Origin of the sequence: Shimia sp. (genome assembly GCF_049116215.1) — a bacterium.
Lineage (GTDB): Bacteria > Pseudomonadota > Alphaproteobacteria > Rhodobacterales > Rhodobacteraceae > Shimia.
The window spans coordinates 1-55,447 of record NZ_JAGDZB010000005.1; the positions used below are offsets into that span (position 1 = coordinate 1).

The 55,447-nt window shown below is 58.5% G+C and carries 58 protein-coding genes and 1 riboswitch (1 of these 59 cut by a window edge); of the genes, 28 read left to right on the top strand and 30 right to left on the bottom strand.

Going from position 1 to position 55,447, the window contains the following annotated elements; translation table 11 throughout:
* The 7 genes from JXR15_RS14705 to JXR15_RS14735 all read left to right on the top strand — a co-directional run.
* Positions 1-473: AMP-binding enzyme (locus tag JXR15_RS14705; protein WP_422053965.1), on the top strand; the 473-nt coding region annotated here is incomplete at its 5' end.
* Between the two features lie 4 nt (positions 474-477).
* Positions 478-1,161: an adenylate kinase gene (locus JXR15_RS14710; RefSeq protein ID WP_422053966.1), complete on the top strand. Its 684-nt coding sequence runs from the start codon at positions 478-480 to the stop codon at positions 1,159-1,161.
* Between the two features lie 71 nt (positions 1,162-1,232).
* Complete coding sequence (locus tag JXR15_RS14715; RefSeq protein WP_168591549.1) at positions 1,233-1,493, top strand: DUF4212 domain-containing protein; 261 nt, start codon at positions 1,233-1,235, stop codon at positions 1,491-1,493.
* Between the two features lie 17 nt (positions 1,494-1,510).
* Positions 1,511-3,298, top strand: a complete 1,788-nt coding sequence (locus tag JXR15_RS14720; RefSeq protein ID WP_422053967.1) for a sodium:solute symporter family protein — start codon at positions 1,511-1,513, stop codon at positions 3,296-3,298.
* 176 nt (positions 3,299-3,474) lie between these two features.
* A complete protein-coding gene (locus JXR15_RS14725) occupies positions 3,475-5,310 on the top strand; it encodes a DUF294 nucleotidyltransferase-like domain-containing protein (RefSeq protein ID WP_422053968.1) in 1,836 nt (611 codons plus the stop codon).
* A gap of 23 nt (positions 5,311-5,333) precedes the next feature.
* A complete protein-coding gene (locus JXR15_RS14730; RefSeq protein WP_422053969.1) occupies positions 5,334-5,855 on the top strand; it encodes a hypothetical protein in 522 nt (173 codons plus the stop codon).
* Positions 5,855-7,282 carry an exonuclease domain-containing protein gene (locus tag JXR15_RS14735; protein ID WP_422053970.1) on the top strand — a complete coding sequence of 476 codons (1,428 nt, stop codon included), beginning with the start codon at positions 5,855-5,857 and terminating at the stop codon, positions 7,280-7,282. Before JXR15_RS14730 ends, JXR15_RS14735 begins: the two co-directional genes overlap by 1 nt.
* 9 nt (positions 7,283-7,291) lie before the next feature.
* Here JXR15_RS14735 and JXR15_RS14740 read toward each other — a convergent pair whose 3' ends face one another.
* The 7 genes from JXR15_RS14740 to tmpA form a co-directional block, all read right to left on the bottom strand.
* Positions 7,292-7,714: a PaaI family thioesterase gene (locus JXR15_RS14740; RefSeq protein WP_422053971.1), complete on the bottom strand. Its 423-nt coding sequence runs from the start codon at positions 7,712-7,714 to the stop codon at positions 7,292-7,294.
* A gap of 109 nt (positions 7,715-7,823) precedes the next feature.
* The gene (gene pdeM, locus JXR15_RS14745) at positions 7,824-8,486 is read right to left on the bottom strand and encodes a ligase-associated DNA damage response endonuclease PdeM (protein WP_422053972.1); all 663 of its coding nucleotides are present in this window, start codon (positions 8,484-8,486) and stop codon (positions 7,824-7,826) included.
* Positions 8,487-8,599: 113 nt separating this feature from the next.
* Positions 8,600-11,023 carry a ligase-associated DNA damage response DEXH box helicase gene (locus JXR15_RS14750; RefSeq protein WP_422053973.1) on the bottom strand — a complete coding sequence of 808 codons (2,424 nt, stop codon included), beginning with the start codon at positions 11,021-11,023 and terminating at the stop codon, positions 8,600-8,602.
* Positions 11,024-11,027: 4 nt separating this feature from the next.
* Complete coding sequence (locus tag JXR15_RS14755; protein ID WP_422054286.1) at positions 11,028-11,318, bottom strand: ArsR/SmtB family transcription factor; 291 nt, start codon at positions 11,316-11,318, stop codon at positions 11,028-11,030.
* A 103-nt stretch (positions 11,319-11,421) separates the two neighbouring features.
* The gene (locus JXR15_RS14760; RefSeq protein WP_422053974.1) at positions 11,422-12,651 is read right to left on the bottom strand and encodes a mandelate racemase/muconate lactonizing enzyme family protein; all 1,230 of its coding nucleotides are present in this window, start codon (positions 12,649-12,651) and stop codon (positions 11,422-11,424) included.
* Between the two features lie 122 nt (positions 12,652-12,773).
* On the bottom strand, positions 12,774-13,373 hold the full coding sequence (gene tmpB, locus JXR15_RS14765; protein WP_422053975.1) for a (R)-1-hydroxy-2-trimethylaminoethylphosphonate oxygenase: 600 nt from the start codon (positions 13,371-13,373) through the stop codon (positions 12,774-12,776).
* A complete protein-coding gene (tmpA, locus tag JXR15_RS14770; protein ID WP_422053976.1) occupies positions 13,370-14,497 on the bottom strand; it encodes a 2-trimethylaminoethylphosphonate dioxygenase in 1,128 nt (375 codons plus the stop codon). The genes tmpB and tmpA overlap by 4 nt, the downstream gene beginning before the upstream one ends.
* 116 nt (positions 14,498-14,613) lie before the next feature.
* Here tmpA and JXR15_RS14775 point away from each other — a divergent pair, with 116 nt between their 5' ends.
* Positions 14,614-15,477, top strand: coding sequence for a LysR family transcriptional regulator (locus JXR15_RS14775; RefSeq protein ID WP_422053977.1), 864 nt, complete (start codon positions 14,614-14,616; stop codon positions 15,475-15,477).
* Here the strand turns inward: JXR15_RS14775 and JXR15_RS14780 are convergent, their stop codons facing one another.
* The 10 genes from JXR15_RS14780 to JXR15_RS14825 form a co-directional block, all read right to left on the bottom strand.
* Positions 15,478-15,849: a hypothetical protein gene (locus JXR15_RS14780; RefSeq protein ID WP_422053978.1), complete on the bottom strand. Its 372-nt coding sequence runs from the start codon at positions 15,847-15,849 to the stop codon at positions 15,478-15,480.
* Between the two features lie 26 nt (positions 15,850-15,875).
* Complete coding sequence (locus JXR15_RS14785; protein ID WP_422053979.1) at positions 15,876-16,964, bottom strand: Zn-dependent alcohol dehydrogenase; 1,089 nt, start codon at positions 16,962-16,964, stop codon at positions 15,876-15,878.
* A gap of 93 nt (positions 16,965-17,057) precedes the next feature.
* Complete coding sequence (locus tag JXR15_RS14790) at positions 17,058-18,260, bottom strand: TCR/Tet family MFS transporter (protein WP_422053980.1); 1,203 nt, start codon at positions 18,258-18,260, stop codon at positions 17,058-17,060.
* A 184-nt stretch (positions 18,261-18,444) separates the two neighbouring features.
* Positions 18,445-19,209: a hypothetical protein gene (locus JXR15_RS14795; protein ID WP_422053981.1), complete on the bottom strand. Its 765-nt coding sequence runs from the start codon at positions 19,207-19,209 to the stop codon at positions 18,445-18,447.
* A gap of 19 nt (positions 19,210-19,228) precedes the next feature.
* Positions 19,229-19,939 (bottom strand): alpha/beta fold hydrolase, encoded by a 711-nt coding sequence (locus JXR15_RS14800; RefSeq protein WP_422053982.1) that lies wholly within the window; start codon positions 19,937-19,939, stop codon positions 19,229-19,231.
* Entirely contained in the window at positions 19,932-20,720 is a 789-nt protein-coding gene (gene pcaD / locus JXR15_RS14805; RefSeq protein WP_422053983.1) for a 3-oxoadipate enol-lactonase, read from the bottom strand. Before pcaD ends, JXR15_RS14800 begins: the two co-directional genes overlap by 8 nt.
* A gap of 2 nt (positions 20,721-20,722) precedes the next feature.
* Positions 20,723-21,925 carry an endonuclease/exonuclease/phosphatase family protein gene (locus tag JXR15_RS14810; RefSeq protein WP_422053984.1) on the bottom strand — a complete coding sequence of 401 codons (1,203 nt, stop codon included), beginning with the start codon at positions 21,923-21,925 and terminating at the stop codon, positions 20,723-20,725.
* Positions 21,926-22,900: a threonine ammonia-lyase gene (locus JXR15_RS14815; RefSeq protein ID WP_422053985.1), complete on the bottom strand. Its 975-nt coding sequence runs from the start codon at positions 22,898-22,900 to the stop codon at positions 21,926-21,928. It abuts the gene before it with no gap.
* Positions 22,897-23,742 carry an alpha/beta fold hydrolase gene (locus JXR15_RS14820; RefSeq protein ID WP_422053986.1) on the bottom strand — a complete coding sequence of 282 codons (846 nt, stop codon included), beginning with the start codon at positions 23,740-23,742 and terminating at the stop codon, positions 22,897-22,899. Before JXR15_RS14820 ends, JXR15_RS14815 begins: the two co-directional genes overlap by 4 nt.
* Positions 23,743-24,438 (bottom strand): haloacid dehalogenase type II, encoded by a 696-nt coding sequence (locus JXR15_RS14825; protein ID WP_422053987.1) that lies wholly within the window; start codon positions 24,436-24,438, stop codon positions 23,743-23,745. It abuts the gene before it with no gap.
* Positions 24,439-24,579: 141 nt separating this feature from the next.
* Between JXR15_RS14825 and JXR15_RS14830 the strand changes: the two genes are divergently transcribed.
* On the top strand, positions 24,580-25,008 hold the full coding sequence (locus tag JXR15_RS14830) for an FKBP-type peptidyl-prolyl cis-trans isomerase (RefSeq protein ID WP_422053988.1): 429 nt from the start codon (positions 24,580-24,582) through the stop codon (positions 25,006-25,008).
* A gap of 61 nt (positions 25,009-25,069) precedes the next feature.
* Here the strand turns inward: JXR15_RS14830 and JXR15_RS14835 are convergent, their stop codons facing one another.
* A complete protein-coding gene (locus JXR15_RS14835) occupies positions 25,070-25,399 on the bottom strand; it encodes a hypothetical protein (RefSeq protein ID WP_422053989.1) in 330 nt (109 codons plus the stop codon).
* 240 nt (positions 25,400-25,639) lie between these two features.
* Positions 25,640-25,981, bottom strand: coding sequence for a hypothetical protein (locus tag JXR15_RS14840; RefSeq protein ID WP_422053990.1), 342 nt, complete (start codon positions 25,979-25,981; stop codon positions 25,640-25,642).
* Between the two features lie 259 nt (positions 25,982-26,240).
* Between JXR15_RS14840 and JXR15_RS14845 the strand changes: the two genes are divergently transcribed.
* Complete coding sequence (locus JXR15_RS14845; RefSeq protein ID WP_422053991.1) at positions 26,241-27,296, top strand: NAD(P)H-dependent flavin oxidoreductase; 1,056 nt, start codon at positions 26,241-26,243, stop codon at positions 27,294-27,296.
* Between the two features lie 63 nt (positions 27,297-27,359).
* On the opposite strand, the gene fabB is transcribed toward JXR15_RS14845, so the two are convergent.
* The 8 genes from fabB to fabA all read right to left on the bottom strand — a co-directional run bounded on the left by fabB (position 27,360) and on the right by fabA (position 36,022).
* Positions 27,360-28,589: a beta-ketoacyl-ACP synthase I gene (fabB, locus tag JXR15_RS14850; protein WP_422053992.1), complete on the bottom strand. Its 1,230-nt coding sequence runs from the start codon at positions 28,587-28,589 to the stop codon at positions 27,360-27,362.
* Between the two features lie 158 nt (positions 28,590-28,747).
* Positions 28,748-29,155 (bottom strand): GFA family protein, encoded by a 408-nt coding sequence (locus tag JXR15_RS14855; protein ID WP_283427539.1) that lies wholly within the window; start codon positions 29,153-29,155, stop codon positions 28,748-28,750.
* 83 nt (positions 29,156-29,238) lie between these two features.
* On the bottom strand, positions 29,239-30,039 hold the full coding sequence (locus tag JXR15_RS14860; RefSeq protein WP_422053993.1) for an ABC transporter ATP-binding protein: 801 nt from the start codon (positions 30,037-30,039) through the stop codon (positions 29,239-29,241).
* On the bottom strand, positions 30,036-31,097 hold the full coding sequence (locus JXR15_RS14865; RefSeq protein WP_422053994.1) for a FecCD family ABC transporter permease: 1,062 nt from the start codon (positions 31,095-31,097) through the stop codon (positions 30,036-30,038). Before JXR15_RS14865 ends, JXR15_RS14860 begins: the two co-directional genes overlap by 4 nt.
* 73 nt (positions 31,098-31,170) lie before the next feature.
* Positions 31,171-32,325, bottom strand: a complete 1,155-nt coding sequence (locus JXR15_RS14870; protein ID WP_422053995.1) for an ABC transporter substrate-binding protein — start codon at positions 32,323-32,325, stop codon at positions 31,171-31,173.
* A 646-nt stretch (positions 32,326-32,971) separates the two neighbouring features.
* Complete coding sequence (locus JXR15_RS14875; protein WP_422053996.1) at positions 32,972-33,889, bottom strand: DUF2950 family protein; 918 nt, start codon at positions 33,887-33,889, stop codon at positions 32,972-32,974.
* Positions 33,890-33,893: 4 nt separating this feature from the next.
* Positions 33,894-35,102 (bottom strand): DUF3300 domain-containing protein, encoded by a 1,209-nt coding sequence (locus JXR15_RS14880; protein ID WP_422053997.1) that lies wholly within the window; start codon positions 35,100-35,102, stop codon positions 33,894-33,896.
* A 413-nt stretch (positions 35,103-35,515) separates the two neighbouring features.
* Positions 35,516-36,022, bottom strand: coding sequence for a bifunctional 3-hydroxydecanoyl-ACP dehydratase/trans-2-decenoyl-ACP isomerase (gene fabA, locus JXR15_RS14885; protein ID WP_422053998.1), 507 nt, complete (start codon positions 36,020-36,022; stop codon positions 35,516-35,518).
* A gap of 181 nt (positions 36,023-36,203) precedes the next feature.
* Between fabA and irrA the strand changes: the two genes are divergently transcribed.
* Both irrA and JXR15_RS14895 read left to right on the top strand, forming a co-directional pair.
* A complete protein-coding gene (irrA, locus tag JXR15_RS14890; RefSeq protein ID WP_422053999.1) occupies positions 36,204-36,620 on the top strand; it encodes an iron response transcriptional regulator IrrA in 417 nt (138 codons plus the stop codon).
* Positions 36,621-36,706: 86 nt separating this feature from the next.
* On the top strand, positions 36,707-37,687 hold the full coding sequence (locus JXR15_RS14895; RefSeq protein ID WP_422054000.1) for an NADPH:quinone reductase: 981 nt from the start codon (positions 36,707-36,709) through the stop codon (positions 37,685-37,687).
* Positions 37,688-37,788: 101 nt separating this feature from the next.
* Here the strand turns inward: JXR15_RS14895 and JXR15_RS14900 are convergent, their stop codons facing one another.
* Positions 37,789-39,327 carry a phospholipase D-like domain-containing protein gene (locus JXR15_RS14900; protein ID WP_422054001.1) on the bottom strand — a complete coding sequence of 513 codons (1,539 nt, stop codon included), beginning with the start codon at positions 39,325-39,327 and terminating at the stop codon, positions 37,789-37,791.
* Positions 39,318-40,187, bottom strand: coding sequence for a hypothetical protein (locus JXR15_RS14905; protein ID WP_422054002.1), 870 nt, complete (start codon positions 40,185-40,187; stop codon positions 39,318-39,320). The genes JXR15_RS14900 and JXR15_RS14905 overlap by 10 nt, the downstream gene beginning before the upstream one ends.
* A 122-nt stretch (positions 40,188-40,309) precedes the next feature.
* Between JXR15_RS14905 and miaB the strand changes: the two genes are divergently transcribed.
* The 14 genes from miaB (at position 40,310) to cmk (ending at position 53,994) form a co-directional block, all read left to right on the top strand.
* Positions 40,310-41,644, top strand: coding sequence for a tRNA (N6-isopentenyl adenosine(37)-C2)-methylthiotransferase MiaB (gene miaB, locus JXR15_RS14910; RefSeq protein ID WP_422054003.1), 1,335 nt, complete (start codon positions 40,310-40,312; stop codon positions 41,642-41,644).
* Positions 41,645-41,882: 238 nt separating this feature from the next.
* Positions 41,883-42,458 carry an OmpA family protein gene (locus JXR15_RS14915; RefSeq protein WP_422054004.1) on the top strand — a complete coding sequence of 192 codons (576 nt, stop codon included), beginning with the start codon at positions 41,883-41,885 and terminating at the stop codon, positions 42,456-42,458.
* A gap of 12 nt (positions 42,459-42,470) precedes the next feature.
* A complete protein-coding gene (locus JXR15_RS14920) occupies positions 42,471-42,770 on the top strand; it encodes a hypothetical protein (protein WP_422054005.1) in 300 nt (99 codons plus the stop codon).
* A gap of 184 nt (positions 42,771-42,954) precedes the next feature.
* The gene (locus JXR15_RS14925) at positions 42,955-43,980 is read left to right on the top strand and encodes a PhoH family protein (protein ID WP_422054287.1); all 1,026 of its coding nucleotides are present in this window, start codon (positions 42,955-42,957) and stop codon (positions 43,978-43,980) included.
* A gap of 67 nt (positions 43,981-44,047) precedes the next feature.
* Positions 44,048-44,563: an rRNA maturation RNase YbeY gene (ybeY, locus tag JXR15_RS14930; RefSeq protein ID WP_422054006.1), complete on the top strand. Its 516-nt coding sequence runs from the start codon at positions 44,048-44,050 to the stop codon at positions 44,561-44,563.
* A gap of 27 nt (positions 44,564-44,590) precedes the next feature.
* Complete coding sequence (locus JXR15_RS14935) at positions 44,591-45,487, top strand: hemolysin family protein (RefSeq protein ID WP_422054007.1); 897 nt, start codon at positions 44,591-44,593, stop codon at positions 45,485-45,487.
* Positions 45,480-46,985: an apolipoprotein N-acyltransferase gene (lnt, locus tag JXR15_RS14940; RefSeq protein ID WP_422054008.1), complete on the top strand. Its 1,506-nt coding sequence runs from the start codon at positions 45,480-45,482 to the stop codon at positions 46,983-46,985. The genes JXR15_RS14935 and lnt overlap by 8 nt, the downstream gene beginning before the upstream one ends.
* A 35-nt stretch (positions 46,986-47,020) precedes the next feature.
* A riboswitch (SAM-SAH riboswitch) is annotated at positions 47,021-47,069 on the top strand.
* Positions 47,070-47,073: 4 nt separating this feature from the next.
* Positions 47,074-48,255: a methionine adenosyltransferase gene (gene metK, locus JXR15_RS14945; protein ID WP_422054009.1), complete on the top strand. Its 1,182-nt coding sequence runs from the start codon at positions 47,074-47,076 to the stop codon at positions 48,253-48,255.
* Positions 48,256-48,410: 155 nt separating this feature from the next.
* Positions 48,411-49,265, top strand: coding sequence for a bile acid:sodium symporter family protein (locus JXR15_RS14950; protein ID WP_422054010.1), 855 nt, complete (start codon positions 48,411-48,413; stop codon positions 49,263-49,265).
* Positions 49,266-49,323: 58 nt separating this feature from the next.
* Positions 49,324-50,061, top strand: coding sequence for a tRNA (guanosine(46)-N7)-methyltransferase TrmB (trmB, locus tag JXR15_RS14955; RefSeq protein ID WP_422054011.1), 738 nt, complete (start codon positions 49,324-49,326; stop codon positions 50,059-50,061).
* Between the two features lie 112 nt (positions 50,062-50,173).
* Positions 50,174-51,262 (top strand): amidohydrolase family protein, encoded by a 1,089-nt coding sequence (locus JXR15_RS14960; RefSeq protein WP_422054012.1) that lies wholly within the window; start codon positions 50,174-50,176, stop codon positions 51,260-51,262.
* A 79-nt stretch (positions 51,263-51,341) separates the two neighbouring features.
* Positions 51,342-52,688 carry a 3-phosphoshikimate 1-carboxyvinyltransferase gene (gene aroA, locus JXR15_RS14965; protein ID WP_422054013.1) on the top strand — a complete coding sequence of 449 codons (1,347 nt, stop codon included), beginning with the start codon at positions 51,342-51,344 and terminating at the stop codon, positions 52,686-52,688.
* Between the two features lie 92 nt (positions 52,689-52,780).
* Entirely contained in the window at positions 52,781-53,293 is a 513-nt protein-coding gene (locus JXR15_RS14970; protein WP_422054014.1) for a hypothetical protein, read from the top strand.
* Between the two features lie 86 nt (positions 53,294-53,379).
* Positions 53,380-53,994, top strand: a complete 615-nt coding sequence (gene cmk / locus JXR15_RS14975) for a (d)CMP kinase (RefSeq protein WP_422054015.1) — start codon at positions 53,380-53,382, stop codon at positions 53,992-53,994.
* A gap of 11 nt (positions 53,995-54,005) precedes the next feature.
* On the opposite strand, the gene JXR15_RS14980 is transcribed toward cmk, so the two are convergent.
* Entirely contained in the window at positions 54,006-54,392 is a 387-nt protein-coding gene (locus JXR15_RS14980) for a winged helix-turn-helix transcriptional regulator (protein ID WP_422054016.1), read from the bottom strand.
* A 141-nt stretch (positions 54,393-54,533) separates the two neighbouring features.
* Between JXR15_RS14980 and JXR15_RS14985 the strand changes: the two genes are divergently transcribed.
* Together JXR15_RS14985 and JXR15_RS14990 are read left to right on the top strand one after the other, a co-directional pair.
* Positions 54,534-55,169, top strand: coding sequence for a nitroreductase family protein (locus JXR15_RS14985; RefSeq protein WP_422054017.1), 636 nt, complete (start codon positions 54,534-54,536; stop codon positions 55,167-55,169).
* 134 nt (positions 55,170-55,303) lie between these two features.
* Positions 55,304-55,447, top strand: the 5' portion of a protein-coding gene (locus JXR15_RS14990; protein ID WP_422054018.1) for a DUF6525 family protein. It continues 120 nt past the right edge of the window; the window shows 144 of its 264 coding nt (coding positions 1-144); the start codon lies at positions 55,304-55,306; its stop codon lies beyond the right edge, outside the window.

Here is a 55,447-nt window from a genome sequence, read left to right on the forward strand (position 1 = left end):
AAAACTACTACTTTGCGGGTGATGGCTGCCGCCGCGATGCGGATGGCGACTACTGGATCACCGGCCGTGTCGACGATGTGATCAATGTCTCCGGCCACCGCATGGGCACCGCCGAAGTGGAAAGCGCATTGGTGGCACATGCTGCCGTGGCCGAGGCCGCTGTGGTCGGCTACCCACATGACATCAAGGGCCAAGGCATCTACTGCTACGTGACGTTGATGAACGATCAGGAACCCTCTGAGGAGCTGCGCAAGGAGCTGCGCACCTGGGTGCGGACGGAAATTGGCCCAATTGCCAGCCCGGACCTGATCCAATGGGCGCCTGGCCTGCCCAAAACCCGCTCCGGCAAAATCATGCGCCGTATCCTGCGCAAGATTGCTGAGGACGACTATGGCAGCCTGGGGGATACCAGCACGCTGGCCGATCCATCGGTGGTGGATGATCTGATCGAACACCGGATGAACAAGGGCTAAGCGCATGTTGGACACAGTGAAAACAAACGCGCCTGTCTTGATCCTGCTTGGCCCCCCCGGGGCCGGCAAAGGCACGCAGGCGCGCATGCTGGAAACCAAATTTGGCTTGGTTCAGCTGTCGACAGGCGATCTGTTGCGGGCGGCTGTGGCCGCGGGCACCGAAGCCGGTTTGGCCGCGCGTGCGGTGATGGACGCTGGTGGTCTGGTCTCTGATGAGATTGTGATCGCCATTCTGCGCGACCGTTTGGCCGATGCAGATTGCGCCAAAGGTGTGATCCTGGACGGGTTCCCACGCACCGGCGCCCAAGCCGAAGCGCTGGATGCGCTGTTGGCGGACAGTGGTCAGCGTATCAACGCCGCGATCAGCCTGGAAGTCGAAGACGCTGCAATGGTGAGCCGGATTTCCGGCCGCTACACCTGTGCCGACTGTGGCGAAGGCTATCACGACAGCTTCAAACAACCTGCCAAAGACGGCGTGTGTGATCAGTGTGGAAGCGCTGACTTCAAACGCCGTGCGGATGACAACGCGGAAACCGTTGCCAGCCGACTAGAGGCTTACCACGCCCAGACTGCGCCTTTGATTGCTTATTACGACGGCAAAGGCGCGCTGAAAAAAGTGGATGCGATGGGGGCAATTGACGCCATCGCCAACGAACTGAGCGCGATCGTTTCTGAAACGACCGCATGAGGGAAAGCACGCGCGCGTCCCTGGAGGGGCGCGTGGGTGTGGAGGAAAGAACCGAGAGGGAGGAGACATATATGTCCGACAACTCATCCAACGACGCGTATTGGAAAGCCAATGTGCGCATCATTTTGATCAGCCTCGTGATTTGGGCGCTGGTCTCTTTTGGGTTTGGCATTCTGCTGCGCCCAATGCTTGCGGGGATCTCCGTGGGCGGGTCTGATCTGGGCTTCTGGTTTGCCCAGCAAGGATCGATCCTGGTCTTCCTGGCGCTGATCTTCAACTACGCCTGGCAGATGAACAAACTCGACATCGCCCACGGCGTTGACGAAGAATAAAAAGGATCTGAGGGACAATGAGCCAATTCGCAATCAACCTGCTGTTTGTGGGCGCGTCATTCGCGCTTTACATCGGCATCGCGATCTGGGCCCGCGCTGGGTCCACGTCTGAATTTTACGCTGCGGGTCGCGGCGTTCACCCGGTCACCAATGGTATGGCGACAGCGGCTGACTGGATGTCTGCAGCCTCGTTTATCTCCATGGCTGGCCTCATCGCTTTCACCGGCTATGACAACTCTTCCTTCCTGATGGGCTGGACCGGTGGCTACGTGCTGCTGGCGCTGCTGCTTGCGCCTTACTTGCGTAAGTTTGGCAAGTTCACCGTGTCGGAATTCATCGGCGATCGTTTCTACAGCCCAACCGCCCGTATTGTGGCTGTGATCTGCTTGATCGTTGCCTCCACCACCTACGTGATTGGTCAAATGACCGGTGTCGGCGTGGCCTTTGGCCGCTTCCTGGAAGTGTCCAACACTGCCGGTCTGCTGATCGGCGCCTGTGTTGTGTTTGCCTATGCTGTTTTTGGCGGCATGAAAGGTGTGACTTACACTCAGGTGGCACAGTACTGTGTTCTGATCACCGCTTACACCATTCCAGCGGTCTTCATCTCGCTGCAGCTGACCGGTACACCAATTCCGGCGCTGGGTCTGTTTGGCGACCACGTTGCTTCCGGTGAGCCACTGCTGGCCAAACTGGATGCGGTTGTGACTGAGCTGGGCTTTAAGGAATACACCGCCCACCACGCTGATACGCTGAACATGGTGCTCTTCACCCTGTCTCTGATGATCGGTACCGCAGGTCTGCCACACGTCATCATGCGCTTCTTCACTGTGCCAAAAGTTTCGGACGCCCGTTGGTCCGCAGGCTGGACGCTGGTGTTTATTGCGCTGCTGTACCTGACAGCGCCTGCTGTTGGTGCGATGGCCCGCCTGAACATCTCCGAGCTGATGTGGCCAAATGGCGGTATCTCCGGTGAAGCGGTGACAACTGAGCAGATCGCTAACGATCCTGAGTACGACTGGATGGCCACGTGGCAGAAAACCGGTCTGCTGGATTGGGAAGACAAAAACGGCGACGGCAAGATTCAGTTCTACAACGACAAGAACGAAGATCTTCAGGCAATGGCCGCGGAAAAAGGCTGGGAAGGCAACGAGCTGACCAAGTTTAACCGTGACATCCTAGTGCTGGCGAACCCGGAAATCGCAAACCTGCCATCTTGGGTGATTGGTCTTGTAGCGGCTGGTGGTCTGGCAGCGGCGCTGTCGACAGCTGCGGGTCTGTTGCTGGCGATCTCCTCCGCCGTGTCTCACGACCTGATCAAAGGTGCTATCAACCCGAGCATCTCTGAGAAGAACGAGCTCCTGTCTGCGCGTATTGCGATGGGCGTGGCGATTGCTGTGGCAACTTGGTTGGGTCTCAACCCTCCTGGCTTTGCGGCGCAAACCGTGGCCTTGGCCTTTGGTCTGGCAGCGGCGTCCATCTTCCCAGCGTTGATGATGGGAATCTTCTCCACCAAGATCAACAACACTGGCGCAGTGGCAGGTATGTTGGCAGGTCTGACCGTGACCCTGATCTACATCTTCCTGCACAAAGGCTGGTTGTTCATTCCGGGCACCAACTCCTTCACCGATGCTGACCCACTTCTGGGTACGATCAAATCGACCAGCTTCGGTGCCATTGGTGCAGCCGTTAACTTTGCCGTGGCCTACGTTGTGGCAGGCATGACCAAAGAAACACCGGAAGAGATCAAGGCGCTTGTTGAGAGCGTGCGCGTTCCCCGCGGCGCAGGTGTAGCTCAGGATCACTGAGCCCTTGCGTCCACTGACGGCGGGTTGCCCCCCAATCCGCCGTCATTTTAATCTTGTTGCTTCCGATCTTGTCGGGGGCAACTTTTCTCTTCAAATGCAGTGTATTGCCCTTGAGGAGAGCGCTGCGGCAGCGCGTCCGCTTGCCGTTTACGCCCCCCCCATGACAAGGTGCCCCCATGTCACTTACTCATGATCAAATCACCCGTTTTTTGCGTTCGGTTCACCCCTACGACAGTCTACCTGATGCTGCGTTGGAAGAATTGGGTGCGTCTTTTGAAGTTCAGGTTCTGCCAGAGGCGGCGCAGATCTATCGTGTTGGTCAGAAACTTGACGGTCTTTACCTGATTTATGCCGGCACCGTTGAGGTGACCGATGAAAATGGCGCTGTGGTGTCCCATTTGGGATTGCGCAATTCCTTTGGCGAACGTGGGCTGCTGCGCGATGGCGTGGCGGTGACCAGCGCCCGGTGCGAAAGTGAGACCACGCTATTGATGTTACCGGTTGCGGCTTTCCAACAGGTGCGCACCACTGAAGGTGCGGTGCAACGCTTCTTTGATCGGGCCGGGCCGGTGGGGCGCAAGGCGCCGACCAGTGACCTGGCAACAACAGAAGTGGCCACCATGATGGCCTGCAATCCTATCACTTTGAGGCGATCCGATACGGTGCGGTCCGCAGCGCAAAAGATGCGCACTTCTGGGATTTCGTCTCTCTGCATCACCGAAGGGGACGCGCTGGTTGGCATCATCACCACCGGTGATCTGGTTGGGAAGGTTTTGGCCGATGACCGCGCACCAGAGACTGCGTTGGCTGAGATCATGACCCATGCGCCGCGTACATTGCCGTCCACAGCCATTGGTTCCGACGTGCTGCACATGATGATGGAACATGGCATTGGCCATATTCCGATTGTCGACAAAGACAAGCTTGTGGGCATTGTGACCCAGACCGATTTGACCCGGTTTCAAGCGGTTACCAGCGCTGAGATGGTGCGTGAAATTGCGCGGGCCAAGACCGCGGAAGATATGGCCATGGTCACGGCACGTATCCCGCAGCTGTTGGCGCAGTTGGTGGGTACCGGGCATCGCCACGACATTGTCACGCGTTTGATCACCGATGTGGCGGACACAGCCACCCGGCGGTTGTTGGCATTAGCTGAGGATAAGCTTGGTGCACCGCCTGTGCCTTATGTTTGGCTGGCCTGTGGCTCTCAGGGGCGGCAGGAACAGACTGGTGTGAGCGATCAGGACAACTGTCTGATCCTTGATGATGCGGCCACGGAAGAAATGCGCACGGGCTATTTTGCACAACTGGCGCAGTTTGTTTGCGATGGGCTCAACACCTGTGGCTACGTTTATTGTCCTGGCGATATGATGGCGACGGCGGACCGCTGGCGGCAACCCCTGCGGGTTTGGCGCGAGTATTTTGTCACCTGGATCAACACGCCCAATCCAGAGGCGCAGATGCTGGCCAGTGTGATGTTTGATCTGCGTCCGATCGGCGGCGCGCTCAACTGCTTCGCGCGGTTGCAGAATGAGACTTTGGCGGCCGCGTCCCATAACTCGATTTTTGTCGCGCATATGGCAGGGAACGCGCTCAAACACCACCCGCCACTCGGTGTGTTGCGCGGGTTGGCAACCATTCGCTCGGGCGAGCACAAGAACCAGATTGATATGAAGCACAATGGGGTTGTACCGGTCGTCGACTTGGGACGGTTGTGTGCCTTGCAGGGGCGGCTGACGCCTGCGAATACACGGGCGCGATTACGGGCAGCCAGTGACGGGACGGCGGGGATTTCTGCCTCTGGTGCGGCGGACTTGCTGAATGCCTATGATCTGATTGCAGAAACGCGGCTGGACCATCAGCTGCGTCAAATCCATGCAGGGCAGGCACCGGATAATTATCTGTCACCGGCGGATTTGTCAGACTTTGAACGCAGCCACCTGCGCGACGCCTTTGTGGTTGTAAAATCGCTTCAATCTGCGATTGGCCACGGGCGCAGCGCATTGAGCTAACGAAAGAAAAAGGGGGGAGCGAGATGTTTCTGGAACTGATCGCGGTGATTTTTGCGGGTATGGCTGGCGGTGGCTTGATGGCCATCATCATCAGGTTTTCCGGTAGCCGATTGCCCAAGTGGCTGACACCTGTGGCCGCTGGGGGTGCGATGATCGCCGCAACCGTGAGTTCGGAATACAGTTGGTTCAGCCGCACCACAGTCACATTGCCGGAGGGGTTTGTGGTGGTAGAAACAGTGGAAACCAGTGCGATTTACCGTCCTTGGACCCATGTCGTGCCTCTGACCGAGCGGTTTGTGGCCTTGGACACAGCCTCGGTACAGAGCAATCCGTCACACCCGGATTTGCGATTGGCGCAGGTGTATTTTTACGGCCGCTGGTCGCCACTCAATCGCCTGAACGTGGCGGCGGATTGTGGCAAGGGCCTGCGGGCGGCGCTGACCGATGGCATCAGCTTTGACGACGCGGGCAGCATCGAAGGGGCCAACTGGGTAAGTGCGCGTGACAATGATCCGTTGCTGGATGCGATATGTGAGGCGCGGTGATGGCCAAGGGGGCAATTATGGCGGGGCTGTCCCTGCGGTTTCGGATCTTGCTGTTTTTTGCCCTGTTGGCATTTGGCGGCGTAGCGGTGATGTTTGGTGCGCTTTGGGCGGGCTATCGTAGTGCGCTTGCTGATGGCGTGGCGAGCGGGTTTATCCTGGCGGGGATTATCGGTGGGTTTGGCTTTTTGGCATTGGCCGTCGGCATTTGGTTGTTGTTTGATGAGAATGTCGCAAAGCCAATCCAGGCGTTGTCGACTACTTTGCGTGCCCGTGCCCATTCCGGCGTGAACGCCACCGTAGACACCCACTCGGCACGCTATTTGGGGGATCTTGCGCCCGCGGTCGAAGCTGTCAGTACGCGGTTGAGCAACGCCACCATTGATATTGCCCAAACAGTTGCGCAGGAGACCGAAACACTGAGTTCGGACCGAGAGCAGCTGACCGCTTTGTTGACAGAGATCCCTGTGGCAATCCTGTTGGTTGGGCCAGACCACCGGATTGTGCTTTATGACGGGCAGGCGGCTGGTACTTTGGCGCAGATCGCTCCGCCGCGTTTGAATGCGTCGATCTTTGATTACCTGTCCAAAGAGCGCGTGCTGGATGCCCATGAAACGCTGCTGCGCGAGGGCACAGAGGTTGCATTTGAAGCGCTGTGTCCAGACGGGCGTGTGTCCTTTGATGCGCGCCTGAAGCCTTTGCGGGGCACGCATAGTTATATGATTTTGATTGATGACGCCCATGCGGAGATTGCACCGAATGCGGAGCGGCCGTTGACGTTTGATTTTCAGCTGTTGGGAGACCAGCCGATTTCGGACCTAGCGGCGCGGCGCCTCGATCAAATCCCGTTTGTGGTGTTTGATTGTGAGACAACGGGCTTGCTGCCGCACAAAGATGAGCTGGTGCAGCTTGGCGCCGTGCGGGTTCTGCGCGGCGAAATTGTGCAAGGTGAATCGATGGATCGGTTTATCCATCCGGGCCGCTCCATTCCGCCAGCCTCCACCAAGGTGCATCACATCACCGATGCGATGGTAGCGACTGCGCCGCCGCCCAAATCTGTGGTTGCGGAATTCCATCACTTTGCGCGAGACGCGGTGATCGTGGCCCACAATGCGCCGTTTGATATGGCGTTTATGCATCGTCATGGCAATGAGATGGAGATTGACTGGCCGCAGCCGATCCTGGACACGGTTTTACTCTCTGCGGTGTTGTTTGGCACCACCGAGAAACACACACTGGATGCGCTGTGCGCGCGGTTGGGTGTGGTGATCCCGGAACACCTACGTCACACAGCGCTTGGCGATGCGCGGGCGACGGCAGAAGTGCTTTGCCATATGTTGCCGATGCTGGCGGCGCGGGGACATACCACCTTGGGAGATGTGTTGGAGCAGACCCGCAAACATGGGCGGTTGCTGGACGACATGAACTAGAATGTAGCCTTAGCGGGGGAGGACCGGAACCATAGTGCCGGTCATCAGTGCAATCTGTGTGCGTTTGGGGCCCTCGACGGCAAAGACCTCAGCTTGCACAATCACCAACCGCTTGCCGGGCTTGACCACTTTGCCAACCGCTTCCAAGTGCTCTCCTTGAGCGGGGGATAGCAAGTGAATCTTCATCTCACTGGTGAGAACTTCAGCGTCTAAAGGCATGACAGACAAAGCGGAATAGCCTGCGGCGCTGTCGCCCAGACCAAAGGTCAGCCCGGCGTGGCCAAAACCGTGTTGCTGCTGGCAGGTGTCGAGAATAGGCGCAGCCAATGTCACGCTGCCGTCCGACACATCAGCGACAGTTGCGCCCATGGTCTGCATCATGGATTGCTTGGCAAAGCTGCTGCGGATTTTGACGTCGATTTCCGGTGACATGGTGCGTTGTTCCCCTTTGGATGCTTGTATCCTGAAGCCGGCCAAGAGTGCGGGTCAATCAGTGACGTTGCGGATTTCTTTAGGAGGCATAAAGAATTGGGCGGTGGGCTTAACGTGGCATGGGCAGTTGGCGTGGCGTTTGGCCGGTGAGGATCGCCATGGCCTTGGGCCGCATCAGTGATGCCAGCGCAGTGTCATCAGATCGCAGGCCGCCGGTGTAGGTGCCATAGGCAGGTAGAATGACCCGATCGCTGTCAAACAGGAAAGCCGGGCGGGCGATGGTGCGCAGGCGAGTTTTTACGCGAACTTTGGGGTGGTAGTGGCCTGAGACTTCGCCGCTTTTCCCGTTTTGCGCGATATGGCGAAATGTTAGAGGCGGCAAGGGAAGCTCGGCCAGATGCGCGCCCTCAAGGTCGATTGGGCCGGGGTCGTGGTTGCCCTCGATCCAGACCCAGCGCCGTCCGGCTTGAAGGCGGGAAATCCAGAGGCGGTCCGCCTCAGGCAAAGTCTTGGCCGCCTCCACATCATCAAAGCTGTCGCCCAGACAAATTACCGTTGCGGCGTTACTGGATTGGAGGTCATTTTCCAATCTTATCAATGTGTCACGGGTCTCATATGGCGGCATTGCGGGCCCACCGCGTCGGAGGACACGCTCGGTTTTACCGAGGTGCAGGTCTGACACAACCAACATGCGCTGCTCTTCCCACCAGAGCGCACCAGAGCCAAGCGCTGTGAGGGTTGTCCCAGCCAGTGAAAAGGAAAGTTCGTTCATGGTATGTTCGTAGCTTGTGTCCGAAGGTGGATCAAGAGGGCAGTTCTCCGAGTTACATAATTCGAACATTTTTTCGGATCTTGCGCAGCTTTGTGCGTGTCAGGATACACAATTTATACTTCTGCGAGCCCGCTGTCGTTCATAAGCGCTTCGGTCTCTTCCGCCAGCAGGCGTTCCTCCGCGCTGCCGCTTTGCACCGGCACTTTGCCAACTTCCAACAAGAGCGGCGCGGCGAGCGGCGTGACATGCGGCGCGGCGACGTGGTCAATGTGGTCGCCAACATTTTTTAGCACCGCTTCAATCCGGGAAAAATCTACCAAACCGCGCAACGCCTCTTCGCGGGTGATTTGCATCAAGACGTGATCAGGATCGTATTTGAGCAGGGTATCGTAAAGAATGTCTGAACTGAACGTTGCCTGCCGTCCTGACTTGCGAGCAGTTGGAGTGTTGCGCTCGATCAGACCGGCAATAGTGGCCGCGCCCCGGAATGTTTTCTTCATCAGCGCATTGCCAGCTAGCCAGCCGTCCAAGCCGTCTTTCAATGTCTTCAGGTCAAACAGCGGGCGCGGGTCCACCACCTCATCCAGCCCCCAAATCAGCGTGGCGTAGTCCGATGACACAAACCCCATTGGGGCAAGATCCATATCTTCCATGCGTTTGGTCAGCAGCAGTCCGAGGGTTTGCTGCGCATTGCGTCCGGCAAAGCCATAAACACACATGTTTTGGCGGCCGTCGCGTTCGAAGGTTTCTACCAAAAGTCGTCCGGGTTCCGGCAGGCGCGACATGCTGCGCTGGAGGTGCAGCCAGTCTGCCGTGTGGGCGGGCAGGTCGGGCCAGCTCTCCGCTTGCAAGTAACGCAATGTGCGCTGGGACAGCTGCGTTGAGGTGGAGAACTTTGTGCCAGAAAACACTGCCACGCGGGGCTTGCGGGCGGCGTTGCGTGAGACCTGTACCGTCATGTCGCGCAGACCTTCGTAGCGTACAATTTGACCGCCTATCAGGAAAGTGTCGCCTGCGGAAAGCGTTGCGGCAAAGGCCTCTTCGACTTCGCCCAGAGGTTTGCCGCCGCGGTTGCGTTTCAATTGCACCTTCAGGGTATCGCTGTCCTGAATGGTGCCTGCATTCATGCGCAGGCGGGCGGCGGCGCGGGGATCGCGCAGCTGCCATTGGCCGTCGGGACGCTGTTGCAGGCGTTGCCAGCGGTCATATGCCTTTAGGGCGTAGCCGCCGGTAGCGCAGAACTCTACGCAGGTGTCAAAGGCATCGCGGGACAGGTCCACATAGGCACCAGCGCTGGTCATTTCGGTATAGAGGTCGTCCGCGTTAAACGGGCCGGAGGCGGCGCGTAGCAGGATATGCTGGCACAGTACGTCGCGCGGCCCGGGGCCGCGCGGGTCGCCGTCCAAATCACCCTCCTGCACAGCTTGCAGAGCGTTGATACATTCGACCACTTCCCAGCGGTTGGCAGGCACGAGCAGCGCTTTGGAAGGGGCGTTGTAGCGGTGGTTGGCGCGGCCAATACGTTGCACCAGACGCTTGACGTTTTTGGGGGCACCCACCTGAATGACAAGATCGACGTCGCCCCAATCAATGCCGAGATCAAGGCTGCCGGTACAGACAATGGCGCGCAAGTCACCGCGCACCATGGCGGCTTCAACTTTCTCCCGTTGCTGGCGATCAAGGCTGCCGTGGTGGATGCCAATCGGGAGACCCTCGTCATTGGCAAGCCACAGATTGTGAAAGAAAATTTCCGCTTGTGCGCGGGTGTTGTGGAATATCAGCGTGGTCTTGTGCGCCTTGACCTGCTCCAGAACCGCAGGGATGGCGTAGGCCGCGCCGCCGCCAAGCCAGGGCGGGGCCTCTTCGGTTTCCAGCATGGAGATGTCGGGTGCGGGACCGGGATCGGCAAAGAGGATTTGGCACGGGTCTGGATTGCGCGCGAGCAGTTTGGCGATGTCTTGCGGCTGGTCTACCGTGGCGGACAGGCCGACGCGTTTGAGGTCTGGGCAGAGCGATTGCAGGCGGGCGAGCGCAAGGAACAACTGATCCCCGCGTTTGCTTTCCGCCAAGGCGTGGATTTCGTCCACCACCACACGTTTGAGACCTTTGAAAACACGGGGGGCATCTTCGTAAGAGGTTAAAAGCGAAAGGCTTTCTGGGGTCGTTAGCAAGATGTGCGGTGGGTCGGCACGCTGGCGTTTTTTCACGGTTTGTGAGGTGTCGCCGGTGCGGTCTTCAATGCGGATGTCGAGGCCGATCTCCTCCACTGGCGTGCGCAAATTGCGTTTGATGTCGGCGGCCAGTGCCTTGAGAGGGGAGACGTAAAGCGTATGTAAACCGTCGTGCAGCGTGGTGGCCAGATAGGCCAAAGTGGGCAGGAAGCCGGCGAGGGTTTTGCCACCGCCTGTGGGGGCAATCAGCAGGGTGCAGGGATCGTCGGCGCGGGCCAACATGTCGCGCTGGTGCGGGTGCGGCTGCCAATTTCGTTTGGCAAACCACGCTTCGATATTGTCAGGTAAAGCCGTCCGCTCCGGCAAAGGGTCAGGCCGCGTTGGGGTCGCAGAAAAGGTTATACAACAAGGAGATAACCTGAGAGGTGTTGTCGTCCGCAAGGCTGTAGTAGATGGTCTTGCCGTCGCGGCGCGTGGAGACAAGGCCCTCGTCGCGCAGGCGGGCGAGCATTTGGCTGACGGCAGCCTGTCGCAGGTCCAGCAGCGCTTCCAATTCCGACACCGATTTTTCGCCAGACCCGAGGTGGCAGAGGATCATCAAACGGCCGGAATGCGCCAGCGTTTTAAGGTAAGCTGCTGCAGCTTCGGCGTTTTTCTCCATTTCGGAGGGCGGCGGTGGCGGGGTTTGGATATTCACGATATTGGACCCAGTTACTCCTGACTGCGCCTCATATAACATCGACCGCCGCGGTTTTCGAGATGTCTTACGATTTTAGTGGGGCACCGCCGGCAAAAGCATTGCCGTTTACATAGTCACAAGAGGCATCCTGCATTTGCAGATGTAGGCCGTTGCCGTCGAATTTGTGTTGTCTGGCAAGGGTTTCGTTGACCTCTATGCCCAGTCCAGGGGCTGTTGGCGGGGTGACAAAACCGTTTTCAACCTTGATGGAGGATGTGATGAGCGCGTCGTGGAAATCGGTCTCGATGGTTTCGATCATCAGGAGGTTGGGAATGGAGGCGGCGAGGTGGATGTTGGCGGCCCACTCGACGGGGCCGGCATAGAGGTGCGGGGCGATTTGGGCGTTGTAACACTCTGCAATTGCCGCGACTTTTTTCATTTCCCAGATGCCACCTGCGCGTCCCAAGGCGGGTTGCAGGATCTCGGCAGCGCCAGTGCGCAGGACGGTGGCAAATTCGGATTTTGTGGTCAGTCGTTCCCCGGTAGCCACTGGAATCCTTACGTTTTTTGCGACGTGCGCCATGTCTTCGATGTTGTCCGGCGGGGTGGGTTCTTCAAACCAGAGCGGGCTGTACGGCTCCAGCGCTTGGCCGAGTCGGATGGCGCCTGCGGTGGTGAATTGACCGTGGGTGCCGAAGAGTAAATCTGATTTGTTTCCAACGGCTTCTCGGATGTCGGCGCAGAAGGCGACGGACATGGAGATGTCGCTCATGGCGGGCATGTGGCCGCCGCGCATGGTGTAGGGGCCCGCGGGGTCAAATTTCACCGCTGTGTAGCCCTTTTCAACCATGGCGAGCGCGCTCTCGGCAGCCATTTCCGGCGAGGTCCAGAAGTCAGAAATATTATGATGATCAAGGGGATAGAGGTAGGTATAGGCGCGCAGGCGTTCGTTCATCAACCCGCCCAGAAGGGCGTAGACCGGGCGGTCGCGGTCTTTGCCCAAGATGTCCCAACAGGCGATTTCGAGGCCAGAGAAGGCGCCCATAACAGTTAAATCAGGGCGTTGCGTAAAGCCCGACGAGTAGGTGCGGCGGAACAAACGTTCAATGTTTTCAGGGTTTTCGCCCTCAAAATAGCGTTCAAACACATCACGGATCACCGCTTCCATAGCGTCGGGACCAACTGAGGAGGCGTAGCATTCGCCCCAGCCGGTGATGCCGGTATCCGTTTGAAGTTTCACCAAAATCCAGTAGCGCCCGCCCCATCCGGGGGCAGGCGGCGCGGTGACGATGATATCCAGATCGGTGAGCTTCATCGGCGTGGTCCTTACAACAGCGTTCGGTGAAGTAAGGGGCCTTTTTGACCACAAAATCAACGTCGGTATTTTGTCGGTATCGCGACTGTTTTGCGGTGGTGCGTATTTGCCCGTTGCGTTTGTTAACCTGAAGACGCGTTAAGATGTGCATCCACCACGCGCTGTACCATCGGGGCGAAATGCCAGAAGTCTGGCGTGACCATATCAGCGCGCTTTCCTGCCTCGTCGAGGTAGCGGACCTGAATGATCTTCTCCAGATTTGGGTTGGCCTCAAAAGTGGTGACTTCGTCGCCCGACATCGGGCCGCCTTGTAGCTCCAATGTGTGCACAGAGGCGGTGGAGAGCCGTTTGAAGTATTCCGGCTTGGTGGCGCAGAGGTAACGTTTGGCGGCGACGTGGTAGAGCACGCAGTCGGTGACCACCGAGGGGAAGAAGGGGGCGAGCACTTCGGCACCTGCGTCTTCGTGGTGGCGGTCCTCGGTGTCATCCGGATGGTAGGTGCCAAACTCGGACGTGAAATGGCCGATGTCATGCAGCAGGGCGGCGACTATCACATCCTCCGGCATGTCGTTTTGTTCGGCAATGGTGGCACCTTGTAACATGTGTTCTGCCATTGTGACCGGCTCGCCGAGGTATTCCTCGCCGCCGCGACGGTCAAAGATGTCGCCAAGAAAGGCGACGATGTTGTCTTGCGTTAGGGTGGAGAAATCCGGCTTGCTCATGTGTTTGCCTCCAACGCCGCGAGGGTGGAGAGCAGCCCGTCTTTGTCGGCGTAGCAGCCTTGCAGCCAGCGTTTGCCAGAACCAGAATAGCCTTTGCGGGCGTGCAGCACGCGGGTGTTGTCGACGATGAACGCCTCGCCGGGGGCCAGTTTAAAGCGGACCTCCGACGCCGGGTCGTCGATGATGTCGGAGAGTTGGCGCAGGGCGGCGTAGTAGGCGGGCATTTTGTCAAAGGGCACGTCGACTGGCGCGGCGGCGGAACGGGCGTTGAAGCGGATGTTTTGCATCGTGCCTTCGGGAGAGAGGCCAATCACCGGACGGCGGGAGGTGAGGCGTACGCCCGCTTCGCCTGCGTATTCAAATCGCGCGGAATGGCTGTGTAGGAGTGCAAAGCCTTCAGGGTTTATCTCGCGCAGCTTTTGCGCCGCTGCAAAGCCGTCGACCACCATGTTGTCGCCGCCCTCGGCGGAATTCTCAAGGCAGGACAGGACTTGCAGGGTTGGGACCGGATCACGGTAGGGGTTGTCTGTGTGGGCTTGCAGGCCAAGGCCGGTGAAGGCGAGGTTGGTTGGGTTGACCTCTGTGCGGACCTCAAAGTGACGGCCGTAGTTGGTCTCGCGCACGTAGCCGAAGAGGTTGACGACTTTGAACAGGGCGCCGGATTCCGTGGGCAGGCCGGTGACTTTGGTAAAGCCGTAGCGGCGGATGGCGGCAAGCCATGCGCGTTTGGCGTCAGGGGTGTTGGCGAGGTCAGGGTAGTGGCCGGTGGGGACGTCTTCGTTGAGGTCTTCGCCCCAAGTTTCGGCGTGCTCCGGCAGGTGGCCCGGCGTGGTGTCTTGCTGGCGGTCATAAGCATTGGTGAGAAGCCAAGCGACCGGGAAGGTGACGATTTTATTGTCTTCAGCAAAAGTGACAGTGACGGTGTCGTCGGTGGCCTCTGATTTGGACAGGGCGCAGTTGCCGGGCAGGTCCGCCAGGGTGATTAGTCGCTGGCCGTTGCCGGGATCGCGGGTGGCGGCATCTAGCGCGTTATGGCGCAGCCAGACGCCGTGGAAGCGAAAAGCGCCGGAGGGCGTAGTGAGCGTGAGGACCTGATTGTCGGGGGAGAGCTGCACCTGGGTCATAAGATGTCCTTGGGTTGGGCGAGGGCTTTAGGGCTTGTGATGTCTTGTCGACAAACTGGGGATGCGCAGGCATAAACTCAAATTATCCTTTTTCATCCTGAGAGACGGTTTATCTAATGGATAAGGCTGGGTTTGATCATCTGCCATTGGAGTGGGTGCGGGCGTTTGAGGCGGCGGCGCGGTTGGGCAGTTTTACGGCAGCGGCGCAGGAAACCGGGTTGACGCAATCAGCGATCAGTCAGCGGATTGGGCATCTGGAAGCGCGGCTTGGGACGCAGCTGTTTGTGCGGCAGGCGCGGCGGATCACCTTAACGGTGGATGGCGAGGCGTGGTTGCCACATGTGCAGGCGGCGCTGGTGGGATTGCGCGACAGCACAGAGGCGCTGTTTGGCGTGTCGCGTAACCGGTTGACGATTTCGGCAAGCGCGTCAGTGAATGAGCTGTGGCTGGTGCCGCGTATAGGGCAATTGGCGGAGGTCAGCGGGGCGCAGATCACGCTGAGCACAATGGTGGTGGCCGCCGGTGACGCCAAAGACGATGCGGCGGTGCGCATCCGCTATGGCAGTGGTGATTGGCCGGTGGCCTATGCGGTGCCGCTTTATGAGGAGCGGTTGAGCCCGGTGGTGGCGCCGGCATTGTTGGCGCAAGGCGTGTGGCAGGCCTTGCCTCGGCTGTCGGTGTCTGGGCCGCGGCCAAGCTGGCGGCGGTGGTGTGCGCAGACCGACACGCCGACAACGCCGGTGGCGCATTTGCGGTTTGACAGTTTTTGTGCGGGGCTGGCGGCGGCGCGGGCCGGGCAGGGGGTGCTGTTGGCGTCCTTGCCCTTGGTGCAGGCGGAGTTGGACGCGGGGCGGTTGGTGCGGGTCACAGATGAGGTGCTGCGCCACCACGAGACCTATTGGCTGCTTGGCGCCAAAGAGCGGCTGTCGCGGCGGCAGTGGCGACAGTTGGCGGACTGTTTGGCCGACGGTGTGGCGTAGCTACGTCCCGATGGCCTCGGCAAAGGCTTCGAGTTCGCGCTCGATTTCGCTGATCGCGGATTGGGTGCTGAAGAAATAGAGGTCCGGGGCGTCGACGTCGTCCATGAAAGCTTCGATTTCCATTTGGATCGGTTGGTCGTCGATCGCCCCGGTGACGCGCCACCGACGGGTGTCCTCAACCGCCATGCAAGCGAGGTTGCGACGGACTTCTTGGGCAAGGTCCGCCGGAAAATCCAGCCGCGGATTGTTGGCCAGCTGGGTGAAAAATGGCGCGACCTCGTCGGACGCGAAGTTCATCGAGGTCTGGGATGTCATTGGCGGCAGGGGCTTGGGAGCGTTCGGTTTGAACAATTCGGTGACAAACTTGAGCACGGGGGCCTCCGGAAGGGATTGTGACGTTAGCTGTCAAATACAATCACATTGCGCTTTGCGCTACCCGTCTTTGTGTCCGCGATGGCCTCGTTGATTTGATCCAGCGTCCAGCGGCCGGAGATCAGCTCGTCAAGTTTCAGGCGGCCTTGCTCATAGAGGTCGACCATCCAAGGGATGTCGCGTTTGATCACCACGTCGCCCATTTTGGAGCCCTGCATGCCCTGGCCGATGGCGGCGAGGATGACGGGCTCGTAGGTGGATTTGGCCCCGGAGTGCGGCATGCCGACCATGATAACCTTGCCGCCCGGTGCAAGGTAGCGAGGGGCGTCGTCATAAGCGGGGATGGCGCCCACGGTCACGATCACCGCGTCCGCGCCGCGGCCCATGGCGCGCATGGCTTTGATGAAAGGCTTTTTGTCGGTGGCCAGCACGCCGTCAGTGGCGCCAAACTCCTTGGCGATTGCGAGTTTCTCTTCGCTCATGTCGACGGCCACAATCCGACGGGCGCCGGCGATGCGCGCGCCTTGGATGGCGTTGAGGCCGACGCCGCCTGCGCCGATGACCACCACGTCCTGACCGGCGCGGATTTGCGCGGCGTTGACCACAGCACCAACGCCGGTGATGACACCGCAAGCAATAAGGCTGGCGGCTTCCATGGGGATATCGTTGGTGATTTTCACCACTTGGGATTGGTCGACCACGACCTTCTCGGCGAAAGCGCCGCAGGCCATGGCTTGGTGCAATTTGCCGCCGTCGGCGGTGGTCAGCGGGCCTTTGTCGCCGTCATAAGGCGTGCTGCAGATGACGGGTTTGCCTTCTGAACAGGTCGGGCAGGTTCCGCAAGCGCGGATCAGGGTGACAATCACGGAGTCGCCTTCCGCGAGGCCGGTCACGCCGTCACCTACGGAGGTGATGTGACCAGCAGCTTCGTGGCCGTAGACCGCGGGCAGGCTGCCGCCCCAAGCGCCGTCTGCAAAGGAGATGTCGGAGTGGCAGATGGCGACGGCGGAGAGCTTGACTTCGATCTCGCCCATTAGCGGCGCGCGCAGGGTGACGTCCTCAACTACAAGGGGCTGGCCAAATTCATGGCAGACGGCGGCTTTGATGGTGCTCATGGGCAAGTCCCTTGTGTTTGGTGTCACATCCAGTTTTGGCCAGCTTAGGCGCGGGGGGATGGTTCAATCCAGACACAAGGTGTCGTTTTTTGCCTAAGTGGCGCGACGTGACTTTGCAAAAACCACGATTGCGATCATCAAAAGGGCGGCGGCGAGCACAAAGGGGGCGCCGGGGAGATAGAGCACGGCGTGTTTGTCGGAAAAATAGGCAAAGGTTTGCGTCATCACCAAAGGCGCGGCGATATGGGCTAGGGAGGTGAGCGAGGCGGAGATGCCTTGCAGCTCGCCTTGGGCGTCATCGGAGACACGGCGGGACATAATGCTTTGCAGCGCGGGCAGGCCAACGGATGAGAGTGCGGCCACGGGGATGCCGATGAACAGGAGAATGCCGTTGGAGATCACCGCGAGATAGATCAGCGCCACAACTTCCAGTCCAAGGCCGATCACAACCGTGCGGCGGTTGCCAAACCACTTGGTGAACGGGCCAATCAGGGTGGCCTGCACTATGGCAAAACAGAGACCATAGGCGGTGAGGCTGAGGCCGATCATGGCCTCTTCCCAGCCAAATCGTTCGATGATGAAGTAGGGCCAAATCGCCGGATAAACCGCAGCGGCAATTTGGTAAAAGAAGAAGACAATCAGCAGGTTGGTCATGGCCGGCAGTTTGCCAAGTGCTTGCAGTGCGCCCAGCGGATTAGAGCGACGCCATTCAAAAGCGCGGCGGTTGGCGTCGGTCACGGTTTCTTTGAGCACCATCCATCCCAACAGAGCGTTGCCTCCTGCCAATACAGCGGCCGCCCAGAACGGTGCACGGGTGCCGTATTGACCCATAAACCCGCCCATCGCCGGGCCAAAGACAAAGCCCACGCCCATGGCCGCGCCAATCATGCCAAAGGCGCGGGCCTTTTCTTTGGCGTCCGACATGTCAGCCATATAGGCCATGGCGGTGGCGTAGGTGGCGGCAGTGATCCCGGCCACGATGCGGCCAATCACCAAAATCCAGATGTTATCTGCAAGCGCCATAATCACATAGTCCGCCGACATCACAGCAAGCGAGACCAGCAGCACTGGTCGACGGCCAAAGCGGTCTGAGAGATTGCCCAGAAGGGGTCCGCAGAGGAACTGCATGAACGCAAAGACGGTGGAAAGAATGCCACCCCAAATGGCGGCTGCGCCGAGGTCGCCGCCGGTCACCTCTTGGATGAGGTCGGGCATCACCGGGATGATCAGGCCAATGCCCATGGCATCGATCATCACCGTGGCCAGAATGACAAAAATTGGCAGGCGGTTGCGCATCATAATTTCATTAATTCTATAGTTGCATCAGGGCAGGAAAACGCGGATCGGTCAACTGATTACTTGGCCGCACACACATATTGCTCCGTCTGAATGGCAGAGCGCGATCCATGCCGTGCCGTCGGGCCGCAAGCTGTCCCAGCGTGGGCACCACTACAAGTCTTCCGTCACGGCATTTTGTGGATCAGGTGGCGGTCGCTTGCACCAAAAGCGACTGGCTGCTGAGGGCGATTTGCGGCAGGTAAAGCGGTTCGCTGGCAATGTCCGCGGTGTCTTGAAACAGCGCGTTGAGACCAATCAGGTGCGCGCGTAGAGCTCCGTTGGTTGGGGTATTGGGCGCGGCCTCTGCCGCCAAATCCGCCGTCAAGGTGAGCCAGTTGGCAATGGTGCGAATTGCACTGCGTGGATCCTGAGGTGCGCCCAGTTTGAGGGTGTCTGCGATGGCGGCGCCAATGTCGGGCGCGGCGGTGAAAGCAACACGCAGACAGGTTTCCCGGATCGCTGGCAAGTCAGATAGCAAGGCCGCGCGGCGGTCGCTGTCTGGCAGGGTGGTGAGGGCGGTTTCCGTCAAGGTCAGAAGCTGGCGCAGGCGCAGCATGAGCGCGGTGTCGGCCACGTCTTGCGGATCGGTGTTATGCAACAGGTGCTGGCTGTGCTCGGGGGCTTCCATGGCTTTGTCAAAAGCCGCGACCAAAGCGGGAATGTAGTTGCCATCTTGGGCGACGCCATCGGCCAGTCCCGCGGGGTCGATCTGCACTTCCATCGAACTGCGATGGATAAAGAAGGCGCTGTCTTCAGGGATGTCGCTCCGGGTGCCCTGGACCTTTGCCAAAGTGCCCAGCACCAGCAAAGCCGCGCGGATTTCGGCGCTGTGAGTAAACAGGCGGCCAGCCTCGCCCACCGGGTAGAGTTTGGTGAACATCGGGCTGTCAAAAACAGAGGCGGTCATAGGCGCGGTCTTTCTGTCGTCAGTCTTTCAGGATTTGGTCGATCAGGGCGGCGAGGCCGGTGGGATCGGCAAAGAAGGGGGAGTGGCTTGTGGGAATCTCATAAACGTCTGCGGAAGGCCAGTCCTTGGTCATGGTGACCTGAAACTCCGGTGGGATGGCCTGGTCATCCCTGCAGCGAATGTAGCTGCGTGGGGTTTGGCGGTGGCCGTCGCCCAGCGTGATTTTGGTCTGCTGTGCAGCAATGGACTGCGGTGACAGATGGGCCAATGCATAGTCTTCGGTGCCCGGGGGGCAATCGTGGTACAGAGCGTCGCGGACCTTGGCGGGCTCGAAGGTGTAACTTTGCCCGTCTTCGTGGCGCTTGATGGCCTGCATCAGCGGTTGGCGTGGCGCGGCAATGCGCATGTCGATGGTGGAGTGATTGTCCCACGGGGTATAGGCGCAGAGGTAGATCAGGCGGGCGATGCGACCGGGGGCGAGGTCAGCGGCGCGGGTGATTGGGAAGCCGCCCCAGCTGTGACCCAAGACAACGGTATCTTCTCCCAAAGCGTCGATGATGGACTGGGCGCAACTGTCCAGTGTGACGTCTGCCACCGGGGTGGTGTCTTCGCCGTGCGACGGCATGTCGATGGCGCGGGCGGAGTGGCCCAGCGCTTCGAGGGCCGGGATCAGGTCGCGATAACACCATGCGCCGTGGCAGGAGCCGTGTACCAATAGAATGTCAGACATGGCCGGTTTCTTTCATAAAATCCGTGAGCAGTGCGGCGTATTCGGCGGGTTTCTCTACACAAGGCAGATGGCCGGTGCGGCGCAGTAGTTCTAGACGTGCGCCGGGGATCAGCTCCACAGTTTCGCGCACCAGATCAGGTGGCGTGGCGCCGTCCTCGGATCCGGCAATGCCTAAGGTGGGCAGGCGCAGACCAGAGGTGGGCGTGTAAAAATCGGTGCCTTGGATGGCGGCACAGCAGCCCGCGTAGCCCTCCGTTGGGGTGCTTTCCAACATGGCTTTCCAGTGGGCAAGTTCTGGCTGGGTTTGGAAGTCCCGTGAGAACCAGCGCAGCATGATGTCGTCCGACATGGCGGGCAGGCCTTTGGAAGTGACCATGTCGATGCGGTCCTGCCACATCTTGGGGGAGCCGATTTTGGCAGCTGTGTTGGAGAGCACCATGGCGCGCACCAGATCGAGGCGTTTCACCGCGAGGCCCTGCGCGACCATGCCGCCGATCGACAGGCCGACCACCAGTGCGTCTTTGACGTTGAGGTGCTCCAGAAGGGCTTCGGCGTCTTTCACCAGCGCACCCATGGAATAAGGCGCGGGCGGCACGTCACTTTCGCCATGGCCGCGCATGTCATAGCGAAGGATGCGCAGGCCGTCGGGCAGATGCTCCAGGATCGGGTCCCAGAGATGCAGCGTGGTGCCGAGCGAGTTGATGAAAAGCACTGGCGCGCCGTTGGGGTCACCTTCGTCGCGGTAGTGGGTTTTGATTTGGTTGAGCGTGGCGGTTGGCATGGTCAGTCTTGGTTGTCAGTTTTGAGGCGGATGTGGGCCATGATTTGCCCGTGGTCAGAGGCGAGTTTGTTATAGGGCGCTTCGGCGTGGCTGCCATCGGTGAGATGGTCGTTGAGCACGCTGAAGTATTCCATGTCGCCGAGGCGGTCCGCGTTGTCCGGGTGGAAGTGCCGGCTGAGATAGATTTGATCGATGCTTTCGTAAACCCCTCCAAACGCCGTGGTGTAGACCATGTCGCGCAGGGACTTGCGGGTGAACAAGGCTTCGGCAGAGGTCAGGCGGACGGAGGTGACGGCGTCTTGGATGGCGTCGTTTTCTTTTCGGGTGTAGCGGTCGTTGGCATGTTTAGCGTCGTGGCGCAGCATCCAGCTGTAGTTGCGGAAGGGCACTTCGCCAGAGATGATTTCGGAGCTGACCGCATGCTCGCCGTCGTTGAAGTCGCCCAGCACCATGACCGGGCGGCCTCGGTTGAGCTCGTCGACAATGGCGCGGCGCAGGACCCAGGCTTCGGCCATGCGGCGCAGGGCGGCGCGCATGGCGCCCATGGCGCGGCCTAGTGGGTCGTAGTTGGTAAGGTCGGCTTCCGCCGCTTTACCTTCGGCGTCGCGGGTGAACTCGCCCAGTTTGGATTTGAGGTGGCAATTGAAGACTGTGATGACCTGATCGCCCACGGGGATGCGCGCCTTCAGGATTGGGCGGGAGGTGCGGCGTAGCACAAAGGCACCGGAGTCGTCGCCGTCCAGCCCTTGGAAGGGGATTTCGACGGGCGTGTCGAGGTCCTGAATGATCTCGGGGGGCTCAGCAAATCCGTAGCGTGATAGGATGGCGACACCGGGGCGGCGGTTGCCCGGCTCGCCAGAGTCGTTCGCATTGGGCGCGACAAACAGGCCGCCGTCGCCATAGGGCGTGTATCCGAGTTTGCGGAAGATGGCCTTGCGGTGGTAGCGCTTGGATTTGTCGGGAATCACCGCGGCGTTGGATTCCTCGCCAATGCGGTCAGCCTCTGCGATCACAGATTTCAGGGAGGGTTCGTCAAAGATCTCCTGAAAGCCCACGATGTCGGCGTCCATGGAGAAGAGCTGGGAGGCGGTCCAGTCTTCCTTCCAGGCGTGTTCCTCGGGTGTGTAAGATTGGAAGGTGTAATATTCCTGATTTGGACCGATCAGGTTTTTCACGTTGAAAGAGGCGATGGTGAAATTGGTCATCTACGGGAACCTTTTAAGAGCATCGGCAAAGACATCGGCGTCGACATTGCCGCCGGTACAGACAGCGATCACAGCGTCGCCTTCGATTTTGTCGCCATGAAACAGCGCGGCTGCGAGGGCGCAGGCGCCGCCGGGTTCGGCGACGATTTTCAGACGTTTGAAGGCGAGGGACATGGCCTGCAGCACCTCGTCTTCACTCACGACAAAGCCGGGGCCAACCAAACGCTGCAGGATTGGGAAAGTGAGGTTGCCGGGCTGGGGCGTGATGATGGCGTCACAAATGGAGCCGGTTTCATTGGCATTGCGTTGGATGCTGCCGGTTTCCAGAGAGCGGGCGGTGTCATCAAAGCCTTCGGGCTCGGCCGGTCGCGCGCGCATGTTGGGGGCTTCGGCCTCCAAGGCCAGCGCAATTCCAGAGGTCAGCCCACCGCCGCCGCAACAGGCAATCACGTCGCCGGAGGTCACGCCACGCTCGGCGGCTTGAGCCACGATTTCTAGACCCACGGTGCCTTGGCCCGCGATCACCTGCGGCTCGTCATAAGGGCGGATTAGCGTCAGGCCGCGCTCCTCGGCGATCTTGTTGCCAACCTCTTCGCGGCTTTCGCCACCGGCGCGGTCATAGAGCACCACTTCGGCGCCGAGCGCGCGGGTATTGTCGATTTTCAGCTTCGGGGCGTTTTGCGGCATGATGATCACCGACGGCGCGCCGTGGGCGGTGGCGGCGGCAGCTACTCCTTGGGCGTGGTTGCCGGAGGAGAAGGCGATCACACCGCGTTTGCGGGTGGCTTCGTCCATGGCAGAGACCGCAGACCAGCCGCCGCGGAATTTGAAGGAGCCGGTGTGCTGCAGGCATTCGGCTTTGACCAACACGCGACGTCCCGCGATTTCGTCCAAGAAGGGCGAGGTCAGCATGGGCGTGACGCGGGCCTGGCCTTGGATGCGCAAAGCGGCGGCGCGGATCATGTCGATGTTCATGCGGGCTCTCCGTTAGGCAGTTGCGCGATCCATTGGTGCAGCACGTCAAGGCATTCCGGTTCGTCCAAGAAGGGCACATGGGCGCGATCTTTGGCTTCGGCGGCCAATATCGGCGCGCGGGTCTGCATTTCGGTGTGGGTCTCTTTGCTGAGAATGTCGGAGTTCTCACCGCGTAGGACAGCAAGAGGGCGGCCTTTCAGCTTGTCAAACTGAGGCCATAGGTCACCTGCGGGGGCTTTGGGATCAAATTCGGTCAGCACAGCGTTGCGCAGTTTGGGGTCGTAGTTGATGTTGAGGCCATCGTTGGTTTCGACAAAGTGGTGCGCGGCCTCTTCTTCCCAACGGCTGGCCGGGACGTTGTGGAAACCGGGCAGGCGGGTGGCAAGGGCCTCGGCGGCCTCGGCGCGGGTGGTCCAGACAGGCTTGCGGCCAATGAAGACAAGGATGACTTCCAGGCCGTCAGTTTCGATCACCGGTCCCACGTCGTTGAAACAGACACCAGTGAGGCGGTCTGGGGCCATTTCCATCAGCGTGAGTGCGATAAGGCCGCCGCGCGAAGTGCCAAGGATCGCGGTTTTGCCGATGCCAAGGTGGTCGAGCAGTTCCAAAGCGTCTTGGGCTTCGCGCGCGAGATTGTACGTGGTGAAGTCTTCGGCCCAATCCGATTGGCCGCGGCCGCGGTAGTCCATACGGATCACGCGGGTGTCTTTTAGGTGAGGGAGCACGTAGTCAAAATCACTGGCGTTGCGGGTCAGGCCGGAGAGGCAGAGCACAATGGTGCCAGGTCCGCCGGTGTCGTCAAAATAGAGCGACAGGCCGTCAGAGGTGGTGAAATGAGGCATTTACAGTCTCAGCAAATCAGGAACAAATTTCAGATCGGTCAACACAAATTCAGGCTTCCAGGGCAGGCGATCCACCTGTTCGCCGCTGTTGCGATGCACCCAGCAAGAGCGGAAGCCAAAGCCAGCAGCACCGGCGGCGTCCCAACCGTTGGAGGAGACAAAAATCACCTCTTGTGGTTGGCACTCAAAGCGTTTGGTGACCAGCTCGTAGACTTGATGCGCGGGTTTGAAAATGCCCACGTCCTCGACGCTTAGGACATCATCCAACAGGTGGCCAATGCCGGCATTTTGCACCGCGCCATCGAGCATCTTGGGGGAGCCATTGGACAGGATGGCGGTGTTCATGCCCGCGTCTTTGAGCTCTTGCAGGGCTTTGGGAACTTCGGGATAGGCGCTGAGCTCCCAGTAGAGTTGCAGCAGGCGTTCGCGCAACTCCCGATGCTCCGGCGCGTTGAGTTTCACCACGTCCAGCGCGTTGTCGAGGGCGTTTTGCGTGACCTCCCAGAAATCGGTGTGGGCATTGGTGATGGCGCGGATCCAGGTGTATTGCAGTTGTTTTGCGCGCCAGACTTCCGCCACCTTGGGCCAGTGTTTGGCAAATTCTTCGCGGCCTGGCTCTGCGGCAAGTTCGCGGGCGGCCGCAGAGACGTCAAAAAGCGTGCCGTAGGCATCAAAGACAAAGGTTGTGGTGGCCATCGTTTCCTCCCGATTTGGAGGCAGAGTGGCAGGTTTGGGGCGGGGCGAAAAGGCCTGTTTTACAAATAGACGTGAGGCCTATAGGGTGCGCCGCTCAAGCCGGCTGGAAGGGTCGGGGCAAGCTGACAGATGGGACACTTTATGACCGCAGCAAAATCGGGCGATACCGTCCGCATCCACTACACCGGCACCTTGAGCGACGGCTCCACCTTTGACAGCTCTGAAGGGCGTGATCCGCTGGAATTTACACTGGGGTCCGGTCAGGTGATCCCGGGGTTTGATACCGCTGTAGATGGCATGACTGTGGGAGAGAAAAAAGTCGCGGAGATTCCTGCGGATCAGGCTTATGGCCCACGCCATGAAGAAGCCATTCAGGATGTGCCACGGGAACAGATCCCGGCAGAGATCCCGCTGGAAATTGGCCTGCAGTTGCAGATGCAGTCCCCTACCGGTCAGGTGATGCCTGTGACCGTGGTCGAGATCACGGACGAGGTGGTGAAGCTGGATGTCAACCACATGCTGGCTGGCAAAGACCTGACCTTCGCAATTGAGTTGGTGTCTATCAACTGATCTGTGGATTGGTTGCGGAAGTGTCGAAAGCCCGCCGGTGTCGGCGGGTTTTTTTATGGGTTCAAGGAGTGCGGCTTTGTTGATCCACAATGAAATCGCCGCGTTTACAGGTTGCCAAACTATTGGTCAAAACCACTTGGCCGCCAAGCCGATTATGACAGTGCTTTTCGAAATAGAACTCATGCAACATGGATTTCGCCCGCATTCCGAATGACGGTTCCGCGCTGCCTGTAACGGTGCTTTGCAGCGCGATGAAAACAATCACGAGACTTGTGGCCACAAACAAAGGTTCCGCCTTTTTAAGGCGGGGACGAGCGTTCAGAGTGTTGCCAGCCAGCAAGACCAAAACCCCTAAGCCGCCAAGGGCGAAAATGAGCGGTTGAAACTGCATTTATACAGATATCCAGAATACAGAAGACAGTAATTTGGCGCCGTATAGTAGGGGCGTTGGGTTTGCGCCAAGCCCTTTATTCATGATTTTTTAACGTAGCAGATATGTGGTTTTTGAATGCCAGCGGTAGGTATTTGATTTGATGGTAAAATTTTTGGAGCCTGAGATGATTTGCGTTCCTACGGGGGTGGTTGGAACTGGTTTGTGCAGGGTCTGAGCTTGGCTAAACAGTTGGAGGGGTCAGTGCGGCACGTCGCTTGGCCGTTGCGTTTGATCAGTAGCGAAGTCATCACGGATGCAATAGACTATACTGCCTGCCAGACGCACTGTGCCACCCAGATGGCTTGCGCAGTGGTTCTCAAAAAAGAGATCGTGCAACATCGAGTGCGAATGGTTCCGCATTGGAGATTGCGCACCGTCAGACACAGTTGATTGCAACGCCCAAAAAATCGCCACCAAACTCAAAATTACAAGCAAGGGTTCCGCGCGGTTCAGGCGCGGTTTGGACGCGGTTGAGACGCTGGAGAGATAGACAAGAAGCAACACGCCTAGACCGGCGATCAAGAGAGCGACGAAGTGCATAGTGCGAAGTCCAGAGGTGGTGGGGGACGTGATTGCGTTTCATAGGGGCGCGCCTGCGTTTTCTCCAAGCGGTAATTTTGGGCAGGATATGCCTGCTTTTTGAGCGATTGCAGGCCGGGAACTCTTAGCATTCTGATATAGTTTGCGTATTTCGCGCTGCTGCCGCTGATCCCTGGAGAAAAAATGTGCCGTATATGTGTTTTTGGGCGCTTTTCTTTTGCCAAAGCTGCGCTAGCTTGTGTGCTGGGAGGCGGTTTTCATGGATTTTTGTTCAATTTTGCGACTCAGGTGGCCACTGTTTCAGGCGCCCATGGCGGGGGTGTCGACGCCACAGATGGCGGCGGCAGTGAGCACTGCCGGTGGTCTCGGCGCGCTGGGCCTTGGGGCCGCGGGCGTGGAAGGGGCACGGGAGATGGTGCGCGCAACGCGGGCGCAGACCAATCGACCGTTTAATGCCAATGTGTTTTGCCACGCACCTGCGCTGCGGGATGCGGATGTGGAGGCCGATTGGTTGGCTGCGTTGGCACCGACTTTTGCGCAGTTTGGGACCAAGCCGCCGGAGGCGCTGCATGAGATTTACCGCAGCTTTGTCGTGGATCGGGCGATGTGTGACATGTTGATCGAGGAAGTGCCTGGGGTGGTGAGTCTGCACTTTGGCCTGCCGGAGAAGGCGTGGATCGCGGAATTGCAGGCGGCTGGCAATCTGGTGTTTGCCAGTGCCACAAACGTGGCCGAGGCGCGGGCCTGTGAAGCGGCAGGTGTGGATGCAATTGTGGCGCAGGGCATTGAGGCAGGAGGCCACCGCGGCGCGTTTGATCCGGATGTTGAAGATGAGGCTCTGCCGACGCTGGCTCTGGTGGAGCGGTTGGCTGCGCGTTGTGAGCTGCCGGTGATTGCGGCAGGTGGCCTGATGGATGGCGCGGATGCAGCGCGGGCTTTGGCGCGTGGGGCTGCGGCGGTGCAGCTGGGCACCGCGTTTCTGGATTGCACGGAGTCAGCGGCAGATACGGCTTACCGCGCGGCGTTGCGGGACCCAGAGCAGGGGCCGCCGGTGCTGACCACAAGTATTTCAGGGCGTGCGGCGCGCTGTATGCGGAATGATTTTGTAAAGTTGGGGCAGGGCTTGCACGCAAAGGTGCCGGACTATCCGGTGACTTATGATGCGGGCAAGGCGCTGAATGCGGCGGCGAAGGCAGCCGGTGAGACAGGCTTTGGCGCGCAGTGGGCGGGCACCGGCGTGGCGCGGGTGCGGTCTGGTGGTGCGGCAGAGATTTTGGAAGCGATTGGGGCAGAACTCAAGGCGGCGCAGGCCTGACCCCAGAAATGCGAAATGCCCCGGGTGGGGGCATTTCAGAAAGCTTGCATGTCGAGGCTTTGTTTAGCCGCGGTATTTGGACAGCAGCATCGAGCCGTTGGTGCCGCCAAAGCCAAAGCTGTTGGTCATCACCGTGTCCAGACCGGCGTTTTCGACCAGATCAGTGGCCACTTCGCCCGGGTTGATCGCCGGGTCCATGTTCTCCACGTTGATCGACGGCGTGATGAAATCCCCATCCAGCATCAGAAGACAGAAAATCGCTTCCAATGCGCCTGCCGCGCCTTGGGCGTGGCCGGTCATGGATTTGGTGGATGAGATTGGTGGTGTGGTGCCTTCGCCAAAGACGCGGCGCACGGCCTCAACTTCGCCAACATCGCCAACAGGCGTGGAGGTGCCGTGGGCGTTGATGTAGCTGACTTTCCGGTCTTCTGGCAGTGTGGCTGTGGCCAGACGCATGGCGCGTTCGCCGCCTTCTCCGGAAGGGGCCACCATGTCGTGACCGTCAGATGTTGCGGCAAAGCCGGTGACCTCGGCGTAGATTTTTGCACCACGGGCCAGGGCGTGCTCGAGGTCTTCCAGAACCACAATGCCGCCGCCGCCAGAGATGACAAAGCCGTCGCGGTCCGCGTCAAAGGCGCGGGAGGCTTTTTCCGGGGTGTCGTTGTACTTGCTGCTCATCGCGCCCATGGCGTCAAACAGGCAAGAGAGAGTCCAGTCGAGTTCTTCGCCGCCACCGGCAAACATCACGTCCTGTTTGCCCATCATGATCTGCTCTGCCGCGTTACCGATGCAGTGCAGGGAGGTGGAGCAGGCGGAGGTGATAGAGTAGTTGATGCCTTTGATTTTAAAGGCAGTTGCCAGGTTGGCGGAAATCGTGGAGCTCATGCATTTAGGCACCGCGAAAGGCCCGATACGCTTGGTTGCGCCAGTTTTGGCTACGGTCTGGTGTGCCACCAGCATCGCCGAAGTGGAAGGACCACCAGAGCCCGCCACAAGTCCGGTGCGCTCGTTCACAACCTGATCGTCAGAGAGACCGGCATCGGCAATGGCCTGTTGCATGGCGATATGAGCGTAAGCCGCGCCGGGCCCCATGAAACGCAGCGTGCGTTTGTCGACCTGTTCTTTGATGTCGATGTCGATGTGACCGGCAACCTGGCTGCGGAAGCCGTGCTCGGTCATTTCGGCATTGGCGGAAATGCCGGATTTGCCCGCTTTCAGCGAGGCGGTGACTTCTTCGGCATTGTTGCCAATCGAGGATACGATACCCAGTCCGGTAACGACGACGCGACGCATGTGCGCTCTCCCTTAGTTTGTTGAGCACTATGTAGGGGATGAAGGGGGGGCGGCGCAAGGTAGGGCGTTGCGACAGGTCGCCTAGGGGCGGGAATTTTGTGGCCCGTCTGTTGATGCCGCCGCCAGCCTCGGTGTTGGAGGCCGGTAGCGGCGCAGTTTCAGCCTGGCATCTTTTCAAATGCGGGAAGACCGTCCTCTAGAACTGTGGCGTCCAATTTGCTGGACACGTAGACGTTCACTTTCGGGGCAAACTCTTGATGTTCTTTGATGTTACCGGCGCGGATGCCCAGCATGCCTTCGCGTGCAGAATTCTGGGTAAACAGGGGTGTACCGCAAGTGGCGCAGAAGTGTTTGGTCATTGTGGTGCCCGCATCCGATCCGTGTGAGAAGGTTTTGGGCGTGCCGGTGATCTTCACATCATCCTGTTTCATGAACATCAGGGTTGCATAAGCGCTGCCGGTTGAGTGACGGCAAGCGGTGCAGTGGCAATTGGCCATGACCGGCACGTCGCCGTCCGCTTCAAATGAGATTTCGCCGCAGAGGCAGTGACCTGTGAGGTGTGTCATGGGATGTCCTTCGCTGTTCGCACCATTGCCTCTCGAGAGTACGGCAATATGGCGATGCATCAAGGATTCATCCCATGTGTCACTTAATGGTGAGTGGGTCCCGGTGTTCCCTGGTGTGCCAACCTTGCATCCACATAAAGCACATTGCGCTGGGTGCGCTCCAGATCGGTCAGGACGCGGTAGGTTTCTTCAATTTGGGGCAGGGCAAGGATGTGCTCGGGTTTGCCGTCCGCCAGAATGGCGCCGTCGCGCAGGAGCACGAGGCGGTCGCAGAATTTGGCGGCGAGGTTGAGGTCATGCAGGGCGGCCATCACCACGGGCTTTTTGCGGTCTATCTCGTTGCGGATCGAGGTCAGGATGGAAAGCTGGTGGTGCAAATCAAGCGCGCTGGTGGGTTCATCCAGCAGGATCACATCCGGCGCACGCACGATGGTTTGGGCCACGGCGACCATTTGTGCCTGACCGCCGCTGAGATCCGCCACGCCACGGTTGGCGAGGTGGGCCAGGCCGAGGGCGTGCAATGTGTCGGACACGCGGTCTAGGTTGTCGTCGTTTACACGCCAGCCGGTGGTCTGCTTGAGGGCAAGCAGCACGCTTTCAAACACTGAGAGCAGCGCGTTGCAGCCATAGGCTTGCGGCATGTAGGCGACGCGTTTGGCGCGGTCTTTGCGGCCCAGATGGGTGACGTTTTCACCTGCGATGGTCAACGTGCCTTGGCTGGGCGTGATTAGCCCGGCGATGGTTTTGAACAGGGTGGATTTGCCCGCGGCGTTGGGGCCAATGAGGCCCACAAAGCCCCCGGGTGGGATGTCGGTGACGGTCACGTCGTGCAGCACGGTGGTGCGGCCATAGCCTGCGGACAGATTTGCGATGGTCAGGGTCATTGCAGGCGCTCCCGTCGTGAGCTGAGGATGATTGAGATGAAGATCGGCACGCCGATCAGCGAAGTGATGATGCCGATGGGGTAGATGATGCCCGGTGTGATGGTTTTGGAGATCAGCGAGGTCAGCGACAACACCAGCGCGCCGACGATCGCTGAGAGTGGGACGAAGTAGCGTTGATCTTCGCCCACCAGCATACGCGCGATATGTGGCCCAACGAGGCCAACAAACCCCACGGTGCCGACAAAAGAAACGGCGGTGGCCGCGAGCAGCGAGATGCAGATCAGCATTTCCACGCGCAGGCGACCAACGTCCACGCCCATGCTTTGCGCGGTGGCTTCGCCCATACGCAGGGCGGTCATGGGCCAGGTGCGGTAGAGGCTGAAGGGGATGGCAAAGCACAAGAGGATTGTGCCGAGGCCGATCTTTTCCCAGCTGGCGCGGCTGAGGGAGCCCATCATCCAGAAGACAATGCGGGCGATTTGATCCTCGGACGCCATGTATTGCATCAGCGCCAGCAAGGCGGAGAAGGTGAAGAAGATCGCGATGCCAAAGAGGATCATAGTTTCAGACCCCACGCCTTTGAGGCGGGTGGCGAGCAGGATGAAACCGCAGGTGCAGAGCGCAAAGACAAAGGCGTTTACGGTCACCAGGAGCGGGCCAACAGCGGGGATGACGCTGAAGCCGATTACAATGGCGAGTGAGGCGCCAAAGCTGGCGGCGGCGGAGACGCCCAATGTAAACGGTTCGGCCAGCGGATTGTTCAGGATGGTCTGCATTTGCGCACCTGCGACGGCCAGAAGTGCGCCAACAAGGACGGCGGTGACGGCGACGGGCAGGCGGTAGTCCCAGATAATGACCTTCAGTCGGGCGCCGTGGGACATTGGGTCCACCAGCACTTCGGCGATGGTGGACAGGCTATAGCCACCCGGTCCGGTGGTGATGTCTAGAAGGAAACTTAGGCACAGCAGGCCAAAGACAGCGGCGATGACGCCATAACGGCGGGACACGCGGGCGACATAGTCGTGGCGGATCGCCGCGGGATCAACTTCGAGGGTCACGGGGGAGGTCTCCGAGGAGGGAAAAAGAGTGTCCGGCCCCGCAAAAGGCGGAACCGGGAGTTGGCGAGGGGGATTAGCCGCCAACTTTCAGACTACCCCAGAACACGCCGGAGTAGTCGATCGGAAGGAACTTATCGTGCAGTTCCTTCATAGATGCTTCTGGGTCCACGTCTTCGAACAGCTCCGGGTGCATCCATTTGGCAAAGGCCTGCATGGCGACGAAGTGGTACGGGCTGTTGTAGAACTGGTGGTAGACCGAGTGGAAACGGCCATTTTTCACCGCCGACAGTTCGCCCCAGCCTTCGCGGGAGGCGAGACCAGCAAGGCGTTCTTGCACCTGTGTAGGCTCTGCTTCGTAGCCAAACAGAACGGCAGTGGTGGCCGGGTTGGCCTCAGACCAGTTGGCGCCTGTGCCGATGATGATTTCCGGGTCATCGGCAAAGATCGCCTCCAGGCTGACGCTGGTTTTGAATCCCGGGAACTTCATGGAGCCCCAGTTGCGACCACCGGCCAGATCAACCAGACGGCCGAGGTTGGCAGCACCGTAGGTGTTGCAGCATTTGTTCGGATTATAGCCAGCGGCGTTTTCGATGAAGACAATGGGGCGGTCTTCAGCCGGGATCTGCGCCACACGAGAGTAGATCTGTTTCATCTGCAGTTGGTAGAAATCGCCAAATTCGTCAGCGTTGTCGCGTTTGTCAAAGATACGGCCCATCAGCTGAATGCTGGGCACGGTGTTCTCAGTTGGGTTCTGGCGGAAGTCGACAAAGACTGTGGCCACGCCCGCCTCATCCAGTTTCTCAATGATGCCGCTTTCCTGCGCCTTGAGCAGGTTGCCGAGGTTCATGAACACCACTTCTGTGCCAAGCGCCACAACAGCTTCGAGGTTCCACTCGTCGGAATAGGGGCTGCCGAAGCTCTTCAGATCGGCGATCTCAGGGTATTTGGCGAGGTATTTGCGGTAGGCGTCCGGGTCATATTTGACCATGTCGTCTTTCCAGCCGACGATGCGCTCAAATGGGTTGTCCTGATCCAGCAGCGCAATCGAATAGATCATGCGACCTTCGCCGATCACAACTTTGGATGGGTTTTTCTCAACTTCGACAACGCGGCCGGCGACGTCGGTGACGGTGATGGTCTCTGCAAGGGCAATCGTGGCGGTTGTGACGGAAAACGTCACTGCTGCGGCAGCGGAGCAAAGACCCCGTGTCAGTGTGCTGACTTTCATGGGTCTCTCCTTGGATGTGTCGCGATCAGAGTCGCGATCTAGGCGCAAATGACATTAATGCAGTGAAAGAGTCAAGTATATGTTGGGCGTTTATTTATGGCTGAAACAATGAGAAAAGGTGAGTAATGTGTGGTGATTTTTTGGGAGGAGTGTGAGAAGCCAGCCCGCGCAGGCGTCAGCTTCTATGGTCAGCTACCGGCCCTAAGCCGACAGGACGATCCACATGTAGGAGCACATGTCAGCTTGATAGAGTACATTGGAAACTGCCAGTGGATGGTTTTGGAGTTGGGTGATCCTCGACGTTGTTGCGACGCGGACAAATGCATAGGTTGAAGCCGCTGGATCATCTAATCAACAGCCCCCAAAAGCACACTTCTGCATTTCCCTTCAAGAAAGCCTGCATGTGGCACTCAAGGCGTCAAACTCCACAATTTGAAACCGCCGCGGACTGGGGTCGCTCGATCTTCAATTCAATGGATATCAAAGTACGCAAAAAGAACCTGTGTGTCATGTTGGCAGGATTGGCAATCAGCGACGCACACTAAGTTGGCATGCCAGGCCAAATGATCGCGCAAACCGTTCAGAGTTCACCAATTACGATGCGGTGGAGAATTGCACCGCAATTGGTGTTCATTTGACACTGTGATCAATTGCTTAAGTTGACGGGGAGCCAATCTGCCGTTGGATCATAGCTTGTGATTGCAAAAGCCTTCTCCAAACTATCTTCGCCGAGGTCCGCCTCCAGCACCAATCCGTTTTCCGAAACCATGAACGAATGAATGCCCGTATTCCCATAATCGGAGGGAACCGCCAGCAAGGCATGTCCAGACACCATATTGCCATCGCTGACATAGTTCAGCGCACCACCCGGAGCTGCAGCGCTTTGCTTGTCCAAAATACGATAATAGTACCCGCCAAACGGTTCAGCCCCGGTATCGGTGTCGCCAATTGAGTAGCCGTCAAGAGAGGCAAGTGCGACGCGCGCGCCCAACGGGCTGTCCTCGTCGGCCCAAAACAACCCGTCCCGCGTCCCTTCGCTTGACAAGAACGAAGGGGCAAACTCCATAACCTGATCCCCATCATGATCTACGAGGCGGTATTCGGCTTGGATATCCACATACACTGCCATGAACTCAATGACGTCCAACTCGTTCAAACCGATCCGGCGGAACAATACCTCATCCCGTCCAGCCTCGACATCAAACATCCAATTGGCCTCGACTTTCCCAATCGGAATCGGAAACGGCCAACCCTCTGAACCCAGCAGCAAGACCACACCATCGTCCTCGGCTGGCTGAAGGCGGTATCCTTCTTGATACAAGCTGAGAATTTCGGCCCGATTGGCCGCGTCGCGCCTTGGGTTGCCAGTGGAAATGAGATCCTTTGCATCTGCCCCAAAGACCTGCAAAGTTGCATCCTGATCGCCCTCTTGGAGGGCGGTCATCATGCCGTCTATAGCCGCCTGTGGCGTGGCGAAAGACGTAGGTGATTGCGCTGTGGCGGCAATGGGAACAGCTAAACCAATTGCAAGTCCAGTAAGAGCTTGTGCGAATGTAACCTTCATTTGACTATCTCCCTCTGCGCGCGCCGGCGGCAGCCCGGCCACGCGTTGCGCCGGCTTTGGCTCGTTGAGATGGCGCGCGTTTCTGCATCGCGCCACCGTTGATCGGGGCTGCCTGACGTTTGGGCACAACACTGGCCTTCGGAGCCTTGGGGCGTGTGTTCGTCCTCGGAGTTTGGGTTTTCTTTGTCCGCTCTACAGCCGCTTTACGCTGGGCAGGCGACGGGCTTGAGGGGCGTTCCACACCTGCGCGCGGGTTCTTGCTTTTGGAGATATCCGCTGCGCCGCTTTTCTTCGCGAGATCGGCGCGCATCTTGTCTCCCCGGTCCGGCTTGGTCACCGGCATGGTGGTCACACCGTCGTTGCCGCGCTTGCGAGCGATTGTGTCGCGGGCCTCTTTTTGGCGACCTTCATCGGGTTTCCATCCAATGTTGTTGCGATCCCCGATATTAACGTCCCCGTCGATATCAATGTCGATGTCCGGATTTCGAACGATTGGTTGACCGTTCCAGCCACCGCAATTGCGACACCCCCAATAATCATGCCAATGATCATCGTCATCAAAGATCTCATCTATGATGGCTACAGCGCCAAAGACCAGCAGGCCGGTTGCCAGCGCATCGCCCACGTCAGAAGAGTTCTCGACATAAACCGTCTCTGTTTCATATTGAGGCACATAGACCACTTCGGGATCGGTCGGCTGGATAACAATTGTGTCGGTATCACCTTCCTGAACTACTTCAACGGTTTGCTCGTCACCACTGACCAAATTGCCAGCGTCGTTTGCAGCTTGCCGTTTGACTTGGACCGCTTCCATGACGTCGTCGCTTTGGGCCAACATCGCGTTCCCGACCGTCTCGGTCCAATCGATATGTGCTGCCATATCTTCCAGCACATCTGGGAATGCCGTCGCCAAAACTTCGACACTTTCGTCCCAGTCTTCGGCTTCGATGAGTGGCTTCAAATCCTCTTGAGCCACGTCGGCATTGTCGTCCAAAAACACGTCGGCTTTAACAACCTCAAGGGGATAGGTCGCGGCAACCAATACTTGGATAAGCAACGTATCTGGATAAAGCGCAACGGGAGCGACAAGCGTTTCAAGCTCCTCAGGCTGAAGCAGCTCATTTTCCTGATTTTCAGCCGACTGTGTGAATGCTCCTGTTGGGAATAGTAATATTAAAGAAGACAAAATTGATTTCAGCGTTATGCATTTCATTCCTATGCCCTTTAAAAAAGATGCGAATGCCGAAGGGTAAGCTTTGCCATCCGTTGAACCAAGAACTTTTGCAAAACATCCGATTTCCCACCCACATTAGAAATCCAAAAGGAGCAAATCAAGCGAGCCAACAGTGCGGCCGCCGGAGGCGATCGGAAAATTGGATGGCATGTGGCAAGGTATTAAAAAACGAAAGCTCTGCCCCGTTTACCGCTGTTTCCAAGCGTCAGAGTCAGGTTTGGAGGCGTTGTCGATCAGCCTGGGATTCTATGGCCGAAACTGGAAACCGTTGGATCTTGATGCTGTACAAAGTCCGTTTCCTGCGCATAGCTGACATTTCGAACTGTAAACAAAAAAGCTCCCGAAGAGACCTTCGGGAGCTTTTAGATTATTCTGAAATTGTTCTGCTAAGCTTACTCAGCTGCCAGACCAACCTTCATGTCTTTGACCGCATAAATCTCTTCGCCGTCTGCGAATACGGTGCCGTTGGCGACGCCGAGCTTCAGCTTGCGGTCGATGATGCGGGTGTATTGCACATTGTAGGTCAGCATCTTGCGGTCCGGTTTGACCATGCCTTTGAGCTTCACTTCGCCCACGCCCATCGCCATGCCTTTGCCAGGCATGCCGCGCCAGCCGAGGCCGAAGCCGGTCAACTGCCACAGGCCGTCAAGGCCAAGACAGCCGGGCATAATTGGGTTGCCCGGGAAGTGGCAATCAAAGAACCACAGGTCCGGAGTGATGTCGAATTCTGCAAGCACGTGGCCTTTGCCAAACTCACCGCCGTCTGCAGAGATGTCGGTGATGCGGTCCATCATCAACATGGGGGGCATTGGCAGTTGGGCGTTGCCAGGACCAAACAATTCGCCACGGGCGCATTTCAGCAGGTCGTCTTTGTCAAAGCTCGTGGGATAGTCGGCCATTCTGGGAGGTCCCTTGTCATTTTGGTGTTGCTTTTGCCTGCTGTATCATCTGCCAGCGTGGTCCTGCAAGGCAACAGTCGGCGTGGTGCGCTGGGCCGCAGTAAATGTTTGCGACTCATTTTCATTTGAATTTGGGGTGTGGTTTGCGCTAAATATGCAGCTGACGCACAGGATAAGACTTATGACCACTGAGGCACTTCGCAACGGCACCCAATGGCTCGCATCTGCTGGATTGCGCCCAACACGGCAACGTGTGGCGCTGGCGGCTTTGCTTAAAGGGGATGGCCAGGACAGACATGTGACGGCGGAAAGCCTGTTTGCCTCGGTGCGCGAACATGGCGATAGCGTGTCTTTGGCCACGGTATACAACACGCTGCGGGCGTTTTGTGACGCGGGGTTGATGCAGGAGATCACGGTGGATGGCTCCAAGAGCTATTTTGACACCAACACTGGCGATCATCCGCATTTCTTCTGGGAAGATGATCGTGTGCTGACCGATGCGCCCGCCGAAGAGCTGGAGATTTCCCGGCTGCCCGGTGCGCCTGAGGGTGCGGAGATTTCCAAGATCGACGTGGTGATCCGCCTGCGCCGGACCTGAGCGCGACGCTGGGTCAAAGTTTTCTGAGAGCAATTGTCCTTGATTTGGGCCTGTGACAGCATGGGTGCAAGCAGGGAGGATGTGTCATGAAAGCAGTGACGTGGCGAGGCTTTGGGCCAGCGCGAGATGTATTGAAAGTTGAGGATTTGGCAACGCCAACGGCGGGCGCTGGCGAGGTGTTGGTGCGGGTGGCCTATTCGGGTGTGAACCCGTCTGATTGCAAGGCGCGCAGCGGGGCGCGGCCGGGCGTGACCAAGCCGCCGTTTGAAGTGATTGTGCCGCACAGCGATGGGGCTGGCGTGATTGAGGCGGTGGGCGATGGTGTTGACCCAGCGCGTATGGGCGAGCGGGTGTGGCTGTGGAACGGGCAATGGCAGCGGCCGTTTGGCACCTGTGCAGAGTGCATCGCCGTACCCGCAGAGCAGGCGGTGGCTTTGCCGGATGGCGTGTCGCTTGAGGACGGCGCAGTGATGGGCATTCCGGGGCTGACGGCGGCGCAGACGGTGTTTGGCAGTGGCGATGTGGTTGGCCAAACGGTGCTGGTGTCCGGCGGCGGCGGCTCGGTTGGATATCTTGCGGTGCAACTGGCGGCCTGGGGCGGGGCGACGGTGATCGCGACCTGCGGGGCGCGTGACATGGCGCGCGTGACGGCGGCGGGCGCGACACATGTGTTCGATTATGCCAGCCCGACATTGGCGGCGGATATATTGGCCGTGTGCGACGGTGTGGATCGCGCGGTGGAGGTTGAGCTTGGGCCAAACCTGCCGTTGCTGACCGAGGTGATGAAGCCTTTGGGCACAATTGCAGCCTATGGATCGGCCAAGGATATGGCACCTGAAATGCCGTTTGGACCGATGCTTTTTAAGGCACTGAAGCTGGATATCTCGCTGATCTATATCCTGCCACTGGCGGAGCGAGAGGCGGCGATTGCGCGGTTGCATGGGGCTTTCGCAGATGGGGCTTTGAAGCTGGATGCGCCCAATGTGTTTGCCTTGGAAGAGGCGGCGGCAGCCCACGCGATGGTGGAGGCGGGTGGACGCACAGGGGCCGTGTTGGTGAAGTGCTGACTCGCAGCGTTTCGAGAAAAGTGGGACCGCAAATACCTTGCCACGCTTCGCGTTCTCAGGACATTTGCGATGCTGGTGTCTTAATCATTTCTCAAAACGCTTTAGGTCAGCCCTTCGAGGCCAAACCACTGGGGCAGCACTGACATGAACCGCCGCCAGAGACCTGCGTCCGGGTCTTTGGTGACCACTGTGGGCGCAACAGTTTTGGGCTGGTGCGTCCACTGCAAACCCGTTTCCTCGGCGGTAACCTTGTAGGCGAAGTCTGCGAGGTTTTGATCCAAGTCGTTCAAAATGGTTCTTGCGTAAGCTGGGCTTTCGACGAGGAGGCCAATCTCAGCATTGGTTTTGATCGAGCGTGGGTCAAGGTTGAGGGAGCCGACCAGCACGGAGGTGTCGTCGATCACGGCGAGCTTGGTGTGCAGCGTGATGTGCGGCGGGTTTTCCATGTCGGTCAAGTCGATGGCTTCGATGGCGTTGTGGCGCAGCTCGTAGAGTTCCACACCGGCGGCCAGAAGGTCAGCGCGGTGGCGTGCATAGCCGCCGTGCACATAAGCGTGGTTGGTGGAGGCGAGCGAGTTGGTAACGATCCGCAACTTGACACCGGAGCGTGCTAGGTTGGCGTAGAAGCGCGCGCCGTAGTTTTCGGGCACAAAATACGGGCTGATAAGGGTGACCTGTGATTTGGCATCGCCGATGGCAGCAAAAAAGGCTTCGCCCATAATGTGCGGGCCTTTGCCATTAGGATTGCGCAGCTTTTGCGGGGTGTCGGCGATGATACGCGAGGTGCCTCGGAAAGGTGCAACCTTGCGGTTGGCAATGTCCTGCAAGTAAGGCGCGTTGATCGCTTTGGTGTAGGCGGCGACTTCGGGGCTGTCGGGGTCATAGGCCCAGTCAGACAGGGCGATCTGCGGCGGTAAGGGGGCGGATTTGGCACGAAGGTTGGCCACGGGAACCGCAAAGTCATCGTTCCAGTAGGTGTCAAAGATTGGGTTGATTTCGGCGGCCTCGGGGCCAAAGACCGCCAGGTCGTAGTCGGCAAAGACTTCGGTGGGTTTCAACTCATAATACTCATCCGCAAAGTTGCGCCCGCCGATAATCGCCATGTCGTTGTCGACCACAAAGGTCTTGATGTGCATGCGCCGGTTTACGCGTTTGAAATCCCAGAGAAACCCCATGGCTTTGGGTGCATTACGCGAGCTGGGGTTGAATATGCGGATTTCGATGTTGGGGTGCGTGTCGAGCACGGCGAGGTCGGTGTCATCGGCGGTGGTGAAGACGTCATCCACTAGAAGCCGCACCCGCACGCCGCGGTTGGCGGCGTCAAACAGGCGATGGGTGAGGATGCCGCTGGCGGTGTCCGGTTTGATCAGGAAGGTGGCGATGTCGATACTGTGCTGCGCGCTTTCGATCATGCGCAGGCGGGCCCCAAGTGCGTCCGTGCCGTTGGTGAGCTCGAAGTAGGCCGATTGGGCGCCGGTTTGCGCGGACACGGCGCGGCTTACCTCGTCTGATGAGGCGTCTGCGCTGAGGGCGTAAGAGGGCGTGCGTGGGGCGTCAAACGGAACTTTGGCGCAGGCGGTGAGGGCGGTTGAGACCGCGAGAAGCACTGCAAACCGTTTTGTCCGTCTGTTCAGAACCACTGGCCGGGTTCCATCAGGCCCAAGTCCAGTAGCTGACGCGAGTGCCAGTCAAAGCGCACAGAGTTGTGCCACGTGAATTCGTTGATGTCGAAAGTGGACCCGGGGTTGGCCTTGAGCGCTTTGGCGGTGCGGAAGGAGCAAACCGCCGCCGTCAGGTTGTTGTGCCAGGGGCAGGCGTAGGTGTTGTATTCCTCATCAGTGAACGTGAAGTCGTCGCGCAATTGCAGTTCAGGTTTGGTGCGGAAAATCGAGATGCGGTCGATCTTGCGTTTGTTGGGCGGGATATGCTCTTCAAACCGCCATCGGAGACCGCCAAAAAAGTCCAATTGTCGTTCTTTAGGGTGGTCGTGATTGTCAGCGTCGCGGCGAGCCAGCGCATAATACCCAGAGCGGTCTAGCTGAGCATCCTCCAGCGACACGGCGTTGGGGGTGACGCTAAGGTCCGGCGAATAGAGGTCAATCACGTAAGTCAGCATCGCGTCGCGTTGCTCTTCGGTGTGGAAAGCCAGCATTTCGCCAATGCCGCGGGTCTCACAAAACGGGAAGAACAAGTACTCGGCATTGAAGCAGTAGTAGAGCCAAAGCGATGGGGCTGCTTCGATGAACTTGTTGATCGCGTCTGTCATGGGCTGGCCGCGCGGGGCGTCCATGGTTATGCGCGGGCATTGTTTCGCCAATTCGGCCGACAGTGAAAAGGCGGCGGGCATAAACACGATGACTTTTTTGAAGCCAAGATCGAGGTGGTGATAGAGCGTGCTTTCGATCTCTACATCGTCTTCCACAAAGATCAGTGCGACCGGGCCTTTGACCAGATTGGCCCGACCTTCGCGCAGAAACTGCTCCACCGAGTCGTATGTCATGCGCGGCCCATTTCTCGTGTTTTTGTCCTTGTTGCGCTCAAAATCCGCTAAAAGCGAGCGCATTGCAAGCGCCCCTCGTTTTCTGTAGGGAGACGGCTTGAAACCGCTGCAGGATAAGTCTCATGTCTGACAACACCACCGCTGAGAAAAAGAAGCTCTTCATCAAGACCTACGGGTGTCAGATGAACGTCTATGACAGTGAGCGCATGGCGGAGGCCATGGGCGGCGCGGGCTATGAGGCCACCGATACGCCTGATGATGCGGATATGATCTTGCTCAACACCTGCCACATTCGTGAAAAGGCGGCGGAAAAGGTTTATTCTGAGTTGGGCCGGTTCAAAGGGCTGAAGGCCGAGAAACCGGACCTCAAAATTGGCGTGGCAGGCTGTGTGGCGCAGGCCGAGGGCAAAGAGATCATGCGCCGTCAGCCAATTGTTGATCTTGTTGTGGGGCCGCAGGCGTACCACCGGTTGCCGGAGATGGAAGCCAAGACTCAGGAAGGCGTGAAAGCGCTGGATACGGATTTCCCAGAAGAAGACAAGTTCGAGAAACTCAAAGGCCGCTCAAAAGCAAAGCGACAGCCTGCTGCGTTTCTGACGGTTCAGGAAGGCTGCGACAAGTTCTGCGCCTTCTGTGTGGTGCCTTACACTCGAGGCGCCGAGGTCAGCCGTCCGGTGGATCGTGTGCTGACGGAAGCGCGGGATTTGGTCGAGCGCGGCGTGCGGGAAATCACCTTGCTGGGTCAGAACGTGAATGCTTATCACGGGGCGCACAGTGGCGGTGACATGACCCTGGCCGGGTTGATCTGGGAGTTGGACAAGATTGACGGGTTGGAGCGCATTCGCTTCACCACTTCACATCCCAACGACATGATGGACGATCTGATCGAGGCGCATGGCACTTGTTCGAAGCTGATGCCGTATCTGCACCTGCCGGTGCAGTCCGGCTCCAACAAGATCCTGAAGCGTATGAACCGCAGCCATGATCGGGAAAGCTATATCAAGCTGATCGACCGTATCCGCGCCGCGCGGCCGGATCTGATGTTGTCTGGTGACTTCATCGTCGGCTTCCCTGAAGAGACCGAAGCGGATTTTCAGGACACCATGGACCTGATCCGCGAGGTCAAATACGGGCAGGCCTATAGCTTCAAATATTCGACACGTCCGGGCACGCCAGCCGCGGAGCGACCGTTGGTTGATGCGGACGAGGCCAATGACCGTTTGCAGCGCTTGCAAGCGTTGCTGGGGCAGCAGCAGAAAGAGATCCAAGACAGCATGGTCGGCAAAGAAGTGAACGTACTCTATGAGAAGGCCGGGCGTTTGGAGGGTCAGATGGTTGGCAAGTCCGATTACCTGCACGCGGTCTATGTGACTGATCCCAAGGGGCAAATTGGCGACATCAAACGCGTGAGAATCGTGGAAAGCGCGGCCAACTCACTTGGGGGGGTCTTGATCTGAGATTGACGCTACGTCGGAAACAATCTTGGTTAATTTGAGAATATTGATGCGCGCGTTCTGCTTGGAGTAGGGCGCGCGTGACACATTTTGGACATATTTTAGGTCTCCTGCGACGCGAATTAAGGATTTCTTCTTCACATGAGAGGCAACTCGGTGCATCTTGAACGGATTGAGAAAGCTTTGATTTCGAACACTGTTTCAAGAAAATAGCTTTCGGGGGATAGGAGAGGTACTCGCTGTGGCGATTAAAATCAAAAATACGGCGCGGGCGGCGCTTGGAGGTGCGGCGGCTGCCTGTGTTGCACTTCTGGCCATTGCTCAGCCCGCTGCGGCCCAAAACCAACGCACTGTTCTGGGCCAACCATATGTTCCAACTGTCTGGGTGGATCCGGACGGCTGTGAGCACTGGGTTATGGACGATGGTGTGGAGGGGTACATGACCCCACACGTGAACCGCCAGGGTATTCCAGTTTGCCGTCGCGGCAATGTTTGCGGTGTGATGAACTCTGACCAGTTTTTTGCCACCGACAAATACGCGATCAATTCGGCCAACCGTCAGCGTTTGGCTGAGTTCTTTAGCAGTTCATCCGCGTCGGCCTTTATTGTGGCTGGGCACACCGACAGCCGCGCCAGCGACGATTACAACATGCGCCTGAGCTACAACCGCGCTAATGCCGTGGCCAAAGTGGCTCGCAGCACCGGCGCCCGGGTTGTGGATGTGCGCGGATATGGCGAACGCATGCCGCGCGCCACCAATCGCACGTCGGCTGGCATGGCGGAAAACCGTCGTGTTGAAATCATCTGTCTGCGCTGAGGGAGAGAAGATATGAAACTGACCAAAAGTGTTCTCCTCCTGGGCCTTGCCGTAAGCGTGTCGGCCTGTGTCGACAACAAAGTTGACAAAACCGTGGACAACTTCACCGACGATGGCCACCTGAGCAACCTGATCGCGGGTGTCTGGGTGGATCCAAACGGCTGTGACCACTGGATCATTGATGACGGCGTGGAAGGCTATCTGTCCCAGCGCCTAGATCCGTATGGCAAGCCTGTGTGTTCCGGTGCCGCCCCTCCCGGCGTGGCCACAGGCCCGTTCAAAAAGGGCGCAGGCATCGGCGACTGGATCTGATCCACATCGTTTGAAAAATCTGAGGCCGCTGGAGAGCTCCAGCGGCCTTTATTTTGGGCGCGCAGTCTGTCACAATTTTGCGCGTCATGGAAAATTCACGCCCCTGCGCTTGCACCTGCCCGCGCAACTTGGCACCATGGGGCTATACCCTTCGTCACAGGAGATGTGATTGCCCACTGGCACCATGACCCCACCGCCTTCATCTGATGCACCGAAAAACACTTCGGTGGAATTTCCGGACAACCGACTGTTGATCGAGCTTTGCGGTGAATATGATCGCAACCTCGCGGATATTGAGCAGAAACTGGGGGTGCAGATCCTGCGACGGGGAAATCTGCTCGACATCCACGGCGAAGAGGCAGCCCAGACCGAGGCGGCTGAGGTTCTGACCGCGCTCTATACCCGTTTGGAAAGTGGCAAGTCTGTTGAGGGTGGCGACATTGATCGCGAGATTCGCATGGGCGGTTCTGAGGAAGACACCGGCGTGCGGGACGGCGATCAGATTGAGATGTTCAAAGGCGGTGCGGTTGAAATCAAGACCCGCAAAAAGCTGGTCGAGCCGCGCACCGATGCCCAGAAAGCCTATGTGTTGTCGCTGTTTGACAATGAACTGGCCTTTGGCATTGGCCCGGCTGGCACGGGTAAAACCTATTTGGCAGTGGCCGTAGGTGTGTCGATGTTCATCTCCGGTCAGGTGGATCGGATCATCCTGTCGCGTCCAGCAGTCGAAGCGGGTGAAAAACTTGGCTATCTGCCCGGCGACATGAAAGACAAGGTCGATCCCTACATGCAGCCCTTGTATGACGCCCTCAATGATTTCTTGCCTGCCAAACAGTTGGGCAAGCTGATCGAAGAAAAAAAGATCGAGATCGCGCCGCTGGCCTTTATGCGTGGTCGCACATTGGCCAACGCGTTTGTGGTGCTGGATGAGGCGCAGAACGCGACCACCATGCAGATGAAGATGTTTCTGACGCGTTTGGGTGAAGGCAGCCGTATGGTGATCACCGGTGACCGCAGCCAAATCGATTTGCCGCGTGGGGTGCCTTCGGGACTGAAAGATGCGGAGCGGTTGCTGAGCAACATTCCAAACATCAGCTTCAATTACTTCACAGCGGATGACGTGGTGCGTCACCCGCTTGTGGCCGCAATCATCAAAGCCTATGACGCCGACGCCATGCGGGCGTTGAAAAATAAGGACGCCAAGTCCTGACCCTTCATTTGGCTAAAAATATCCACGGGGGTGTGGGGGCCGTCAGCCCCCGCGCGATGCAGGGACAATGCTGACCGATACCATTATAGAAGACAGCCGCTGGACCGAGGTGGCGTTTGAACCGTTGGCCGAAACCGCGGCGCAGGCGGTTTTGGCGCATCTGGGGATGGCGGCTGAGGCGTTTGAGATTGCGGTGCTGGCCTGCGATGATGCGCGCATTGCGGTGTTAAATGCGGACTTTCGCGACAAGGACAAAGCCACCAACGTTTTGAGCTGGCCCAGCGACGAGCGCGGTGTGGACGTTGATGGCGATGTGCCGGAGCTGCCGGAGCAGAGTTTTCCGGACATGCCTGAGGAGCTGGGAGATATTGCGATCTCTTATGACACCTGTGCGCAGGAAGCACAGGCGGCGGGCAAACCCATGGCGGATCACGTGATGCATTTGATGGTACATGGCACCTTGCATTTGCTGGGTTACGATCATGTGCGTGACAAAGATGCCACTTTGATGGAAGGTTTAGAGACCACCATACTTGGCAAACTGGGTCTGTCGGACCCATATGATCACAACCAGCGGCTTTAAGACCGCGTTAAACCTTGGAAAGGGCCCATGGGCGACAGTGCAGACGGATCTTCTAACGCAGCGCCAAGCGCGCAGCCGGAAGGCCAGAATAGTAAACCAAAAGGTTGGATCAGCCGCCTGTTTGGTATGAGTGACACGCAAGACGCCGTGGAAGAACGCCCGGCTCCCGTCAATACGCCGGTGCCGCAAGCACATGGTATGATGAACCTGCGCCGTATGCGGGTGGAAGACGTCGCCGTGCCCAAAGCTGACATTCAGTCGGTGCCCACCACCATCACCAAAGCCGAGCTTGTGCAGCTGTTTCGCGACAGTGGGCTGACCCGCGTGCCGGTGTATGAAAACACGCTCGATACGCCAGTGGGGTTTGTGCACCTGAAAGACTTTGCTTTGCGGCACGGGTTTAACGGCGACAACGCCAAGGATTTTGAGATCACCAAAGTGTTGCGGCCGCTGTTGTTTGTGCCGCCAAGCATGTCGATTGGCGTGTTGCTGACCAAGATGCAGGCCGAGCGGCGCCATATGGCGCTGGTGATTGACGAATATGGCGGTGTGGACGGCTTGGTCACCATCGAAGACCTGATTGAGCAGGTCATTGGCGAGATCGAAGACGAACACGACGTGGAAGAGGCCGACCTCTTTGTGGAGGAAAAGCCAGGCTGCTATCTGGCGCTGGCCAAAACGCCATTGGATGAATTTGAAGCGGCCGTTGGCCGGTCGTTAAGCCACCACGAAGAGGTTGACCCTGAGGAGATCGACACTTTGGGTGGATTGGTCTTTATGCTGGCGGGGCATGTGCCCGCACGCGGCGAGGTGGTTGAGAGCCCGGATGGCGTGGAGTTTGAGGTGGTGGACGCTGATCCCCGCCGGATCAAGCGCCTGCGGGTGTTCCTGCCAAGCCCTAGCGTGGTTGTTCAGGATGGCTGACGGCGCTTTGCGCCGCCGGCTGCGGGCTGTACCCTGGAAGACGTTTTGCACAGGCGGTGCGGTGGGCTTGATTGCCGCGCTGGGCCATTCGCCATTTGACCTCTGGTTGCTTTCACTTTTTGGATTTGCGGCGGCTTTTGCGATGTTGCGGATCACCGCAAGCGGGTTTTCGGACGCGGTGTTTGGGCTGGGCTTTGGCGCCGGCTATTTTGCGCTGTCCCTGAGCTGGATTGTGGAGCCGTTTCTGGTGGATCCGCTAGTGCACGGTTGGATGGCGCCCTTTGCGATCCTGTTTCTGTCCATGGGGTTGGCGCTGTTCTGGGCGGTGGCGTTCTGGGGGGCAAAGCGGGTCAGTAAAACAGGGTGGGCTGTGATCCTGACGCTGACTCTGGCGGAACTGGTGCGGGCCTATGTGTTCACAGGGTTTCCCTGGGCAATGCCGTCTTATGTGCTGGTCGACAAGCTGGTGGCGCAGGGCGCAGGATTCATTGGTCCCCACGGATTGAACCTGGTGTTTTTCCTTGTGGCCTGGGGCTTGGCGCGCGCTTTGGTGTATGACAAGCGGATTGCTGTCAAAATTGGTCTGGCAGTGCTGGGCATAGTAGCTTTGGCCGTGCCCTTGGGGGAGGCGAACCAACAGGAGCCGGGGGCGCGTACCGTTGTGCGCCTGATCCAGCCCAATGCGCCACAGCATCAGAAGTGGGATCCACAATACGCCGGTGTCTTTTTTGAACGCCTGGTGCAGTTCACCCGCGCGGGCGACGAGCGTCCGGACCTGATTGTCTGGCCGGAGACTGCGGTGCCGGTCTGGCTGCACAATGCGGCGCGCACGTTGGGGATCATTTCTGACGCAGCTGGGGATGTGCCGGTGGTGTTGGGCATCAACCGAGCGGAAGGCGCGCGGATTTTCAATGCGGTGGTGCTGATGGATGCAGTGGGCCGCGTGACGCAGACCTATGATAAGCACCATCTGGTGCCGTTTGGGGAATACATCCCGCTGGGTAACCTGTTGAGTAAGATTGGCATCCAAGGTCTGGCCAGCCGCGACGGGGATGGGTTCTCGCCGGGTGTTGGTGCAGATGTACTGGACTTGGGCGCGTTGGGCAAAGCCTTGGTATTGATCTGTTACGAGGCGGTGTTTCCGCAGGATGTACGCGCCGCGCCGGAGCGGCCAGATTTCATTTTGCACCTGACCAATGACGCTTGGTTTGGCAATTTCTCTGGTCCGTACCAGCACCTGGTCCAAGCGCGGATGCGGGCCATTGAAAGCGGCTTGCCGGTGTTGCGGTCGGCCAATACGGGGGTAAGCGCGGTGATTGATGCCAAAGGCCGTGTGCTGGACGCTTTGCCGCTGAACACGGCCGGGTATCTGGACGTGGCGTTGCCAGACGCGCAGCCAAAGACGCTGTATGCAAAGGTGGGGGATCTGCCGCTCGCCATTGTCGTGATGCTGCTCGTATTAACCGCGCTTTTACTGCGTCGACGCGAAACACATTGACCCTTCGGTGACGGAGGCGTAAGGCAGACTGGAAATTATCGCCACAACGGCTTCCTGACGTGGCGATCGACTTATATTGGAGCACTTCATGACACGACAGAACTACACGTTTACTTCCGAAAGCGTTTCGGAAGGGCACCCTGATAAGGTGTGTGACCGCATTTCCGACGCGGTTTTGGACGCCTTTTTGGCAGAGGAACCTGAAGCCCGGGTGGCGGCGGAAACCTTTGCCACGACAAACCGGGTGGTGATTGGTGGCGAGGTTGGTCTGTCCGATCAAGACAAGCTGCATGACTACATGGAGCGCATCGACGAGATCGCGCGCGCCTGTATCAAAGACATCGGCTACGAGCAGGAAAAGTTCCACCACGAGACCGTGGAGATCACCAACCTGCTGCACGAGCAGTCCGCGCATATCGCGCAGGGCGTGGATGCGGATGGCGATAAAGACGAAGGTGCCGGTGATCAGGGCATCATGTTTGGCTATGCCACCACCGAAACCGAGGCGTTGATGCCAGCGCCAATCCAGTACAGCCATGCGATCCTGCGGCGACTGGCAGAGGTGCGCAAATCCGGTCAGGAGCCGACGCTTGGCCCGGATGCGAAATCTCAGCTGTCAGTGGTGTATGAAGGCGGCAAGCCGGTGGGTGTGAGCTCCATCGTGCTGTCGACCCAGCACATGGATGAAAACATGACCAGCGCCGATGTGCGCGCGGTGATCGAACCCTACATTCGCGAAACCCTGCCAGAGGGCTGGATCACCGACGCCACCGCCTGGCACGTGAACCCAACCGGTAAGTTTGTGATCGGTGGCCCGGATGGCGACGCCGGTTTGACCGGGCGTAAAATCATCGTGGACACTTATGGCGGCGCGGCCCCGCATGGTGGTGGTGCTTTCTCCGGCAAAGACCCAACCAAGGTGGATCGTTCAGCCGCTTACGCCGCGCGCTATCTGGCGAAAAACGTCGTGGCGGCGGGCATGTCCGAGCGTTGCACCATTCAGCTGTCCTATGCGATTGGCGTGTCAGAGCCGCTGTCGATCTATGCCGACACACATGGCACCGGCGATGTGGCGCCTGCTGATATTGAACAGGCGATCCGCAAGGTGATGTGCCTGACTCCGCGGGGCATTCGCGAAAAGCTACAGCTTAATAAGCCGATTTATGAACGCACCGCGGCCTACGGTCACTTTGGCCGCAAGCCAAGCGCAGACGGCGGCTTCAGCTGGGAGCGCACGGATCTGGTTGAGGATCTGAAAAAAGCGATTTGATCTGCAATACATTGCAAGATTGAAAAGCCCGCCGAGTTTTTTGGCGGGCTTTTTTATGTCTGGAGGCTGAGATCGGGAAAACTGCCCCCACGGAAGTCTTTGGAAGTGTTGATGACTTGTGCCACGTTTGGGCCGGGAAATGGGAGGAATGCGCGATGTTGATCGATGTGGCTTTGCCGCTGTCGTTGGCGATAATTATGTTTTCACTGGGTTTTGGCCTAACCTTTGCAGATTTTGGCAGGGTGCTGACCATGCCGCGCGCGGTGATCGTGGGCGTGTTGATGCAAGTGGTGGCGGTGCCCGCGGTGGCGTTTTTGCTGGTGTCGTTCACAAGCTTGCCGCCTGCGATGGCCTTTGGGGTGATGTTATTGTCGTTTTGCCCAGGCGGCGTGACGTCCAATATCTTGACCAAACTGGCAGGCGGCACAGTGGCCTTGTCGATTACTCTGACGGCGGTGGTGAGCCTGTTGTCGGTGCTGACGGTGCCTGCGCTGACCGGCTGGGCGGCGACCACGTTTCTGGGGGGGGATGCGCCGGTGATCAATGTGACAGCGATCGGGATCAGCATGTTTGTCATCACCGCCGTGCCGGTGGCAATTGGCGTGTTGTTGCGATTTGTGGCGCCGACGTTTGCCGACAATAACGAGGGGCGGGTGTCCGCCGTGGCTCTGATGTTGTTTGTTGTGATTGTTGCGGCGGCGCTGTCCTCCAACTGGACCATGTTCATGGAAAACATTGGCGGTTTGGGTCCGGTGTTGATGGCGCTGAACGCAGTGTTGCTGATTGCCGGTGTTGCGGTGGCGCGTGTGCTGGGCCTGTCGGGGCCGGACGGGCTTTGTATCTCTGTGGAGATGGGCGTGCAGAACGCGACCCTTGGCATCGCGGTGGCAGGCATTATTGCGCAAACCGGCGGTATTCCCGAGTTTGCGGTGCCAGCAGCGGTTTACGGGATCACGATGTATATTGTGACCATTCCGGGCATGTTCATTTTGCGCAAGATTTTTGGCTGAACTTGACCTTTGCTGCGGGTTTGGGCAAAGGCAGGCCCGCAGCATAAGGTAATTTGGCATGTCCGACGACAAACACCCCGGCAAAGATTCTGGCAGACACGCAAGCGGTGCGCCGTGGCGCAACTTCTATGGCCGTTTCAAAGGCAAGGGTTTGCGGCCCAGCCAAGAGGCTTATCTGGACGAAGACTTGGCGACCTTGTCGCCGGGCAAGGTGGGCTGGGAAGAGAACCCGGAGCGGGAGAACCTCGACCTTGAGGCGCTGTTTGGCGGCAAGGATGTTTGGCTCGAAGTGGGCTTTGGCGGCGGCGAGCATATGGTGCATCAGGCGGTGCAGAACCCAGATGTGGGCATCATCGGCTGTGAGCCCTACATCAATGGTGTGGCCATGCTGCTTGGGAAAATCCGTGAAGCTGGGGCGGAAAACATCAAGGTGCATCCCGGGGATGCGCGGGACATGTTTGACGTGCTGCCTGATGAAAGCCTGAGCCGGGCGTTTTTGCTCTATCCTGATCCCTGGCCCAAGAAGCGGCATCACCGCCGTCGGTTTGTGACACCGGAACATCTGGAGCCTTTGTCGCGCAAGCTGAAGCCCGGCGCGATTTTCCGGGTGGCGACGGACATTGAGGATTATGTGCGTCAGACCTTGGAGGAAGTGCCGCGTCAGGGGTTTGAGTGGTTAGCAGAAAAGCCGGAAGACTGGCGTGAGCCGTGGGGGGATTGGATTTCCACGCGCTATGAACAGAAAGCCTTCCGTGAAGGACGCACGCCGCATTACCTGACGTTTCGGAAGACGTAATCGGTAAGGCGCTTTGGGATGGCCCGCGTCAAAACGGGTCATTTGCTTACCTTGATTTTGATAGGGTGATTGCCGCAGGCTGATCTTGTTTTTTAAGCAAGGTCATTTTCCCATGAAACCCATCCAAATCACCAATTGTCATGTGCACACGTTTACGCAAGCGCATGTGCCCCGCGATTTTCCCTACAAATGGACCCGACTGTTTCAGCGGGTACCAATCCTGATCAAAGGCATTGCCTGGGTCGTGCGATTTCTTGGGCAAGAGGACATCGCCGAAAAGCTTGATCGCCTTTATCGGTTTCAGCAGGAAGCCCAGCACGACGACCAGGCCACTGTACTGGAGAGCGTCAAAAAGCACTACCCAAGCAACACGCGTTATGTGGTGTTGCCGATGGACATGACGGGGATTGGTTATGGTCCGGTTGCGGAAGGCCTGCGCACGCAGCATGACAAATTGCACGAGATGGCAAAGGCGGCGGAGCCGAAAGGCTCGGTCATTCCCTTTGCCACGGTCAATCCGCTGAGCGAAGGCAGTGCACAAGAGGGGCTGCGGGCCATCAAAGATTTGCAGTTCAAAGGGCTGAAGATCTATCCGCGCATGGGTTTTGCGCCGGACCATCCGGTGTTGATGAAGACGGTGTATCCGGAGATCAATGCGCGGAAAATGCCGGTCATGACCCATTGCTCGCGGGGCGGTGTGCAGGGGCGTGAGGTGTCCGACTACATTGCGGATCGGTTTACGGAACCCAAAGCCTACCGGCCGGTGATGCGGGCGTTTCCGGATATGCGGATTTGTCTGGCACACTTTGGCGGGCAAAAAGACTGGCACGCCTATGCCAACGGTGAAGCGCCGCGCGGGGATGAGAACTGGCAGGTGCAAATCCGCGATATGATCGGTTCGGGAGACTGGCCGCAGCTGTGGACCGACATCAGCTACACGCTGTTTCATTTTGACGACTACATCCCGTTTTTGCGGCTGTTTTTGCTCGATGAAACCGAGGCGGGTGACCGGCTGCGCCGTCGCGTGTTGTTTGGATCAGATTTCTACATGACGCGGCAGGAGAAGCTGAGTGAGAAAGCGGTGTGTTTCCGGTTGCGCAATGCGCTGGGCGAAGAGGTGTTTCGGCAAATTGCCCAGGGCAATCCGGAAATGTGGCTGCGTGGTACAGGCAACGCGGGGGCAAATTCTGCGGCTGGGTAATTTGTCGCCGCAGGTCGGCATGGACGCGGGCCATTTGTTGCGCTAACAGCTGGTCTGAACGCAAGAAGGATACTGCTCTATGTCCGGCCACGGCACCCCAATTCCGATGACATCTTCTGCCTGCGGTCCGCTGAAAGGCGAAGCGCATGTACCGGGTGACAAATCCATCAGCCACCGCAGCTTGATCCTTGGCGCGATGGCGGTTGGGGAAACCAAAATCTCCGGTTTGCTCGAAGGTGAAGACGTGCTCGACACCGGCAAGGCCATGGCGGCTTTTGGGGCTGAGGTGATCAACCACGGCGAAGGCAACTGGTCGGTGCATGGCGTTGGTGTGGGGGGCTTTGCCGAGCCGGATAATGTGATTGACTGCGGCAACTCCGGCACCGGTGTACGTCTGATCATGGGCGCGATGGCGACCAGTGACATCACCGTGACCTTCACCGGTGACGCCAGCCTGAATGGGCGCCCAATGGCGCGGGTCACCGATCCGATTGCACTGTTTGGTGCAATGTCGGTTGGGCGCTCCGGTGGGCGGTTGCCGATGACCATCGTAGGCGCCAAAGACGCGGTGCCGGTGCGCTACGAAGTGCCAATGCCATCGGCGCAGGTAAAGTCTGCGGTGTTGTTGGCCGGGTTGAACGCGCCGGGGCAGACCGTGGTGATCGAGAAAGAAGCCACGCGTGACCACACCGAGCGCATGCTGGCAGGCTTTGGAGCCGAGATTTCTGTGGAAGAGACCGATGAAGGCCGCGTGATCACTTTGACCGGTCAGCCGGAGCTGAAGCCGCAGACCATTGTGGTGCCGCGCGATCCAAGCTCGGCAGCTTTCCCGGTATGTGCGGCGATCATCACGCCGGGTTCTGACGTGTTGGTGCCGAATATCGGGCTGAACCCAACGCGGGCCGGGCTGTTCTATGCCCTGCAGGCGATGAACGCGGACCTGACGTTTGAGAACGAGCGTGAAGAAGGTGGAGAGCCGGTGGCGGACTTGCGGGCGCGGTTCTCCCCTGATCTTACGGGTGCTGAGATTGATCCAGCCCGCGCTGCCAGCATGATTGACGAATATCCGGTGCTGTCGGTGGTGGCTTCCTTTGCCAAAGGCGACACCGTGATGCGCGGCGTAAAAGAGCTGCGCGTGAAGGAAAGTGACCGGATCGACGCCATGGCCAAAGGCCTGCGCGCCAATGGTGTAGAGGTCGACGAGGGGGATGACTGGTGGATCGTGAAAGGTCTGGGCCACGGCAACGTGCCAGGCGGCGCGACCTGCGAGAGCCATTTGGATCACCGCATTGCCATGAGCTTTATGGTGTTGGGCATGGCGACGCAGCAACCTGTCAGTGTCGATGATGGTGGGCCAATCGCGACGTCTTTCCCCATTTTCGAGCCGCTCATGGATGGTCTGGGCGCGAAGATCTCTCGGACTTAAGCGGCCAGACGCGGCACTTAGGCACACGTTTTTGTTGATTTTGGCGAAGCCTCGGTCATGATCGGGGCTTACGTCATTTGTGGGCCTTTTGCATGAGTTATATTCAGCGGGTTTTCTGGGTCAGTTTTACTGCCGCCACCACCATCTATCTGGTGATGGTGTTCTGGACCATGCCAACCATCAGTGCAGCTGCTGGGGGCTTGGTGCCGTTTGATATGCGGCCCTTCGGATATACGCCGGAGGAGGCGCGCGGGTTTCTATCGGCGCTGACAGCAGAGGGAAGGAACTTCTACATCACTGTGCAGCAGCGGCTTGACCTAGTGTATCCAGCGCTTCTTGGCATCATGCTGATTGTTGGCTTTCAGAGTTTATTTCAACGGCCTTGGAGCATGGTGTTCTCCTTTGTGGCGATGATCATGGTCTCTGCGGACTATTTGGAAAACTACATGGTGGCGACCATGTTGCACATTGGTCCAGAGGCGGTTGAGGACAATGTTGTGGCCATGGCAAGCTTTTGGACACGCTGCAAGTCAGCAGCGGCGACGGTGGCTTTTGTGGGACTTATGGCAGGCGCGGTGATGCAGATGCGCCGCCGGTGGGCGTAAACCGGCCAAGCAGAGGAGCCTGTGCCTTGCGTTGCCGTCCCTGGCTCGCTAGAGCGGCTGGGATTTGAGAAAAGGCAGGGCAGAACATGCGGTTTACCATTGCGATTGATGGGCCAGCAGCGGCGGGCAAAGGTACAATCTCCAAAGCTGTGGCGGCGCATTACGGCTTTGCCCATTTGGACACCGGCTTGCTGTACCGCGCAGTAGGCGCGCGCACGTTGGATGGTACGGACCCAATTGTCGCGGCCAAAGCATTGACCGCCGAAGATCTTGATGCAGACAACCTGCGCACACCGGAGGTCGCGCAAGCGGCCAGTAAGGTCGCGGTGATTGGTGAGGTGCGGGCTGCGTTGGTGGATTTTCAGCGGGCGTTTGCGCGCCGCGCCGGTGGGGCGGTGCTGGATGGGCGCGACATTGGCACCGTGATTTGCCCCAATGCCGAAGCCAAGCTGTTTGTCACAGCGAGCGCCGAAGTGCGGGCAGAGCGCCGGTATTTGGAGCTTGTTGGCAAAGGCACCGAGATTGACCGCGAAACCGTGCTGGCGGACGTGAAAGAACGCGATGCGCGGGATATGGAACGGGCTGAGGCGCCGTTGAAGCCAGCCGAGGACGCGGTGTTGATCGACACCTCTGTTCTGGCGATTGAGGAAGCGATTGGGGCCGCCGTGGCGGCGATAGACAAGCTGCATCCAGCAGAGTGAGCCACGCTTGATCAGGCGGACTTTTTCTCGTCCGCCTGCAAGTCAAATTCTGCTCGGGCTTCGTCGATGTTGGGTAGGTTGTCCAAGGCCCATGTACCCAGCGTTTTGACAGGCTCATAAAACGAATAGCCCAGCTCTGTCAGGGCGTATTCCACCTTGGGTGGGATCGTCGGGTGGTAGGTGCGGTTGACCAACCCGTCACGTTCCAGCTCGCGCAATTTTAAAGACAACATGCGCTGGGAAATGCCCAGGTGGTGTTTGAGTTCATTGAACCGCAGCACTTTGTATTGCGCCAGTGAGAGCACGATCAGCACCGACCAGCGGTCACCAACGCGGCCCAGAACCTCGTTGATGCGCGAGCATTGCGGGCACCCTTGGTGAGCAGACTTTTCAGGCATGGCGGTTCCTCTTGTGTAACCGGGTCTCAGATATGTGCCTTCTTGTGGCGATTTTCAGTGCCACTTATATCGCGGGTATCGAAAGTATACCACCCTCGGTTCCGGCGATTGTTACCGGCCCGCAAGAAGGATCATTTGAGAATGACAAGCCTGAAAGACCTAATGACCTGGCGCTACGCCACCAAGAAGATGGACCCGACCAAAGCGGTCCCTGAAGAGAAGGTGGAGGCGATTCTGGAAGCGATCCGCATGGCGCCGACCTCCAGCGGCACGCAGCCGTTTGAGGTGTTGGTCGTCACCAATGACGAGATGCGGGAAAAAATCCGCAAGGTAGGTTGGGATCAGAGCCAGATCACCGAAGGCAGCCATCTGTTGGTGTTTGCGGCCTGGGACAACTATTCGGCGGAGCGCATTGATGCGGTGCGCGCGCATATGGAAGAGCTGCGCGGCGAAAACGAAATGTTGTCGCAGTATTTTGAGAACCTCAAAAACGTGTATCTGCCACGCGATGAGACCGTGAATCACGACCACGCGGCGCGTCAGGCCTATATCGCGTTGGGATTTGCCATGTTGGCCGCCGCTGAGCTGGGCGTCGATACTTGCCCGATGGAAGGGTTTGATCCCGAGGCCGTAGATGAAATTTTGGGGCTGAAGGAGTTGGGTTTGAAATCCGTGACGCTTCTGCCGCTGGGCTACCGTCAGGAAGGCGCAGATTGGTTGCTGCCAATGGCAAAGGTACGCAAGTCGCGTGAGACGCTCGTGAAAAAGATCAACTAAGCCACTTGGAAAAGATCACTATATAGAGGCGCTCCGGAACGGGGCGCCTTTTTGCGTCTTACTTGGGGTTGAAATCGGTCATGGTAGAAATGTAATAACATAACTAAATAAATCTGTCAGATATGAGCGAACCCATGGGGCGGAATATCAAAAGCAATCTGCGCGGGCGGCGCAGGCAGGGCAATGTCATGCAAGCTTATGACGCGCTCCCGCCTGAGCTGCGCCAGTGGTTGCATACCGCAGCCTTGCCTTGGAGTCCTGCCTCCGCGCGCGGGATA

Coding starts and splice junctions, on each gene's coding strand:
- JXR15_RS14710 (WP_422053966.1), top strand. CDS start 478: ATGTTGGACACAGTGAAAACAAACGCGCCTGTCTTGATCCTGCTTGGC.
- JXR15_RS14715 (WP_168591549.1), top strand. CDS start 1,233: ATGTCCGACAACTCATCCAACGACGCGTATTGGAAAGCCAATGTGCGC.
- JXR15_RS14720 (WP_422053967.1), top strand. CDS start 1,511: ATGAGCCAATTCGCAATCAACCTGCTGTTTGTGGGCGCGTCATTCGCG.
- JXR15_RS14725 (WP_422053968.1), top strand. CDS start 3,475: ATGTCACTTACTCATGATCAAATCACCCGTTTTTTGCGTTCGGTTCAC.
- JXR15_RS14730 (WP_422053969.1), top strand. CDS start 5,334: ATGTTTCTGGAACTGATCGCGGTGATTTTTGCGGGTATGGCTGGCGGT.
- JXR15_RS14735 (WP_422053970.1), top strand. CDS start 5,855: ATGGCCAAGGGGGCAATTATGGCGGGGCTGTCCCTGCGGTTTCGGATC.
- JXR15_RS14740 (WP_422053971.1), bottom strand. CDS start 7,714: ATGTCACCGGAAATCGACGTCAAAATCCGCAGCAGCTTTGCCAAGCAA.
- pdeM (WP_422053972.1), bottom strand. CDS start 8,486: ATGAACGAACTTTCCTTTTCACTGGCTGGGACAACCCTCACAGCGCTT.
- JXR15_RS14755 (WP_422054286.1), bottom strand. CDS start 11,318: ATGGAGAAAAACGCCGAAGCTGCAGCAGCTTACCTTAAAACGCTGGCG.
- JXR15_RS14760 (WP_422053974.1), bottom strand. CDS start 12,651: ATGAAGCTCACCGATCTGGATATCATCGTCACCGCGCCGCCTGCCCCC.
- tmpB (WP_422053975.1), bottom strand. CDS start 13,373: ATGAGCAAGCCGGATTTCTCCACCCTAACGCAAGACAACATCGTCGCC.
- tmpA (WP_422053976.1), bottom strand. CDS start 14,497: ATGACCCAGGTGCAGCTCTCCCCCGACAATCAGGTCCTCACGCTCACT.
- JXR15_RS14775 (WP_422053977.1), top strand. CDS start 14,614: ATGGATAAGGCTGGGTTTGATCATCTGCCATTGGAGTGGGTGCGGGCG.
- JXR15_RS14785 (WP_422053979.1), bottom strand. CDS start 16,964: ATGAGCACCATCAAAGCCGCCGTCTGCCATGAATTTGGCCAGCCCCTT.
- JXR15_RS14790 (WP_422053980.1), bottom strand. CDS start 18,260: ATGCGCAACCGCCTGCCAATTTTTGTCATTCTGGCCACGGTGATGATC.
- JXR15_RS14795 (WP_422053981.1), bottom strand. CDS start 19,209: ATGACCGCCTCTGTTTTTGACAGCCCGATGTTCACCAAACTCTACCCG.
- JXR15_RS14800 (WP_422053982.1), bottom strand. CDS start 19,939: ATGTCTGACATTCTATTGGTACACGGCTCCTGCCACGGCGCATGGTGT.
- pcaD (WP_422053983.1), bottom strand. CDS start 20,720: ATGCCAACCGCCACGCTCAACCAAATCAAAACCCACTACCGCGACGAA.
- JXR15_RS14810 (WP_422053984.1), bottom strand. CDS start 21,925: ATGACCAATTTCACCATCGCCTCTTTCAACGTGAAAAACCTGATCGGT.
- JXR15_RS14815 (WP_422053985.1), bottom strand. CDS start 22,900: ATGAACATCGACATGATCCGCGCCGCCGCTTTGCGCATCCAAGGCCAG.
- JXR15_RS14820 (WP_422053986.1), bottom strand. CDS start 23,742: ATGCCTCATTTCACCACCTCTGACGGCCTGTCGCTCTATTTTGACGAC.
- JXR15_RS14825 (WP_422053987.1), bottom strand. CDS start 24,438: ATGGCCACCACAACCTTTGTCTTTGATGCCTACGGCACGCTTTTTGAC.
- JXR15_RS14830 (WP_422053988.1), top strand. CDS start 24,580: ATGACCGCAGCAAAATCGGGCGATACCGTCCGCATCCACTACACCGGC.
- JXR15_RS14835 (WP_422053989.1), bottom strand. CDS start 25,399: ATGCAGTTTCAACCGCTCATTTTCGCCCTTGGCGGCTTAGGGGTTTTG.
- JXR15_RS14840 (WP_422053990.1), bottom strand. CDS start 25,981: ATGCACTTCGTCGCTCTCTTGATCGCCGGTCTAGGCGTGTTGCTTCTT.
- JXR15_RS14845 (WP_422053991.1), top strand. CDS start 26,241: ATGGATTTTTGTTCAATTTTGCGACTCAGGTGGCCACTGTTTCAGGCG.
- fabB (WP_422053992.1), bottom strand. CDS start 28,589: ATGCGTCGCGTCGTCGTTACCGGACTGGGTATCGTATCCTCGATTGGC.
- JXR15_RS14855 (WP_283427539.1), bottom strand. CDS start 29,155: ATGACACACCTCACAGGTCACTGCCTCTGCGGCGAAATCTCATTTGAA.
- JXR15_RS14860 (WP_422053993.1), bottom strand. CDS start 30,039: ATGACCCTGACCATCGCAAATCTGTCCGCAGGCTATGGCCGCACCACC.
- JXR15_RS14870 (WP_422053995.1), bottom strand. CDS start 32,325: ATGAAAGTCAGCACACTGACACGGGGTCTTTGCTCCGCTGCCGCAGCA.
- JXR15_RS14875 (WP_422053996.1), bottom strand. CDS start 33,889: ATGAAGGTTACATTCGCACAAGCTCTTACTGGACTTGCAATTGGTTTA.
- JXR15_RS14880 (WP_422053997.1), bottom strand. CDS start 35,102: ATGAAATGCATAACGCTGAAATCAATTTTGTCTTCTTTAATATTACTA.
- fabA (WP_422053998.1), bottom strand. CDS start 36,022: ATGGCCGACTATCCCACGAGCTTTGACAAAGACGACCTGCTGAAATGC.
- irrA (WP_422053999.1), top strand. CDS start 36,204: ATGACCACTGAGGCACTTCGCAACGGCACCCAATGGCTCGCATCTGCT.
- JXR15_RS14895 (WP_422054000.1), top strand. CDS start 36,707: ATGAAAGCAGTGACGTGGCGAGGCTTTGGGCCAGCGCGAGATGTATTG.
- JXR15_RS14905 (WP_422054002.1), bottom strand. CDS start 40,187: ATGACATACGACTCGGTGGAGCAGTTTCTGCGCGAAGGTCGGGCCAAT.
- miaB (WP_422054003.1), top strand. CDS start 40,310: ATGTCTGACAACACCACCGCTGAGAAAAAGAAGCTCTTCATCAAGACC.
- JXR15_RS14920 (WP_422054005.1), top strand. CDS start 42,471: ATGAAACTGACCAAAAGTGTTCTCCTCCTGGGCCTTGCCGTAAGCGTG.
- JXR15_RS14925 (WP_422054287.1), top strand. CDS start 42,955: ATGACCCCACCGCCTTCATCTGATGCACCGAAAAACACTTCGGTGGAA.
- ybeY (WP_422054006.1), top strand. CDS start 44,048: ATGCTGACCGATACCATTATAGAAGACAGCCGCTGGACCGAGGTGGCG.
- JXR15_RS14935 (WP_422054007.1), top strand. CDS start 44,591: ATGGGCGACAGTGCAGACGGATCTTCTAACGCAGCGCCAAGCGCGCAG.
- lnt (WP_422054008.1), top strand. CDS start 45,480: ATGGCTGACGGCGCTTTGCGCCGCCGGCTGCGGGCTGTACCCTGGAAG.
- metK (WP_422054009.1), top strand. CDS start 47,074: ATGACACGACAGAACTACACGTTTACTTCCGAAAGCGTTTCGGAAGGG.
- JXR15_RS14950 (WP_422054010.1), top strand. CDS start 48,411: ATGTTGATCGATGTGGCTTTGCCGCTGTCGTTGGCGATAATTATGTTT.
- trmB (WP_422054011.1), top strand. CDS start 49,324: ATGTCCGACGACAAACACCCCGGCAAAGATTCTGGCAGACACGCAAGC.
- JXR15_RS14960 (WP_422054012.1), top strand. CDS start 50,174: ATGAAACCCATCCAAATCACCAATTGTCATGTGCACACGTTTACGCAA.
- aroA (WP_422054013.1), top strand. CDS start 51,342: ATGTCCGGCCACGGCACCCCAATTCCGATGACATCTTCTGCCTGCGGT.
- JXR15_RS14970 (WP_422054014.1), top strand. CDS start 52,781: ATGAGTTATATTCAGCGGGTTTTCTGGGTCAGTTTTACTGCCGCCACC.
- cmk (WP_422054015.1), top strand. CDS start 53,380: ATGCGGTTTACCATTGCGATTGATGGGCCAGCAGCGGCGGGCAAAGGT.
- JXR15_RS14980 (WP_422054016.1), bottom strand. CDS start 54,392: ATGCCTGAAAAGTCTGCTCACCAAGGGTGCCCGCAATGCTCGCGCATC.
- JXR15_RS14985 (WP_422054017.1), top strand. CDS start 54,534: ATGACAAGCCTGAAAGACCTAATGACCTGGCGCTACGCCACCAAGAAG.